63 protein-coding genes (1 of these 63 only partly in view) are annotated in these 54,411 nt (G+C 67.7%); 26 read left to right on the top strand and 37 right to left on the bottom strand.

Going from position 1 to position 54,411, the window contains the following annotated elements; translation table 11 throughout:
* The 3 genes from ABD260_RS34185 to ABD260_RS34195 all read right to left on the bottom strand — a co-directional run.
* Window positions 1-1,487: peptidase M16 family protein (locus ABD260_RS34185; RefSeq protein ID WP_344240504.1), on the bottom strand; the 1,487-nt coding region annotated here is incomplete at its 3' end.
* Window positions 1,488-1,614: 127 nt separating this feature from the next.
* On the bottom strand, window positions 1,615-2,097 hold the full coding sequence (locus tag ABD260_RS34190) for a GNAT family N-acetyltransferase (RefSeq protein ID WP_344240506.1): 483 nt from the start codon (window positions 2,095-2,097) through the stop codon (window positions 1,615-1,617).
* A gap of 69 nt (window positions 2,098-2,166) precedes the next feature.
* Window positions 2,167-2,391: an antitoxin VbhA family protein gene (locus ABD260_RS34195; RefSeq protein WP_344240508.1), complete on the bottom strand. Its 225-nt coding sequence runs from the start codon at window positions 2,389-2,391 to the stop codon at window positions 2,167-2,169.
* A 161-nt stretch (window positions 2,392-2,552) separates the two neighbouring features.
* Here ABD260_RS34195 and ABD260_RS34200 point away from each other — a divergent pair, with 161 nt between their 5' ends.
* From ABD260_RS34200 to ABD260_RS34215, 4 genes are all read left to right on the top strand, one after another.
* Complete coding sequence (locus ABD260_RS34200; protein WP_425553468.1) at window positions 2,553-3,428, top strand: aldo/keto reductase; 876 nt, start codon at window positions 2,553-2,555, stop codon at window positions 3,426-3,428.
* Window positions 3,418-3,813: a tetratricopeptide repeat protein gene (locus tag ABD260_RS34205; RefSeq protein WP_344240510.1), complete on the top strand. Its 396-nt coding sequence runs from the start codon at window positions 3,418-3,420 to the stop codon at window positions 3,811-3,813. The genes ABD260_RS34200 and ABD260_RS34205 overlap by 11 nt, the downstream gene beginning before the upstream one ends.
* A 117-nt stretch (window positions 3,814-3,930) precedes the next feature.
* Window positions 3,931-5,043, top strand: coding sequence for an LLM class flavin-dependent oxidoreductase (locus ABD260_RS34210; protein ID WP_344240512.1), 1,113 nt, complete (start codon window positions 3,931-3,933; stop codon window positions 5,041-5,043).
* Complete coding sequence (locus tag ABD260_RS34215; protein ID WP_344240514.1) at window positions 5,040-5,642, top strand: FMN reductase; 603 nt, start codon at window positions 5,040-5,042, stop codon at window positions 5,640-5,642. The genes ABD260_RS34210 and ABD260_RS34215 overlap by 4 nt, the downstream gene beginning before the upstream one ends.
* Here the strand turns inward: ABD260_RS34215 and ABD260_RS34220 are convergent.
* Window positions 5,628-6,398, bottom strand: a complete 771-nt coding sequence (locus ABD260_RS34220) for a TetR/AcrR family transcriptional regulator (protein WP_344240516.1) — start codon at window positions 6,396-6,398, stop codon at window positions 5,628-5,630. The two genes, ABD260_RS34215 and ABD260_RS34220, sit on opposite strands and share 15 nt — an antisense overlap.
* 95 nt (window positions 6,399-6,493) lie before the next feature.
* Here ABD260_RS34220 and ABD260_RS34225 point away from each other — a divergent pair, with 95 nt between their 5' ends.
* Both ABD260_RS34225 and ABD260_RS34230 read left to right on the top strand, forming a co-directional pair.
* Complete coding sequence (locus ABD260_RS34225; protein ID WP_344240518.1) at window positions 6,494-7,447, top strand: ATP-binding cassette domain-containing protein; 954 nt, start codon at window positions 6,494-6,496, stop codon at window positions 7,445-7,447.
* Window positions 7,444-8,238 (top strand): ABC transporter permease, encoded by a 795-nt coding sequence (locus ABD260_RS34230; protein WP_344240520.1) that lies wholly within the window; start codon window positions 7,444-7,446, stop codon window positions 8,236-8,238. The genes ABD260_RS34225 and ABD260_RS34230 overlap by 4 nt, the downstream gene beginning before the upstream one ends.
* A 102-nt stretch (window positions 8,239-8,340) precedes the next feature.
* Here the strand turns inward: ABD260_RS34230 and ABD260_RS34235 are convergent, their stop codons facing one another.
* Entirely contained in the window at window positions 8,341-9,108 is a 768-nt protein-coding gene (locus ABD260_RS34235) for an SDR family NAD(P)-dependent oxidoreductase (RefSeq protein ID WP_344240522.1), read from the bottom strand.
* 18 nt (window positions 9,109-9,126) lie between these two features.
* On the opposite strand from ABD260_RS34235, the gene ABD260_RS34240 reads away from it, so the two are divergent.
* Together ABD260_RS34240 and ABD260_RS34245 are read left to right on the top strand one after the other, a co-directional pair.
* Window positions 9,127-9,480, top strand: a complete 354-nt coding sequence (locus ABD260_RS34240) for a hypothetical protein (protein WP_344240524.1) — start codon at window positions 9,127-9,129, stop codon at window positions 9,478-9,480.
* Between the two features lie 54 nt (window positions 9,481-9,534).
* Window positions 9,535-10,074: a GNAT family N-acetyltransferase gene (locus ABD260_RS34245; RefSeq protein ID WP_344240526.1), complete on the top strand. Its 540-nt coding sequence runs from the start codon at window positions 9,535-9,537 to the stop codon at window positions 10,072-10,074.
* Between the two features lie 112 nt (window positions 10,075-10,186).
* Here ABD260_RS34245 and ABD260_RS34250 read toward each other — a convergent pair whose 3' ends face one another.
* From ABD260_RS34250 to ABD260_RS34275, 6 genes are read right to left on the bottom strand one after another with little or no spacing between them, the layout of a single operon-like run.
* Window positions 10,187-11,002, bottom strand: coding sequence for a bifunctional allantoicase/(S)-ureidoglycine aminohydrolase (locus ABD260_RS34250; protein WP_344240528.1), 816 nt, complete (start codon window positions 11,000-11,002; stop codon window positions 10,187-10,189).
* The gene (gene allB / locus ABD260_RS34255; protein WP_344240530.1) at window positions 10,999-12,339 is read right to left on the bottom strand and encodes an allantoinase AllB; all 1,341 of its coding nucleotides are present in this window, start codon (window positions 12,337-12,339) and stop codon (window positions 10,999-11,001) included. Before allB ends, ABD260_RS34250 begins: the two co-directional genes overlap by 4 nt.
* A complete protein-coding gene (locus ABD260_RS34260; RefSeq protein ID WP_344240532.1) occupies window positions 12,336-13,577 on the bottom strand; it encodes a glycerate kinase in 1,242 nt (413 codons plus the stop codon). The genes allB and ABD260_RS34260 overlap by 4 nt, the downstream gene beginning before the upstream one ends.
* Complete coding sequence (gene gcl / locus ABD260_RS34265) at window positions 13,577-15,352, bottom strand: glyoxylate carboligase (RefSeq protein ID WP_344240534.1); 1,776 nt, start codon at window positions 15,350-15,352, stop codon at window positions 13,577-13,579. The genes ABD260_RS34260 and gcl overlap by 1 nt, the downstream gene beginning before the upstream one ends.
* Window positions 15,352-16,248, bottom strand: a complete 897-nt coding sequence (locus tag ABD260_RS34270) for a 2-hydroxy-3-oxopropionate reductase (RefSeq protein ID WP_344240536.1) — start codon at window positions 16,246-16,248, stop codon at window positions 15,352-15,354. The genes gcl and ABD260_RS34270 overlap by 1 nt, the downstream gene beginning before the upstream one ends.
* Before the next feature lie 16 nt (window positions 16,249-16,264).
* Complete coding sequence (locus ABD260_RS34275) at window positions 16,265-17,080, bottom strand: hydroxypyruvate isomerase family protein (RefSeq protein ID WP_344240538.1); 816 nt, start codon at window positions 17,078-17,080, stop codon at window positions 16,265-16,267.
* Window positions 17,081-17,362: 282 nt separating this feature from the next.
* Between ABD260_RS34275 and ABD260_RS34280 the strand changes: the two genes are divergently transcribed.
* The 6 genes from ABD260_RS34280 to guaD all read left to right on the top strand — a co-directional run bounded on the left by ABD260_RS34280 (window position 17,363) and on the right by guaD (window position 27,051).
* The gene (locus tag ABD260_RS34280; protein ID WP_344240540.1) at window positions 17,363-18,901 is read left to right on the top strand and encodes a PucR family transcriptional regulator; all 1,539 of its coding nucleotides are present in this window, start codon (window positions 17,363-17,365) and stop codon (window positions 18,899-18,901) included.
* Window positions 18,902-19,021: 120 nt separating this feature from the next.
* Window positions 19,022-20,959 carry a 2-oxo-4-hydroxy-4-carboxy-5-ureidoimidazoline decarboxylase gene (gene uraD / locus ABD260_RS34285; RefSeq protein WP_344240542.1) on the top strand — a complete coding sequence of 646 codons (1,938 nt, stop codon included), beginning with the start codon at window positions 19,022-19,024 and terminating at the stop codon, window positions 20,957-20,959.
* A complete protein-coding gene (locus ABD260_RS34290) occupies window positions 20,956-22,392 on the top strand; it encodes a xanthine dehydrogenase small subunit (RefSeq protein WP_344240544.1) in 1,437 nt (478 codons plus the stop codon). The genes uraD (ABD260_RS34285) and ABD260_RS34290 overlap by 4 nt, the downstream gene beginning before the upstream one ends.
* A complete protein-coding gene (gene xdhB, locus ABD260_RS34295; RefSeq protein WP_344240546.1) occupies window positions 22,389-24,728 on the top strand; it encodes a xanthine dehydrogenase molybdopterin binding subunit in 2,340 nt (779 codons plus the stop codon). Before ABD260_RS34290 ends, xdhB begins: the two co-directional genes overlap by 4 nt.
* The gene (xdhC, locus tag ABD260_RS34300) at window positions 24,716-25,777 is read left to right on the top strand and encodes a xanthine dehydrogenase accessory protein XdhC (protein ID WP_344240548.1); all 1,062 of its coding nucleotides are present in this window, start codon (window positions 24,716-24,718) and stop codon (window positions 25,775-25,777) included. Before xdhB ends, xdhC begins: the two co-directional genes overlap by 13 nt.
* On the top strand, window positions 25,774-27,051 hold the full coding sequence (guaD, locus tag ABD260_RS34305) for a guanine deaminase (protein WP_344240550.1): 1,278 nt from the start codon (window positions 25,774-25,776) through the stop codon (window positions 27,049-27,051). The genes xdhC and guaD overlap by 4 nt, the downstream gene beginning before the upstream one ends.
* 51 nt (window positions 27,052-27,102) lie before the next feature.
* Here the strand turns inward: guaD and ABD260_RS34310 are convergent, their stop codons facing one another.
* From ABD260_RS34310 to ABD260_RS34345, 8 genes are all read right to left on the bottom strand, one after another.
* On the bottom strand, window positions 27,103-28,509 hold the full coding sequence (locus ABD260_RS34310) for an MFS transporter (RefSeq protein WP_344240552.1): 1,407 nt from the start codon (window positions 28,507-28,509) through the stop codon (window positions 27,103-27,105).
* Between the two features lie 136 nt (window positions 28,510-28,645).
* Complete coding sequence (locus ABD260_RS34315) at window positions 28,646-29,989, bottom strand: 8-oxoguanine deaminase (protein ID WP_344240554.1); 1,344 nt, start codon at window positions 29,987-29,989, stop codon at window positions 28,646-28,648.
* A gap of 3 nt (window positions 29,990-29,992) precedes the next feature.
* Window positions 29,993-30,886 carry a factor-independent urate hydroxylase gene (pucL, locus tag ABD260_RS34320; protein ID WP_344240556.1) on the bottom strand — a complete coding sequence of 298 codons (894 nt, stop codon included), beginning with the start codon at window positions 30,884-30,886 and terminating at the stop codon, window positions 29,993-29,995.
* A 6-nt stretch (window positions 30,887-30,892) separates the two neighbouring features.
* On the bottom strand, window positions 30,893-31,210 hold the full coding sequence (gene uraH, locus ABD260_RS34325; RefSeq protein WP_344240558.1) for a hydroxyisourate hydrolase: 318 nt from the start codon (window positions 31,208-31,210) through the stop codon (window positions 30,893-30,895).
* Window positions 31,207-31,701 (bottom strand): 2-oxo-4-hydroxy-4-carboxy-5-ureidoimidazoline decarboxylase, encoded by a 495-nt coding sequence (uraD, locus tag ABD260_RS34330; protein WP_344240560.1) that lies wholly within the window; start codon window positions 31,699-31,701, stop codon window positions 31,207-31,209. The genes uraH and uraD (ABD260_RS34330) overlap by 4 nt, the downstream gene beginning before the upstream one ends.
* Before the next feature lie 96 nt (window positions 31,702-31,797).
* Complete coding sequence (locus ABD260_RS34335) at window positions 31,798-32,190, bottom strand: helix-turn-helix domain-containing protein (protein ID WP_344240563.1); 393 nt, start codon at window positions 32,188-32,190, stop codon at window positions 31,798-31,800.
* Window positions 32,183-32,422, bottom strand: a complete 240-nt coding sequence (locus tag ABD260_RS34340; protein WP_344240565.1) for a thiamine-binding protein — start codon at window positions 32,420-32,422, stop codon at window positions 32,183-32,185. The genes ABD260_RS34335 and ABD260_RS34340 overlap by 8 nt, the downstream gene beginning before the upstream one ends.
* A 9-nt stretch (window positions 32,423-32,431) precedes the next feature.
* Complete coding sequence (locus ABD260_RS34345) at window positions 32,432-33,646, bottom strand: DUF6986 family protein (RefSeq protein ID WP_344240567.1); 1,215 nt, start codon at window positions 33,644-33,646, stop codon at window positions 32,432-32,434.
* Window positions 33,647-33,767: 121 nt separating this feature from the next.
* Between ABD260_RS34345 and ABD260_RS34350 the strand changes: the two genes are divergently transcribed.
* Window positions 33,768-34,535: an IclR family transcriptional regulator gene (locus tag ABD260_RS34350; RefSeq protein ID WP_344240569.1), complete on the top strand. Its 768-nt coding sequence runs from the start codon at window positions 33,768-33,770 to the stop codon at window positions 34,533-34,535.
* Here the strand turns inward: ABD260_RS34350 and ABD260_RS34355 are convergent, their stop codons facing one another.
* The gene (locus ABD260_RS34355; RefSeq protein ID WP_344240571.1) at window positions 34,536-35,111 is read right to left on the bottom strand and encodes a GNAT family N-acetyltransferase; all 576 of its coding nucleotides are present in this window, start codon (window positions 35,109-35,111) and stop codon (window positions 34,536-34,538) included.
* Window positions 35,112-35,156: 45 nt separating this feature from the next.
* On the bottom strand, window positions 35,157-36,161 hold the full coding sequence (gene fgd / locus ABD260_RS34360) for a glucose-6-phosphate dehydrogenase (coenzyme-F420) (protein ID WP_344240573.1): 1,005 nt from the start codon (window positions 36,159-36,161) through the stop codon (window positions 35,157-35,159).
* 165 nt (window positions 36,162-36,326) lie between these two features.
* Between fgd and ABD260_RS34365 the strand changes: the two genes are divergently transcribed.
* Window positions 36,327-36,647 (top strand): hypothetical protein, encoded by a 321-nt coding sequence (locus ABD260_RS34365; protein WP_344240575.1) that lies wholly within the window; start codon window positions 36,327-36,329, stop codon window positions 36,645-36,647.
* 108 nt (window positions 36,648-36,755) lie between these two features.
* Here ABD260_RS34365 and ABD260_RS34370 read toward each other — a convergent pair whose 3' ends face one another.
* From ABD260_RS34370 to ABD260_RS34380, 3 genes are read right to left on the bottom strand one after another with little or no spacing between them, the layout of a single operon-like run.
* The gene (locus ABD260_RS34370) at window positions 36,756-37,607 is read right to left on the bottom strand and encodes an ABC transporter permease subunit (protein ID WP_344240577.1); all 852 of its coding nucleotides are present in this window, start codon (window positions 37,605-37,607) and stop codon (window positions 36,756-36,758) included.
* Complete coding sequence (locus ABD260_RS34375) at window positions 37,604-38,461, bottom strand: ABC transporter ATP-binding protein (protein ID WP_344240579.1); 858 nt, start codon at window positions 38,459-38,461, stop codon at window positions 37,604-37,606. Before ABD260_RS34375 ends, ABD260_RS34370 begins: the two co-directional genes overlap by 4 nt.
* Window positions 38,458-38,814 carry a hypothetical protein gene (locus tag ABD260_RS34380; RefSeq protein ID WP_344240581.1) on the bottom strand — a complete coding sequence of 119 codons (357 nt, stop codon included), beginning with the start codon at window positions 38,812-38,814 and terminating at the stop codon, window positions 38,458-38,460. The genes ABD260_RS34375 and ABD260_RS34380 overlap by 4 nt, the downstream gene beginning before the upstream one ends.
* 53 nt (window positions 38,815-38,867) lie before the next feature.
* Here ABD260_RS34380 and ABD260_RS34385 point away from each other — a divergent pair, with 53 nt between their 5' ends.
* Window positions 38,868-39,434: a helix-turn-helix domain-containing protein gene (locus ABD260_RS34385; protein ID WP_344240583.1), complete on the top strand. Its 567-nt coding sequence runs from the start codon at window positions 38,868-38,870 to the stop codon at window positions 39,432-39,434.
* Between the two features lie 21 nt (window positions 39,435-39,455).
* The gene (locus tag ABD260_RS34390) at window positions 39,456-39,944 is read left to right on the top strand and encodes a methylated-DNA--[protein]-cysteine S-methyltransferase (RefSeq protein ID WP_344240586.1); all 489 of its coding nucleotides are present in this window, start codon (window positions 39,456-39,458) and stop codon (window positions 39,942-39,944) included.
* A 13-nt stretch (window positions 39,945-39,957) separates the two neighbouring features.
* Here ABD260_RS34390 and ABD260_RS34395 read toward each other — a convergent pair whose 3' ends face one another.
* Both ABD260_RS34395 and ABD260_RS34400 read right to left on the bottom strand, forming a co-directional pair.
* On the bottom strand, window positions 39,958-40,482 hold the full coding sequence (locus ABD260_RS34395) for a hypothetical protein (protein ID WP_344240588.1): 525 nt from the start codon (window positions 40,480-40,482) through the stop codon (window positions 39,958-39,960).
* A 19-nt stretch (window positions 40,483-40,501) separates the two neighbouring features.
* Window positions 40,502-41,341 (bottom strand): DUF72 domain-containing protein, encoded by an 840-nt coding sequence (locus ABD260_RS34400; RefSeq protein ID WP_344240590.1) that lies wholly within the window; start codon window positions 41,339-41,341, stop codon window positions 40,502-40,504.
* A gap of 19 nt (window positions 41,342-41,360) precedes the next feature.
* On the opposite strand from ABD260_RS34400, the gene ABD260_RS34405 reads away from it, so the two are divergent.
* A complete protein-coding gene (locus ABD260_RS34405) occupies window positions 41,361-42,320 on the top strand; it encodes a phosphotransferase (RefSeq protein ID WP_344240592.1) in 960 nt (319 codons plus the stop codon).
* A gap of 20 nt (window positions 42,321-42,340) precedes the next feature.
* Here ABD260_RS34405 and ABD260_RS34410 read toward each other — a convergent pair whose 3' ends face one another.
* Window positions 42,341-42,712: a hypothetical protein gene (locus ABD260_RS34410; RefSeq protein WP_344240594.1), complete on the bottom strand. Its 372-nt coding sequence runs from the start codon at window positions 42,710-42,712 to the stop codon at window positions 42,341-42,343.
* A gap of 130 nt (window positions 42,713-42,842) precedes the next feature.
* Window positions 42,843-43,148: a hypothetical protein gene (locus ABD260_RS34415; protein WP_344240596.1), complete on the bottom strand. Its 306-nt coding sequence runs from the start codon at window positions 43,146-43,148 to the stop codon at window positions 42,843-42,845.
* A 252-nt stretch (window positions 43,149-43,400) separates the two neighbouring features.
* On the opposite strand from ABD260_RS34415, the gene ABD260_RS37700 reads away from it, so the two are divergent.
* Complete coding sequence (locus tag ABD260_RS37700; RefSeq protein ID WP_425553470.1) at window positions 43,401-43,745, top strand: ClpX C4-type zinc finger protein; 345 nt, start codon at window positions 43,401-43,403, stop codon at window positions 43,743-43,745.
* A 60-nt stretch (window positions 43,746-43,805) separates the two neighbouring features.
* Here the strand turns inward: ABD260_RS37700 and ABD260_RS34425 are convergent, their stop codons facing one another.
* Entirely contained in the window at window positions 43,806-44,306 is a 501-nt protein-coding gene (locus ABD260_RS34425) for a hypothetical protein (protein WP_344240598.1), read from the bottom strand.
* A gap of 150 nt (window positions 44,307-44,456) precedes the next feature.
* Window positions 44,457-45,221, bottom strand: coding sequence for a phosphotransferase (locus ABD260_RS34430; RefSeq protein WP_344240600.1), 765 nt, complete (start codon window positions 45,219-45,221; stop codon window positions 44,457-44,459).
* A gap of 96 nt (window positions 45,222-45,317) precedes the next feature.
* On the opposite strand from ABD260_RS34430, the gene ABD260_RS34435 reads away from it, so the two are divergent.
* From ABD260_RS34435 to smpB, 5 genes are all read left to right on the top strand, one after another.
* Entirely contained in the window at window positions 45,318-45,752 is a 435-nt protein-coding gene (locus tag ABD260_RS34435; RefSeq protein ID WP_344240602.1) for a VOC family protein, read from the top strand.
* Window positions 45,753-45,835: 83 nt separating this feature from the next.
* Window positions 45,836-46,159 (top strand): nucleoside triphosphate pyrophosphohydrolase family protein, encoded by a 324-nt coding sequence (locus ABD260_RS34440; protein ID WP_344240669.1) that lies wholly within the window; start codon window positions 45,836-45,838, stop codon window positions 46,157-46,159.
* A gap of 71 nt (window positions 46,160-46,230) precedes the next feature.
* The gene (locus ABD260_RS34445; protein WP_344240604.1) at window positions 46,231-46,995 is read left to right on the top strand and encodes an MBL fold metallo-hydrolase; all 765 of its coding nucleotides are present in this window, start codon (window positions 46,231-46,233) and stop codon (window positions 46,993-46,995) included.
* 25 nt (window positions 46,996-47,020) lie between these two features.
* A complete protein-coding gene (locus ABD260_RS34450) occupies window positions 47,021-47,833 on the top strand; it encodes a hypothetical protein (RefSeq protein ID WP_344240606.1) in 813 nt (270 codons plus the stop codon).
* A gap of 44 nt (window positions 47,834-47,877) precedes the next feature.
* Entirely contained in the window at window positions 47,878-48,357 is a 480-nt protein-coding gene (smpB, locus tag ABD260_RS34455; protein ID WP_344240608.1) for an SsrA-binding protein SmpB, read from the top strand.
* A gap of 26 nt (window positions 48,358-48,383) precedes the next feature.
* On the opposite strand, the gene ABD260_RS34460 is transcribed toward smpB, so the two are convergent.
* The 5 genes from ABD260_RS34460 to ABD260_RS34480 all read right to left on the bottom strand — a co-directional run bounded on the left by ABD260_RS34460 (window position 48,384) and on the right by ABD260_RS34480 (window position 52,200).
* Window positions 48,384-48,596 carry a hypothetical protein gene (locus ABD260_RS34460; protein ID WP_344240610.1) on the bottom strand — a complete coding sequence of 71 codons (213 nt, stop codon included), beginning with the start codon at window positions 48,594-48,596 and terminating at the stop codon, window positions 48,384-48,386.
* A 78-nt stretch (window positions 48,597-48,674) separates the two neighbouring features.
* On the bottom strand, window positions 48,675-49,454 hold the full coding sequence (locus ABD260_RS34465) for a class I SAM-dependent methyltransferase (RefSeq protein WP_344240612.1): 780 nt from the start codon (window positions 49,452-49,454) through the stop codon (window positions 48,675-48,677).
* A 120-nt stretch (window positions 49,455-49,574) separates the two neighbouring features.
* Window positions 49,575-50,693 (bottom strand): phosphotransferase enzyme family protein, encoded by a 1,119-nt coding sequence (locus ABD260_RS34470; protein ID WP_344240614.1) that lies wholly within the window; start codon window positions 50,691-50,693, stop codon window positions 49,575-49,577.
* Window positions 50,694-50,872: 179 nt separating this feature from the next.
* Window positions 50,873-51,580: a hypothetical protein gene (locus ABD260_RS34475; protein WP_344240616.1), complete on the bottom strand. Its 708-nt coding sequence runs from the start codon at window positions 51,578-51,580 to the stop codon at window positions 50,873-50,875.
* A 68-nt stretch (window positions 51,581-51,648) separates the two neighbouring features.
* The gene (locus ABD260_RS34480; protein ID WP_344240618.1) at window positions 51,649-52,200 is read right to left on the bottom strand and encodes a DinB family protein; all 552 of its coding nucleotides are present in this window, start codon (window positions 52,198-52,200) and stop codon (window positions 51,649-51,651) included.
* A gap of 198 nt (window positions 52,201-52,398) precedes the next feature.
* Here ABD260_RS34480 and ABD260_RS34485 point away from each other — a divergent pair, with 198 nt between their 5' ends.
* Entirely contained in the window at window positions 52,399-53,028 is a 630-nt protein-coding gene (locus ABD260_RS34485) for a glyoxalase superfamily protein (protein WP_344240620.1), read from the top strand.
* A gap of 156 nt (window positions 53,029-53,184) precedes the next feature.
* On the opposite strand, the gene ABD260_RS34490 is transcribed toward ABD260_RS34485, so the two are convergent.
* Window positions 53,185-53,667 carry a YfbM family protein gene (locus ABD260_RS34490; RefSeq protein WP_344240622.1) on the bottom strand — a complete coding sequence of 161 codons (483 nt, stop codon included), beginning with the start codon at window positions 53,665-53,667 and terminating at the stop codon, window positions 53,185-53,187.
* Window positions 53,668-53,980: 313 nt separating this feature from the next.
* Window positions 53,981-54,411, bottom strand: partial view of a winged helix-turn-helix domain-containing protein gene (locus ABD260_RS34495; protein WP_344240624.1) — the 3' portion only. 253 nt of this gene lie beyond the right edge of the window; 431 of the gene's 684 nt are visible here — the last part of the coding sequence; its start codon lies beyond the right edge, outside the window; it ends in the stop codon at window positions 53,981-53,983.

The following is a 54,411-nucleotide window of genomic DNA, read 5'->3' on the forward strand; positions in this document are numbered from 1 at the left end:
ACTGTCCAACCAAGCAAATCCACCCGGTGTTGCAACCACCGCGTGAATCCGCCGGGTGGCATGGGGATCTTGAGGGCCGCGGGGATTGCGGCGTCTACGGTGGCTACGGCTTGGGGGCCGTTTTTCCACAGGGTTGGTTCTAGCTGGAGTTGGTAGCCGTCTTGGCGGATCAGCTGGCGGGCGCCGTCGGGGTAGGCGACCAGGGCGGCCAGGTCCTCGTAGTGCGCGGAGGTGCGGCCGTTCTCGGTTTCGAGGTGGGCGCTGGTGCGGCCTACGGTCAGTTCGCCTTTGACGACCGGCCAGCCGGAGGGCTTGAAGCGCTGGCCGGTGGGGACGCTTTTCGATCGCGGGGCGTCGATCAGCCAGTTCAGGGCGGGGTCGGTGGTGGAGTCGGGGTCGACCGACAAGAGCAGGTTGCCCCAAAGCACGTCCGCTGCCTGTCGTACGTCGCCGACTGTGATCGCGTCGACCTCCGCGATCAGTTCGTCGCGTCCGTCGGCCTCGCCGCCGAGTAGTACCTCGCGCGCGGCCGCGTACGGCAGCCAGTGTTCGGCCGGCTCGGTCTTGATCCGGCGGATCTCCCGATCGAGGTCGTCGCGCAGTTCGGCGGCGTCCGGACCGCGCTGCCGCAGCCGGCGCAGCACCTCGACGGTCTGCGCGACGATCGTCGGGCGTGCCTCGGGCAGCATGTCGATCCCCGCGGTGATCATCGCGTTCTCGCCGTCCACCAGCTCGTACGACGACCACGCGCTGTACCCGACGCCCGTACCGTGCCGGAATCCACCATCCAGCCCACGCTGCAGCACCCGCGCGAGCGCTCGCCCCGCAGTCGATCGCGCCACCACCCCCGACACCGCCAGCGAGCCGGTCAACCCCGCGAAGCCGGCCGGCAACCGCTGATCGCACGGCACCGCGGCCTTGACTGGCCAGCGCGGTCCTTCGTCCAAGGGCGGCCGCAACCCGGCCGGTGGCGGGCCGGTCAGCGCGAGAACGGCATTCCCCCGCGTGAACATGCTCGCCGCGTACGCCCGGAGTCCATCGGGATCAGCAGTGTGCAGTCCGTATTCGTCGTACCCGACTACGCCCGGACCTTGGGCGCCGTACCGCCACAGCAGATGCAGGTCGACCGGGCCGGCGCGACGCGTGGCGCTCTCCGCGCGGAGCACGCGCCGCTCGTGTTCGAGCTCGCGGAAGTCCGGCGTACGCAGCCAACCGCACAAGTCGCGAAGGAACGCCACGATCTCATCGGGTTCACCCTCGACGTCGAACGTGGTGTGCAGCATCGAGACGGACCCGTTGATCGGCGTACGAATCGAGCCGCGGTCGTGCAGCGCGAGATGTTCGAGCAGGTGCAGCCAGCCGTGCCTGGGCAGTGTTTCGTCCGCTTGACCGCCCCGGAACCACAAGCTGGCCCGCAGCTGGCGCTGGCCGGGCACCCAGTAGACGGGCACCCCGTCGACCTCGTCGGACCGAACCTCACCAGCCATCCCCGCGCATCCTCACTGATCCGAACATGGGTTGGCTCATCCTGCCGGATCCGTGCGCACCCCGCCTCCTTTTTGCCACTATTGACATCGCCACCAACTGGTACCAGTCAGGGGCGTACTGGCATCGTCAGCTGCCGAGCTTTGCCAAGGCGTCGTCCGTGAGGCGGTAGACGGTCCACTCGTCCTGGGGTTTGGCGCCGAGGGACTTGTAGAAGTCGATCGCCGGGGTGTTCCAGTTCAGGACTGACCATTCGAGGCGTTCGTAGCCGTTGCGTACGCATTCCTGGGCGAGCGCGGTCAGGAGCGCCTTGCCCAGGCCGGTGCCGCGGGTTTCGGGGCGGACGAACAGGTCTTCCAGGTAGATGCCGTGGACACCGCGCCAGGTGGAGAAGCTCAGGAACCAGATCGCGCAGCCGACCACCTCGCCCTCATGTTCGGCGACGTGCGCGAAGGCAGCGGGCGTGGCGCCGAACAGGGCGGTGTGCAGCTGGTCAGTGGTCAGCCGGCATTCCTGCGGTGCGCGTTCGTACTCGGCGAGCGCGTACACCAGGTCCACGATCGCTGGGACGTCCTCGGGCCGGGCACGCCGGACTCGCTCGTCGATCTGCATACCGCCCATCCTGCCCTGACGATCCGCCGCCGAGCAGCACACCCTGCCGACCTGCCGACCCCGCCCGACTCACTCCCCGCCGGGCACCTTCGAGAGCGTGCGCCGGATGTACTCGGCGGTGTCGATCCGGCCGAGTTCACGGTCGACCAGGTCCGAGACGTCGCTGCGATCCGGCTCCCAGTCCGCCAGCTTGTTGCTCGCCAGGGCGTCGGTCACTCGCTGCTTCTGATCGTCCTCGAGTTGCTCGAACAGCTCCGGCCAGCGCTGGGCGTAGCGGCACGGCTCGTAGCCCATGGATCGGCTCCCTGCGTAGACAGCATTCCGGTCACCTTAGCGAAAAGACATCTCTTCGCTGTCGGAGCGACGCGGGACGAGGCGGATTGAGTACTCCCAGTACTCACTGTGTGCGGATATTCCGGTTGGAATCATCGCCAGGTCCAGGGGAGATTGGATGTATGGCAGCTGACACGAACAAGACCCGCCGGATCGGTGATGTCGAGGTGTCCCCGATCGGGCTCGGCGCGATGCCGATGTCGATCGAGGGCCGGCCCGACGAGGCCCGGTCGATCGCGACCATCCACGCCGCGCTGGACGCCGGGATCACCCTGATCGACACCGCCGACGCGTACCACCTGACCGCGACCGACGTCGGCCACAACGAGACTCTGATCGCCAAGGCGCTCGCGTCGTACGGCGGCGACACCTCCGATGTCCTGGTCGCCACCAAGGGCGGACACCTGCGACCGGGTGACGGCACCTGGACGCAGGACGGCTCCCCGAAGTACCTGGCCACGGCCGCCGAGGCGTCGCTGAAGCGGCTCGGGGTGGAGGCGATCGGGCTGTACCAGTTCCACCGGCCGGACCCGAAGACGCCGTACGCGGACTCGATCGGCGCGATCCGCGACCTGCTCGACGCCGGCAAGATCCGGATGGCCGGCATCTCGAACGCGAACCCGGAGCAGATCAAGCAGGCCAACGAGATCCTCGGCGGGCGGCTGGACTCGGTGCAGAACCAGTTCTCCCCCGCGTTCCGGTCCAGCGAGCCGGAGCTCGAGCTGTGCAGCGAGCTCGGCATCGCGTTCCTGCCGTGGGCGCCGCTCGGCGGGATCGCCCAGGCCGGTGATCTCGGCGCGAAGCATCCCGCGTTCCACTCGCTGGCCGCGGAGCTCGGGGTGTCGCCGCATCGGTTGACGGTGGCGTGGCTGCTGGCCAAGTCGCCGTACGTGATCCCGATCCCCGGTTCGAGCCGGCCGGAGACGATCCGCGACTCGTACGCCGCGGTCGACCTGCAACTGACCGCGGACCAGGTAGCGATCCTGGATGCCGCCTGACCTGGGCATATTTGCCATACCGCCGGTGTTGAGCAGCGGCATGGAGGACATGCGCGCACTGAGCTACGGATTGGGACAGCAGTACTTCGACGAGCGCAACTACCGGGGTGCGATCCGGGCGCTGAAGCCGGTGGTGGACGACACTCCGGACGATGTCGGGACGCGGCTGCTGCTGGCCCGCGCGTACTACCACGCGGCGCTGCTCAAGCCGGCCGAGGAACAACTCCTCGAGGTGATCGAGCGGGAGCCTACCGAGTACTACGCGCACCTGATGATGGCGCGGACGCTGGAACGGCTGTCCCGGCCGGACGAGGCCGGGAAGCACCGCCGGATCGCCGCCGCGCTGACCGGCGATGAGGACCTGTTGAAGCCGCATACGGTCTGAGCTGTACCTTCCGAAGGCCCGTGATCAACTGATCACGGGCCTTCGGCGTACCTGGAATGAGTTGCACCCGTCCCGCGTTCTGATAGTTTAATAGTTAATCATCTTGGAGGAGGACCGATGCAGTTCGGCGTTTTCAGCGTCGGGGACGTGACCGAGGACCCGACCACGGGCACCACGGTCAGCGAGGCCGAGCGGATCAAGGCGATGGTCCGGATCGCGCTCAAGGCCGAAGAGGTCGGGCTGGACGTGTTCGCGCAGGGTGAGCACCACAACCCGCCGTTCGTACCGTCGTCGCCGACGACCCAGCTCGGGTTCATCGCCGCGCAGACGTCGAAGATCGTCCTGTCGACCTCGACGACGCTGATCACCACCAACGACCCGGTGAAGATCGCCGAGGACTACGCGATGCTGCAGCACCTGGCCGACGGCCGGGTGGACCTGATGATGGGCCGCGGCAACACCGGCCCGGTCTACCCGTGGTTCGGGCAGGACATCCGGAACGGGATCGCGCTCGCGGTCGAGAACTACGCGCTGCTCCGCCGGCTCTGGCGGGAGGACGTGGTGGACTGGGAAGGCAAGTTCCGGACGCCGCTGCAGGGGTTCACCGCGACGCCGCGGCCGCTCGACGGCGTGCCGCCGTTCGTCTGGCACGGGTCGATCCGCTCGCCGGAGATCGCGGAGCAGGCGGCGTACTACGGTGACGGGTTCTTCCACAACAACATCTTCTGGCCGATCTCGCACACCAAGCAGATGATCGACCTGTACCGCCGGCGCTTCGAGCACTACGGGCACGGCGCCGCTGACCAGGCGATCGTCGGCCTCGGCGGGCAGATCTTCATGCGGAAGAACTCCCAGGACGCCGTACGCGAATTCCGGCCGTACTTCGACAACGCACCGGTGTACGGGCACGGGCCGTCGCTGGAGGACTTCAGCCGGGAGACACCGCTGACTGTCGGCAGCCCGCAAGAGGTGATCGAGCGGACGCTGTCGTTCCGCGAGCACTTCGGTGACTACCAGCGGCAGTTGTTCCTGATCGACCATGCCGGCTTGCCGTTGAAGACCGTGCTGGAGCAGCTGGACCTTCTTGGCGAGGAGGTAGTGCCGGTGCTGCGGAAGGAGTTCGCCGCGCTGAAGCCGGCGCACGTACCGGACGCGCCGACGCACGCCTCGCTGAAGGCCGCGGCCGAGCGGGCGCACGACCTGGAGACCATCGAGGAGCCGGTTCGATGAAGGACAAGGTGATCGCCGTCGTGACGGCCGGGCTGACGACGCCGTCGTCGTCCCGGCTGCTAGCGGAACAGTTGGCCGAGGCAGTGCGGGACGAGCTCGCGGGACGTGGGCTGGGTACGCGGATCGAGCTGATCGAGGTCCGGGACCACGCCCACGACCTGACGAACAACCTGCTCACCGGGTTTCCGTCGGCCAGTCTGCGCGAGGTACTGGAGACAGTCGCCGCCGCGGATGCGCTGATCGTGGTCAGTCCGACCTTCAGCGCCTCGTACTCGGGTCTGTTCAAGATCTTCTTCGACGTCCTGGACGACCAGGCGCTGGCCGGCAAGCCGGTCCTGCTCGCCGCGACCGGCGGCACCGAACGGCACTCCCTGGTACTGGAGTTCGCCCTACGGCCGCTGTTCGCGTACCTGAAGGCCGTCCCGGTCCCGACAGCCGTGTACGCGGCCTCAACCGACTGGGGTCCGAACGCCGCAACGCTCCGCCCCCGCATCACCCAAGCCGCTGCCGAACTAGTGGCGACGCTGCACCATGAGACGCCCACCGCCGCCAACCCCTTCGCCAACCCCACGCCCTTCGAGGATCTACTGAACAGCTGACCTCTGCTCGATCAGTTGGCTCAGGCCGTTCAGGATCGTGGTCAGGCCGAAGGTCAGGTGATGGGTCGGGTCCAGGGCGGACTGGAAATGCTCGCCGACCGCCGTGCCCACCCGGCCGGCGGTCGGGAAATGGGTGCCGGACATGACCGTGGTGAGGGTCGGGGAGATCTGACGCCACCACTCCTCGTCGGTCAGGCCGGAGTCGCGCTGGGTGCGGAGTTGCTCGGCGCCTGCGCGGGCGATGCCCTGGACATGGGTGAGGACCAGGGAGAGGGCTGAGTCCATCTCCACATCGGTCAGACCGAGGCCGTCCAGCGGGCGGAGCTCGGTCTCGTACTTGCGGGTGATGTTCGGGCCCAGCGCGGTCCGCATCGTCGGCACCTCGTGAATCCACGGGTGTGCGGTCAGCACCTCCCAGTTGCGGTGCGCGATGAACTCCAGCGCCGCCCGCCAGCCCGGTTGCCGGGCCGGTTCATCGGCATCGGCGTACAGGTCGCCGTACACCCGGTCGAACATCAGGTCGGTCAGCTCGCCCTTGCCGGGGACATGCGTGTACAGCGACATCGTGCCGACCTTCAGCCGCTCGGCGACGGTCCGCATCGACAGCGCCTCGAGCCCGACGGCGTCCGCGACCTCGATCGCCGCGTCGACGATCGCGCGCACGGTCAGGCCGGACCGGCCGGGCTTCGTGTGGGCGCCCCAGAGCAGCGCCAGACTGCGCGCCGGATCGGGCGCCGCCGCCTTTCTTCCCGCCACCGGAACCTTCCTCCGCCGTTCGCCGTTGGAAGCATCGTACCTGAGCCGTACAATGTACGGTACACTCTACGGCTCAACGATCCGAGAGGTGGGAAGTGACGACGGAACGAGTGATCGAAGCTGCCGGGGTACGGAAGAACTACCGCGGCGGTACGGAGGGTGCGGGGCTGAACGGCTTCGACCTGGAGGTCACGGCCGGTACGGTGACCGGTCTGCTCGGCCCGAACGGTGCCGGCAAGACAACAGCGGTACGCATCCTGTCCACATTGCTGGAGCTGGATTCCGGTAGCGCGCGAGTCGCCGGGTACGACGTACGCCGCCAAGGTGCCGAGGTACGGCGCCGGATCGGCCTGGTCGGGCAGTACGCGGCGGTGGACGAGGTACTGACCGGCCGGCAGAACCTGGTGCTCTTCGGCCGGCTGAATCACCTCGGGCACACCAAGGCGGTACGCCGTGCGGACGAACTGCTCGAACGGTTCAGCCTGACCGAGGCGGCCGGCCAAGCGGTCGGCAAGTACTCGGGCGGGATGCGACGGCGCCTCGATCTCGCGGCCAGCCTGATCGTGGCACCGCGGGTGCTGTTCGTGGACGAGCCGACAACGGGGCTGGATCCGGCCGGGCGGATCGAGGTGTGGTCCGCCGTCCGGCAACTGGTCGCCGGCGGGACGACGGTGCTGCTGACCACGCAGTACCTGGATGAGGCGGATCAACTGGCGAACCGGATCTCGATGCTGAAGGAGGGAAAGGTCGTCGCCGAAGGAACACCGGACGAGTTGAAGACCCAGCTGGGATCGGACTGGCTGGATCTCGTCCTGACCGATCCGGCCGAGGTGGCGCGCGTGGTCGAGCTGGCCGGGCCGCTGGCCGACGGGGAGATCCGGGTGGACGACGTACGCGTCAGCGTGCCGGTGAAGGACCGGACCAAGGCGCTGGTGGTGATGGCGAATTCGTTGCATGAGGCAAACATCGAGCCGGCCGACCTGACCTTGCGGCGGCCGACGCTGGACGAGGTGTTCCTGCACCTGACCGGAACGGAGGTGGCGGTATGACCGCGTTCGGATGGGCGCTCGCGGACAGCTGGACGATCGCGCGGCGGACGCTGACGCACTGGCGGATGCAGCCGGGGGTGGTGATCTTCACCTGGTTCTTCCCGGTGCTGATGCTGCTGATGTTCGGCGCGCTGCTCGGCGGGGCGATGGAGCTGCCGGGCGGTTCGTCGTACTACGAGCTGCTGGTGCCCGGGATCTTCGCGCTGGCGATGCTGTTCGGGCTGGAAGGAACGATGACGGCGGTCACCACCGACGTCTCGAAGGGGGTGACGGACCGGTTCCGGTCGCTGCCGATGAGCTCCGCCGCGGTGGTGCTCGGCCGGTGCATCGCGGACATGCTCGACTCGATCGTGACGCTCGCGGTGCTGGTCGGTACCGGGCTCGCGCTGGGCTGGCGCTGGCATGAAGGGTTGCCGTCGGCGCTGGCCGCTTTCGGGTTGCTGTTGTTGCTGCGGTTCGCGCTGTTGTGGGTCGGGATCTTCATCGGGCTGACCGTGAAGAACGCGCAGAGCGTGACCATGGTGCAGGTGCTGGTGTGGCCGGTCGGGTTCCTGTCCAGCGCGTTCGTCGCGACGTCGACGATGCCGGGCTGGCTGGGCACGATCGCCCAGTGGAACCCGCTGTCGTCCACGGCCACCGCGGCCCGCGCGTTCTTCGGCAACCCCGACCCGTCGGCGACAGCCACCTGGATCGGCACCCACGCGACCCTGGCCGCAATCATCGCCCCACTACTACTGGTCGCGATCTTCCTGCCCCTGTCGGCTCACCGCTTCCGCACACTGTCGCGGTAGACGTCGGCCGGCGGGTCAGGGGGCGATGTAGCTGGTCGGGCGTCTGCGCGGAAAGTACACCGCGCGGACGCCCGATCCGCCGGTTCAGGGTCTGGAGGATGCTCAGGGGGTCAGTTGGCCGCCGTTGATTTCGATGATTTGGCCGGTGATGTAGGAGGACATTCGTTCCGAGGCGAGGAACAGGATGGTGCCGACGCATTCGTGTGGGGTGCCGGTGCGGCCCATCGGGATGGTGGCGAGCATGGCCTGCATCTGGTCCTCGCCGGTGTGGCGGTCGTGGAACGGGGTCTTGATCACACCCGGCGCGATCGCGTTCACCCGGATGCCGTCCGGCGCGAGTTCCTTCGCCAGCCCGCGGGTGAACGTACTCACGGCGCCTTTCGACGTCGCGTACACGACCGACCCGCCGGCGCCACCCGTACGCCCCGCGATCGAGGTCACGTTGACGATCGAGCCGCCACCCTGCGCCTTGAAGACCGGCACGATCCGGCGGCTGAGCGCGAACACCGAGGTCAGGTTGACGTCCAGAATCCGGTGGAACTCCTCGTCCGGTACGTCCGCCACCGGGGAGCGGTTGACCAGGTCACCGGCGTTGTTCACGAGTACGTCGATCCGCCCGTACTGTGCGAGCACCTCGTCGACGAACGCATCCGCCGAAGCCGAGTCCGCGAGATCCGCCTGGTGCAGCGAAGCCGTACCGCCGGCCATCTGCACCGCACCCACCGTGTGCTTCGCCCCCTCCTCGTTCCGGTGGTAGTGCAAAGCCACCGCCGCCCCCGCCTCCGCAAACCCCACCGCCGCCGCGGCCCCAATCCCACTACTGGCCCCCGTAACCACCACAACCTGATCCCTGAAATCCACATATCCCATACGCCCTATCCTCTCCCAGTGGCTCGTTCCGCACTGATCGCCGCGTATGTCGCGTGGCCCGCCGGCGTTGTCGTCGTGCGATTGCTGACTCGCATCCGCCCGAGATGCCTGGTCGCGACCGGTCTCGGCTACTTGATCGCGCTTGTGCTGGCGACGACTGCCACGCCGGCCGCACGGATGATTCCGGTGGGGTTGATCGTCGGAGCGGGAGTAGCTGTGGGCGGCTGCCTGGGAACGGCGCGCGGCGTCGTGTTCACCTGGGACCAGCAGCAGACCCACGGGGCGTACGAGGGGCAGATCCCGGTCGGCGATCGGCTTGCCGAGATCTGGTCGGCGGTGATCGGAGTCGCCGGAGTACTCGCTCTGCTCTGAAGGAACGCGCCGGGGAGGGGGTGCGGGTGGGTGGGGCGGGGGTATTTTCGAGGGATGGGATACGCGCTCGGGGAGTTGGGGTTGCGGCGGTGGCGTACGGGGGACGCGTTGCGGCTGGCGGCGGCGCATGATGATCCGGAGATGGTGAACCAGGGCGGGATCCGGGACCGGGCCTCCGCGGTGGACTGGATCGGGCGGGTCGCGGATCTGGACAACGGGCATGTGTACGCGGTCGCGGACGCCGAGGATCATCCGATCGGGTGCGTGGGGGTGACGAACATCGACCGGCACCGGGTCGGGTGGACCTGGTACTGGACGCTGGCCGAGGTACGCGGTCAGGGGGTCGCACGGGACGCACTGCGCGCGCTGGCCGACTGGGCGCACCGGGACGCGGGGCTGTACCGGCTCGAGCTCGGCCACCGGCTGGGCAACCCGGCCTCCTGCGCGGTCGCCGCGGGCGCCGGCTTCCTGTACGAAGGCGTCGAACGCGAACGCCTGGCCTTCGACGGCGCCAGGTACGACGTCGAACGCCACGCCCGCCTGATCACCGACCCGCTCAACCCACCCCAGCGCCCGGTCCACATCTCCAACTGAAACCGCGGCAGCTCGACAGTACGTATATGCCCACTTGCCCGCTAGCCGAGCGGACTGCAGGCGTGCGCGCGCCCGCAGTGGTCGTATACGTACTGTCGAGCTGCCGACGGACTCAGAGGGTGAGCTTGGGGTGGCGGTTGACGTCCTTGTAGAGGAGGTAGCGGAAGCGACCGGGGCCGCCGGCGTAGCAGGCTTGCGGGCAGAAGGCGCGGAGCCACATGAAATCGCCTTCCTGCACCTCCACCCAGTCCTTGTTCAGCAAGTAGATCGCCTTGCCCTCCAGGACGTACAGCCCGTGCTCCATCACATGCGTCTCCGGGAACGGGATCACCCCACCCGGCTCGAAACTGACGATGTTGACGTGCATGTCGTGGCGTACGTCGTCCGGGTCCACGAACCGTTGGGTCTTCCAACGCCCTTCGGTGTCCGGCATCTCCCGCCCGGCGACCTCCGCCTCGTTGGTGATCAGCGCCGGCGGTACGTCGATCCCCTCCACCCGCTCGTACGCCTTCCGCACCAGGTGGAACGTCGCATGCGCATCACTGGTGTTTCGTACCGTCCAATCACCGCCCGGCGGCAGGTACGCGTACCCACCTTCACCCAACGTGTGCTTGTCCCCGGCAACAGTCAGCACAACGTTGCCTGAGACAACAAACAACACCGCCTCGGCGGCCGGATCCGTTTCGGGCTTGTCGCTTCCACCTCCCGGCGCGACCTCGACGATGTACTGCGAGAAGGTCTCGGCGAACCCGGACAACGGCCGCGCGATCACCCACAGTCGGGTGTCGTCCCAGAACGGCAGCCGGCTGGTGACGATGTCGCGCATCGTGCCGCGGGGCAGCACCGCGTACGCCTCGGTGAAGACGGCCCGGTCGGTGGTCAGGTCGGTCTGCGCGGGCAGTCCGCCCTTCGGCGCGTAGAAGGTCATCGTTCTCCTCGGGTCAGCAGGCGGCCGCGCGGTCCGGCGGCGATGTCGACGGGTACGCCGCGCAGCCAGGTGCTCCGGACGACGCCGGTGAGCGTACGGCCGTCGTACGGCGTGATCGCGTTCTTGTGCTGGAGTTCGTTCGCCCGCACGGTGAAGGTTTCGTCCGGGGCGAAGACGGCGAGGTCGGCGTCGGCGCCCAGCTCGATCCGGCCCTTCGTACCCAGACCGGTCTGCTCCGCCGGCGCTTCGGCCATCCAGCGGACCACGTCGGCGAGCGTGAAACCGCGCCGCCGGGCCTCGGTCCAGACGGCGGACAGGCCGAGCTGGAGGGAGGCGATCCCGCCCCACGCGACGCCGAAGTCGCCGGTGTCGAGGTGCTTGAGGTCGATCGTGGACGGCGAATGATCGGACACGACCAGGTTGATCGTGCCGTCGCGCAGTCCTTCCCAGAGCAACTCGCGGTTCGCGGCCTCGCGGATCGGCGGGCAGCACTTGTACTGGGTGGCGCCGTCGGGGATGTCCTCCGCGGTGAAGCTCAGGTAGTGCGGGCAGGTCTCGGCCGAGATCCGTACGCCGTCGGCGCGGGCGGCCGCGATCAGCGGGAGGACGTCCGCGCTGGAAACGTGCAGGATGTGTACGCGGCAACCGGTCTTTTTAGCCAGCTGGATAACGGCGGCGACGGCGTCGTTTTCGGCCGTGCGGGGGCGGGAGTTGAGGAAGTCCCGGTAGCTCGCGCCGTTCGGCGGGGCGGCGGTGTCGATGCGGTGCGCGTCCTCGGCGTGCACGATCAGCAGGCCGTCGAACGAGCTGATCTCCCGCATCGCCGCCTCGAGCTGCTGGGGGTCGAGCGGCGGGAACTCGTCGACTCCGGAGTGCAGCAGGAAGCACTTGTAGCCGAAGACGCCGGATTCATGCAATGGGCGAAGGTCGGCGAGGTTGCCCGGGATCGCGCCGCCCCAGAAGCCGACGTCGACGTACGCCTGGGTGTCGGCCGTTTTGCGTTTGAGCGCAAGCGCCGAGACGTCGCAGGTCGGCGGGATGCTGTTCAGCGGCATGTCGACAATCGTGGTGACGCCGCCACGGGCCGCCGCTCTGGTTGCGGAGGTGAAGCCTTCCCAGTCGGTGCGGCCGGGATCGTTGACGTGTACGTGCGAGTCGACCAGGCCGGGCAGCAGGACCTCGTCGTCGGCCAGGTGGAGCTGGGTGGTCGCGTCGAGGTCGGCGTCGTACGGGGCGATCGCGGCGATCTTTCCGTCGTGGATGCCGATCGCGCATTCCTGCTCGGCCGCCGCGCGTACCACCCGGCGAGATCTGATCACAAGGTCGAGCTCGCTCATGCGCTGCCTCCCTCCGTCCGTGCCATCGTAAGATGCTCGACCGCTATCTGTTCGCCTAGTTGTTCCAGCAGCGGTCGCGGGTGCGCGATGCAGCGCTCGACGTCCGGCTCAAGATCGGTGAGCGCGTACGCAGCCCGTACGCCAACCTCCTTCAACTGCCGATCACCCAGCCGATTAACCCCACAAACCACCACCACCGGAACCTCCCCAACCAGCCCACACTCAGCCGACCCACCACCGGCTGGCTCACCGCTCGTTGAACGGTTCGCGGTCGACGCACTGCCGGTTGACCGGACCGCAGCAGCTACCCCGGCGACTGCCTTGCCGTGGAGGGTTTGTTCGTCCAGGGCGCCTTCGCCGGTGATCACCAGGTCGGCGCCGGCCAGCTTCTCGTGGAAGCCGACCATCTCCAGCACCAGCTCGATGCCCGATCGGAGCTCGGCCTCGAGGAGTGCAAGCGCCGCGAACCCGACCCCACCGGCAGCACCCGCGCCCGGCACATCCCGAAGATCACGACCGGTCGCAGCCGCCACCACATCCGCCCACTTGCTGAGCCGCTCATCCAACTCGCGCACCTGCTCAGGCGAAGCACCTTTCTGCGGCCCGTACACAGCAGCCGCCCCGTTCGGCCCAGTCAGCGGATTGTCCACATCACAAGCAACAACCACCTCCACACCTCGCAACCGGCGCCGGAGTTTCTCTAGATCCAGCGTTTGAGTGCCAGTCAGGGCGTGGATCAGGCCGGTGCCGCCGTCGGTGGAGGCGCTGCCGCCGATCCCCAAGATGATCCGGGTACAGCCGGCGTCAATAGCTGCACCGATGAGTTGGCCGGTGCCGTACGTGGTCGCAGTCATAGGCGCCGGGACACCACCGGGAAGATGCACCAACCCAGAAACCGCAGCCAACTCCACAACAGCAGTCGCACCACACCCCGACTGCGGCGAATGGGTGGTGGTGCAGGTGTTGCGGGCGTAGGTGGTTTGTCGGGGGTGGCCGGTGGGGCCTTGGGCGGGGGTGGGGATGGGGGTGTAGCCGGCGGCGAAGGCTGCGGTTAGGGTGCCGTCGCCGCCGTCGGCTACTGGGATTGTGATGACTGTGGCGTGCGGGATTGCGCGGTGGATTCCGGTGGTGAGGGCGGCCGCGACCTCGGGGCTGGACAGGCTGCCTTTGAATTTGTCGGGCGCGATCACCACCCGGCACTCCCCGGCGGAGCCGGCAGCGGAGGTGGGTGGCTTCATTAGTCCAGCAGGGCGAGGGCGGTCGGGGCGTCCTGCGGGGAGATGGCCAGGTCCTCGAATTCGATTACGTTGTCGATCTCGACGCCCATCGACACGTTCGTGACGCGTTCCAGGATCACCTCGACCACGACCGGCACCTGGTACTCGACCATCAGCTTCTTGGCCTCCTCCAGCGCCGGCCCGATCCCGTCCGGTTCGAACACCCGCAGCGCCTTGCACCCGAGCCCCTCGACCACCTTCACATGATCGACGCCGTACCCGTTCACCTCAGGACTGTTGATGTTCTCGAACGACAACTGCACGCAGTAGTCCATGTCGAAGTTTCGCTGTGCCTGCCGGATCAGCCCGAGGTACGAGTTGTTCACCACCACATGGACGTACGGGATGTTGAACTGCGCCCCCACCGCAAGCTCCTCGATCAGGAACTGGAAGTCGTAGTCCCCCGACAACGCAACCACAGTGCTGTCCGGATCAGCGATCGCAACCCCGAGCGTCGCCGGTACGGTCCATCCGAGCGGACCGGCCTGTCCCGCGTTGATCCAATGCCGCGGCCGATACACATGCAGCATCTGCGCCGCCTGGATCTGCGAAAGGCCGATCGTGCTGACATACCGAACGTCCGGCCCGAAAGCGCGGTTCATCTCTTCGTACACGCGTTGCGGTTTGATCGGGGTGTTCTCGAAGTGCGTCTTGCGTTGCAGGGTCGTACGCCGCTCCCGGCACTCCGCCGCCCACGCCGAACGGTCCGCCAGCCTGCCGTCGGCTGCCCATTCGCGGGCGACCTCGACGAACACCTGCAGAGCGGCGCGCGCATCCGAGACCACCCCGTAGTCGGGGGCGAACACCCGGCCGATTTGCGTCGGCTCGATGTCCACGTGGATGAACTTCCGCTCCCCCCGATAGACCTCCAGTCCGCCGGTGTGCCGGTTCGCCCACCGGTTGCCGATCCCGAGGACCAGGTCGGACGCCAGCATCGTCGCGTTCCCGTACCGATGGGAGGTCTGCAGCCCGACCATGCCCGCGGCCAGCGGGTGATCGTCCGGCAGCGCACCCCAGCCCATCAATGTCGGTACGACCGGGATGCCCGTCAGCTCGGCAAACTCGACCAGCAGGTCGGCCGCGTCCGCGTTGATGATCCCGCCGCCCGCGACGATCAGCGGGTGCACGGACGCGCCGAGCATCGACAGCACCTTCTCCGCCTGCGCCCGGGTGGCGGCCGGCCGCGACACCGGCAGCGGCTCGTACGTTTCGATGTCGAACTCGATCTCGGCGAGCTGAACGTCCAGCGGCAGATCGACCAGTACGGGACCCGGCCGCCCTTCGCGCATCACCTGGAACGCCTTCTGGAACGTACCCGGCACCTGCGCCGCCTCCATCACCGTGACTGCCCATTTCGCGACCGGCTTGGCGATCGCGGAGATGTCGACGGCCTGGAAATCCTCCTTGTGCAGCTTCGCGACCGGTGCCTGCCCGGTGATGCAGAGGATCGGGATCGAGTCGGCGGAAGCGGAGTACAGCCCGGTGATCATGTCCGTACCGGCCGGTCCGGAGGTACCGATGCAGACGCCGATGTTCCCCGCGCGCGCCCGGGTGTACCCCTCGGCCATGTGCGATGCGGCTTCGACGTGCCGGGCGAGGACGTGCTTGATGCCGCCGTGCGCCCGGATCGCGCTGTAGAACGGGTTGATCGCGGCGCCGGGCAGCCCGAACGCCTGCGTCGACCCCTCCTTCTCCAGGATCAGGACCGCGGCGTCGACCGCGCGCATGCGGGCCATCAGCCGGCCTGCCCGTTCGACTCGAGTCCGGACAGCCGCTCGACCCCGCGGAGCAACGCCGAGTGGTCCAACCCACCGTCGCCGTTGGCACGCGCGGAGGCGACCAGCTGGGCAACCAGAGCACCAAGCGGTACGGCCACGCCCGCCTCGCGCGCTGCCGCGGTGACGATGCCCATGTCCTTGTGGTGCAGGTCGATCCGGAACCCGGGCTCGAAGGAGCGGGACAGCAGGTTCTCCTTCTTCTGGTTCAGTACGGTCGAACCCGCGAGGCCACCGCCCAGTACCTCGAGCGCCGCCTTCGTGTCGACGCCGTACGCCTCGAGGAAAACGACCGCCTCGGAAACCGCCTGGATGTTCGCGGCAACGATCAGCTGGTTGGCCGCCTTCACCGTCTGGCCGGAACCGCTCGGGCCGACGTGCACCACGGTCTTGCCGACCACGTCAAACAGCGGCTTGGCGGCAGCGAAGTCGTCCGCCGCGCCGCCGACCATGATCGACAGAGCAGCGTTTTTGGCACCGGCCTCGCCACCGGAAACCGGAGCGTCGAGCAGCCGGAAGCCCAGGGCCTGCGCCTGCTCGGCGAGTTGCTGGGTGACATCCGGGCGGATGCTGGAGAAGTCGATGATCAGCGAGCCGGTCTCGGCCAGCTGGAAGACGCCGTTCTCCCCTTCGAGGACGTCCTGGACGTCCGGCGAGTCCGGCACCATCACGCAGATCACGTCGGCGCCCTTGACCGCGTCGGCGAGCGAACTCGCGGCGCGACCGCCGGCGGCGACCAGGGCGGCGCTGCGCTCCGGCGACCGGTCGAGCCCGGCCACGGTGTGCCCGGCGTTGGCGAGGTGGACGGCCATCGGGTTGCCCATGATGCCGAGACCGATGAAAGCGATGTTCGTCATGATTCGTCTCCTGAGATCAGCGGCGCTCGAACGGCAGCCAGCCGAAGCTTGCTTCTGACGTGGTGGACGGCTTGTACTCGAGCCCGGCCCACCCGGTGTAGCCGTTCGCCGCGAGGGCGGTCAGCTGGTTGCCGAGCGCGAGCGTGCCGGTACCGGGCTCGTTCCGGCCGGGCGCGTCGGCGAGCTGCACGTGCGCGATCCGGTCGGTGTGCTCGGCGATCACCCGGTCGACGTCGTCGCCGTTGACCGCGAGGTGGTACAGATCGGCAAGCAGACCGAGGTTCGGTACGTCGTCGTACGCCGCCTGGACGCGGTCGATCACGGCCAGCGCGTCAGCCGCGGTCTTCAGCGGGTACTTCTCGGCCCCGCTGACCGGCTCGAGCAGCACAGTCGCGTCGATCCGGGCGGCGGCGCGGGCGGCGAGCGCGAGGTTCTCGACCGCTACCTCGTCCTGCTCCGCGGCGGTCGCGCCGTCGACGCGGTTGCCGTACAGGGCGTTGAAGCCGCGGGTGCCGAGTCGTTCGCCGATGCCGACGGTGACGTCGAGGTTGTCCCGGAACTCGCCGGATCGCTTCGGCCAGGACACCAGCCCGCGGTCGCCGCCCGGCATGTCACCGGCGAAGAAGTTGAGCCCGGTGAGCTGTACCCCGGCGTCGGTGATCGCGGTGACGAACGCGTCGACCTGACGGTCCGGCGGCACCGCCGCGACGAACGGCCACCAGAACTCGACCGCACCGAACCCGGCCCGCCGCGCGGCCGCCGGCCGTTCCAGCAGAGGCAGCTCGGTGAAGAGCAGCGAACAGTTCACCGTGTACCGCAGGGGCTGACTCATCCCGACTCCCGTTCCGCAATTTCCGCATTGTGGAAATCTGTTTCTGTTCTGCGAAAACAGTAAGCGCGCACCAAATCCGCGTCAACCCTTCGCCCACCGCTCAGCCCGCCGCGTACGTCGCCATCGAGCGCACCTTGAGAACCCACCGCGTACTTTTCGGGCTCGGGGATGCGTGGTGGGTTCACAAAGCCGGCGTGGAGGCGCGGGGAGGTGCGGCGAAGGGGGTGTGGCGGGGGTGTCTCGCGTGGGTGCGCGCGTTGTACGTTCCTCTAAAGGGCGGTGGTGAAGGTGTTGCTGGGTGAGTTGCTGGATGCGCCGGAGCTCGGGTTGCGGTTGCTGCATTCGGCCGGTGGTGTGCTGGATCGGCCGATCGGCCGGCTGGTGACGACCGATCTGCTCGAGCCGGGGCGGTACCTGAGTGGCGGCGAGGTCGTGCTGACCGGGCTGGTTTGGCGGCGGCAGGCGGACGACAGCGAGGTGTTCGTCGCCTCGGTCGCGGGGCGTGGCGCGACCACGATCCTCGCGGGGAAAGCGCAGTTGGGTGACGTACCGCCCGATCTCGTCGATGCCTGCCGCCGGTACGAGGTGACGCTGATCGAAGTACCGGTCGAGATCGCCTTCGCGGACATCACCGAGTACGTCGCCGCGGCCGGATCAGCCGAAACCGGCGCGCGCCTGTCCGCGAGTCTGGTACGCCAGCGGCAACTGTTGTCGTCGATCGCGGCCGGACGGAGCCTGGACGAACTGGCCGCCCGGATCTCCGCCGAAATCGGGCACGACTGCCGCGTACTGACGCCGACCGGGCGCCATGTCGTACCAGGTCCGGGCGAGCTGGACGATGCCGCGATGGACGTCGTGACCAAGTGCTTCCTGACCGCGGACCGTACGCCCGCGGTGGCCACGACGAGCGACGCCGCGTACAGCCTGTTCCCGGTCGGGTCCGGCTTCGGCAACCGGCTGACCGCTTGGGTGCTGGTGATCGACGGCGACCACAATCAGTGGTCGCGGGACCATGTCGAGGCCGTCCACGAGCTGTCCGCGATCGCCGCGCTGGACCGCGCTCGCCGGGACGAAGGCCGTCGAGCGCTCCGCCCGCTGGTCGCCGACGCGCTCGCCCTGGTCGAGTCCGGCGCGCCCCAAGCCGAGGTCGCCGCGCGGCTTCGGCAGGCGGGCGCGCATTCCGAGCGGCCGATGGTGGTCGCCGTCGCCGAGCTGCGTGACGACGGTCCGAGTGAGGTCGCGCTGAGCCTGCTGGAGGATGTCGCGCTCACCGTCGGCCCGGCCGTGGTCGCGCCCGGCCGCGACGGTCTGCTGGTCGGTTTCCTGCCGTCGACGCCCGAGCTCCCGGAGCACCTGCGCCGCGCCTTCGGCCGGCTCGGCCCGGGCCTGAACCGCGGCCGGCTCGCGGTTGGAATCAGCGGCGAGACCTCGATCGACGCGCTGGCCGGCGCGCTCGAAGAAGCCCGGTTCGCCCAACGCGCGGCCGGTGCCGGGCGGGCTCCGGTCTCCGTGGTCACCTCAGACGAGGTCGCGTCCCACGTGCTGCTCCTCGCCACACTCCCCGACGACGTGCGGCGTACATACAGCCACCGCGTGCTCGGTACGGTCCTCGACCACGACCGCCGTACGCACGCGGACCTGCTCGCCACCCTCCAGGCCTTCCTCGCCTGCTCCTGCTCCTGGACCCGGACCGCGGAGTCATTGCACCTGCACGTCAACACCGTCCGGTACCGGATCGAACGCGTTGAGCAACTGACCGGACGCGATCTGTCGCGACTCGAGGACCGGGTGGACGTGTTTCTCGCCCTGAAGTCCCTCTGATTGTGTGATCGCACAAAGACAGGTGTTCATCGGCGGTTCAAGTTAGGACGTTCACCGGGTGCCGCCGGGGCCGTGCCGCGCGGATGCTGGCGTGCAGGTCAACCCGAGGAGCGTGTCCCGATGAAGGCAGTCCTGCGACCCAGCCGGCCCGAGCGCCGGATCAGCCGCCACCCTGTCGACCAGGTGCTGCCTCCCGGCAAGCTCGCGGTGTACGGCACGCAACACGTGCTCGCGTTCTACGCCGGCGCGGTGATCGTACCGATCCTGCTGGCCGGATCGATCGGTCTCAGCACCGAGCAGCTCATCCACCTGATCAACGCGGACCTCTTCACCTGCGGCATCGCGTCGATCATCCAGTCCGTCGGCTTCTGGAAGGTCGGCGTACGGCTGCCGCTGCTGCAAGGCGTCACCTTTACGGCGGTCTCGCCGATGATCGCGATCGGACTGGCAGCCGGTGGTGGCACCAACGGTCTGCTGGTGATCTACGGGGCGGTCCTGGTTGCGGGCCTGGCGACCTTCTTCATCGCACCGTTCTTCAGCAAGCTGATCCGGTTCTTCCCGCCGGTGGTGACCGGTTCGGTGATCACGATCATCGGCCTGGCGCTGCTGCCGGTCGCGGCCGGGGACGCCGTCGGTGGCGCGGGCCCGACAGCCGCACCGACCAGCGGCAAGAACATGGCGTACGCGCTCGGCACCTTGGCGCTGATCGTGTTGATCCAGCGGGTGTTCAAGGGGTTCATGGCAACCATCGCGGTCCTGGTCGGACTGGTCGCCGGGACGGTGGTGGCCTGGGCCTTCGGCGACGCGCACTTCGGTGCCGTCGGCGACGCGGCCTGGGTGGGTGTGACGCAGCCGTTCTACTTCGGCTGGCCCAAGTTCTCGGTGGCGGCGATCATCTCGATGGTCGTGGTCATGCTGATCACCGCGGTGGAGACGACTGGTGACGTCTTCGCGACCGGTGAGATCGTCGAGAAGCGGATCGGCCGCGAGGACATCGCCCGGGCGTTGCGCGCCGACGGGCTGGCGACCACGATCGGCGGCGTCTTCAACTCCTTCCCGTACACGTGTTTCGCGGAGAACGTCGGCCTGGTCCGGCTGACCCGGATTCGCAGCCGCTGGGTGGTCGCGGCGGCGGGCGGGATCATGATCCTGATCGGGCTGGTCCCGAAGGCCGGCGCGATCGTGGCCGGCGTACCGCATCCGGTCCTCGGCGGCGCGGCGCTGGCGATGTTCGCGACGGTCGCGGTGGTCGGCTTCCAGACGCTCGCGAAGGTCGACTTCCACGATCACCGGAACGTGGTGATCGTCGCGACGAGCGTCGGCCTGGCCATGTACGTGACCGCCCAGCCGCAGGTCGCACAGGCCGTACCGCACTGGGCCGAGATCATCTTCGGCAGCGGCATCACGCTCGGCAGCCTGACCGCGATTGTGCTGAACATCCTGTTCCACCACGTCGGCAAGAACTACGGCCCGGCGGTCGCGGGGCAGCCCGGTGACACGGTCCGGCTCGACCAGGTGAACACCATGACCCGCGAGGAGTTCGTCGAGACGTTCGGCAGCCTGTTCCAGGGTCCGCGCTGGGCGGTCGAGCGGGCGTGGGACATGCGCCCGTACGCCGACACGCATGCGCTGCGGCGGTCCTTCCAGGAGGCGCTGTTCTCCGGTTCGCGGGACGAGCAGCTGGAGTTGATCCAGGCGTACCCGCAGCTCGGGTCGCAGTTCGTCGCGGACGGTCTGAGTGGCGAAGCTTCGCTGCGCGACCAGTCCGACAAGGGCCTCACGTTCCTGGGCGAACCGGAGCGTGACGAGCTGACCGCGGTCACCGAGGCGTACCGCGAGCGGTTCGGCTTCCCGTTGGTGATCTCGGTCCGGGATGCGGAGTCGTTCGGCCGGATCGTCGAGCAGGGCCGCGAACGGCTCGGCAACTGCGAGAACCAGGAGCACGCCGCCGCCCTGCTGGAGATCGCGAAGATCGCCGGGTACCGGTTCGACGACTTCGTGTCCGATGCCAACCCGATCCACAGCGCCCGCAACACCCGTTGGAGTACGAACCGATGACGACTCAAGCCCTCCGTTCTCCCGCGTTGACCGTGAATGGTGAAGTCACCGCGATCGGCGACGTGTCCGTACACACCACTGTCCTGGACTGGCTGCGCGACAAGGGTCTGACCGGCGCGAAGGAAGGCTGCGCCGAAGGTGAGTGCGGCGCCTGTTCGGTACTGGTCGCCCGAGCCGGCACGGATGCGCCGACCGAGTGGACCGCGGTGAACGCGTGCCTGCTGCCGATCGCCTCGCTCGACGGGCAGGAGCTGGTCACCTCCGAAGGACTGGGTTCAGCCGCCGAGCTGCACCCGGTCCAGAAGGAGATGGCTGTACGCGGCGGATCGCAGTGCGGCTACTGCACGCCCGGGTTCGTCTGCAGCATGGCGGCGGAGTACTACCGGCCGGGGCGTACGTGTGGCACCGGCGATCACGGGCACGGCGAGAACGGGTTCGACATTCACTCATTGAGCGGAAACCTGTGCCGTTGTACTGGCTATCGTCCGATCCGCGACGCCGCGTACGCCCTCGGTGATCCGACCGAGCACGACGCGCTCGCCGTACGCCGCCACGCACCGCCGCCGGCACCGGCACCGACCGGCATCGTTTCCGGCGAGGCCGAGTTCATCCGCCCGACCACGCTCGACCAGGCGCTGACGGTGCTGGCCGAGCGGACCGACGCGCAGGTCGTCGCCGGTTCGACCGACCTCGGGGTGCAGGTCAACATCTTCGGCTCGCGGCCTGCGCTCACCGTCGCCATCGACCGCCTGGAAGAGCTGCGCGAGTTCAGCTTCGGACCGGCCGAAGTACGGCTCGGTGCCGCGCTGACGCTGACCGAAATCGAGCGCCGTCTGAGCGGCCGCGTCCCGCTGCTCAGCCAGCTGTTCCCGCAGTTCGCGTCCAGACTGATCCGGAACGGCGCGACCATCGGCGGCAACCTCGGCACCGGTTCGCCGATCGGCGACACCCCACCGGCGCTGCTCGCGCTCGACGCCTCGCTCGTCCTCGCGTCCGCACGCGGCGAGCGGCTTGTCCCACTGGCGGAGTACTTCACCGGCTACCGGCAAACCGTGAAAGCAGCCGATGAGCTGATCCGGACCATCGTGATCCCGTTGCCCTTGGCACCGACGACTGCCTTCCACAAGATCGCCAAACGACGGTTCGACGACATCTCCAGCGTCGCGATCGGGTACGCCCTGAACGTCATCGACGGTGTCATCCAGGACGTACGCATCGGTCTGGGCGGTGTCGCGGCGACCCCCTTGCGAGCGCGGAACACCGAGGCGGCATTGATCGGTCAGCCCTGGAGCGAGGAGACAGTACGGACCGCGGCGGCGGTGCTGGCGGCCGAAGGTACGCCGATGGACGATCACCGCGCGAGTTCGTCGTACCGCTCCGCGATGCTCGGCCAGTCGTTGCTGCGCTTCTACCACCAGGAGGTGAGCGCATGAGCTCGCTGTCCGAACGCCCAGCCGTCGCGGTCGTCGGCGTACCGCTTCCGCACGAGAGCGCTGCGCTGCACGTGACCGGAACCGCCTTGTACACGGACGATCTGGTCCAGCGCACCCGCGACGTACTACACGCGTACCCAGTCCAGTCCCCGCACGCCCATGCCCGAGTCACTGCACTACGCGTCAAGCCGGCGTACGACGTACCCGGCGTGGTCCGCGTACTGACCGGTGAGGACGTACCGGGAGTGAACGACGCCGGCGTGAAGCACGACGAGCCGTTGTTCCCGGGCGAAGTGATGTTCAACGGCCATGCGGTCTGCTGGGTGCTCGCCGACACGTTGGAGGCGGCGCGCCTTGGGGCGTCGGCAGTGGAGGTCGAGTACGAGCCGCTGCCCTCGTTGGTGACTGTCCGCGAGGCGATCGAGGCCAAGAGCTTCCAGGGCACCGGGCGGCAGCTGGAGCGCGGTGATGTCGATGCGGCGCTGGCCGAGACGGCACAGGTGTTCAGCGGCGAATTCGAGTTCGCCGGGCAGGAGCACTTCTATCTGGAGACACATGCCGCGTTGGCACAGGTCGATGAGGCCGGGCAGATCTTCGTCCAGTCGAGTACGCAGCATCCGTCGGAAACGCAGGAGATCGTCGCGCACGTACTCGGGCTGGCCAGTCACTCGGTGACGGTTCAGTGCCTGCGGATGGGCGGCGGGTTCGGCGGTAAGGAGATGCAGCCGCACGGGTTCGCGGCGATCGCGGCGCTGGGCGCGACGCTGACCGGGCGGCCGGTGCGGTTGCGGCTGAACCGGACGCAGGACCTGACGATGTCCGGCAAGCGGCACGGCTTCCACAGCAAGTGGACCGTTGGGTTCTCCAATGACGGCCGGCTGGTCGCGCTGGATGCGACGCTGACGGCCGATGGCGGGTGGAGCCTGGATCTGTCGGAGCCGGTGCTGGCGCGGGCGATGTGTCATATCGACAACGCGTACGAGATCCCGCACGTACGCGTCGTCGGGCGGATCGCGAAGACGAACAAGACCTCGCAGACCGCGTTCCGTGGGTTTGGCGGGCCGCAGGGGATGTTGGTGATCGAGGACATTCTCGGCCGTTGCGCGCCGCTGCTCGGGTACGACCCGCTGGAGTTGCGGCGGCGCAACTTCTACCAGCCGGGCGATGCGACGCCGTACGGACAGCCGGTACGGCACGCGGACCGGCTGGAATCGTGCTGGAGTCAAGTGATTGCTGGTGGCAACGTCGCCGAGCGGCAGGCGGAGATCGCGGCCTTCAATGCGTCGCACACACACGTGAAGCGCGGGCTGGCGATGACGCCGGTGAAGTTCGGGATCTCCTTCAACCTGACCGCGTTCAACCAGGCCGGCGCGCTGGTGCACGTGTACAAGGACGGGTCGGTGCTGATCAACCACGGCGGCACCGAGATGGGCCAGGGCCTGCACACGAAGATGCTGCAGGTCGCGGCGACCACGCTCGGGGTGCCGCTGGCTCGGGTACGGCTCGCGCCGACGCGGACCGACAAGGTGCCGAACACGTCCGCGACTGCTGCATCGTCCGGCGCAGACCTGAACGGTGCGGCGATCAAGAACGCGTGCGACCAGATCCGCGAACGGCTGGCGCAGGTCGCCGGCGGGCGGCTCGGGATCAGCCCGGCGGACGTCCGCTTCGAGAACGGTGTCGTACGCGGCCTGTCCGGCGACGGCATTCCGTGGAACGAGCTCGTCGGTACGGCGTACATGCAGCGGGTGCAGTTGTGGGCGGCCGGGTTCTACCGGACCGAGGGCCTGCACTGGGACGCGAACGCGATGCGCGGCGAGCCGTTCAAGTACTTCGCGTACGGCGTCGCGGCGTCTGAAGTCGAAGTGGACGGGTTCACCGGGGCGTACACGCTGCGGCGGGTCGACATCGTGCATGACGTCGGCGACAGCCTCAGCCCGTTGATCGACATCGGTCAGATCGAAGGCGGATTCGTCCAGGGCGCCGGGTGGCTGACGCTGGAGGATCTGCGCTGGGACGAAAGCACGGGTGACCGGCGTGGGCGGTTGGCGACGCAGGCGGCGAGTACGTACAAGCTGCCGAGCTTCTCCGAGATGCCTGAGGTCTTCAACGTCCGCTTGCTGGAGAAGGCGCACGAGGACGGCGCGGTGTACGGCTCCAAGGCGGTCGGTGAGCCACCGTTGATGCTGGCGTTCTCGGTCCGGGAGGCGTTGCGGGAGGCCGCGGCCGCGTTCGGTCCGGCCGGCACCAGCGTCGATCTGCCGTCACCGGCGACGCCCGAGGCCGTCTATTGGGCGGTCGAGCGAGCCCGCGGAGGTGTGTCATGGAGTGGCTGAAGGCGATCGAGCTCCTGCGTACGGGACGGCTCGCGGGTGTGCTTGTCACGGTGATGTCGGTTCGTGGGCATGCGCCGCGGGAGGCCGGAGCGAAGATGGTTGTTGCCGCCGACAACGTCTGGTCGACTGTTGGCGGCGGCAACCTTGAGGCCCTGGCGATCTCGCGTTCGCGGGCGATGATCGCTGACGGTGTGGCGGTTCCTGAGGTGTTGACGGCGGCGTTGTCGGACAAGGCGCCTTATCAGCATGGGGTTCAGTGTTGTGGCGGAGAGGTGAAGCTGTTGCTGGAACCGTTGCCGGTGGTGCCTTCGGTCGCGATCTTCGGGGTCGGGCATGTGGGGATGGAGCTGGCGCGCATCCTTGCTCGGCAGGACATCGAGCTGCACTTGGTGGATTCGCGGGCGGAGCAGTTGACGCCGGAGCGGTTGCGGGTGCTGGATGATGCGGTCGCGCGGGTCCACGTACACAACGTGCCGGTGTTGCCGGAGCTCGTGGTCGGTGAGTTGCCGGCTGGTACGCATGCGGTGATCATGACGCACGATCACGCTGAGGATGCGGCGCTGTGCGATGCGGCCATTCGTACCGATCAGTTGGCGACGATCGGGTTGATCGGGTCGAGCGCCAAGTGGACCCGATTCCAGCGCAAGCTCACCGAGGACGGCAACTCCGCGGCGGCGATCGCCCGCATCACCACCCCGATCGGCCTCCCCAACCTCCCCGGCAAGGAACCAGCCGTCATCGCAGTCAGCGTCGCCGCCTGGCTCCTCCAACGTTTCACCACCGCCCCATCCCCCACCACACATCCCGCGCCCACCACGCACCCCACGCCTTCCCCCACCACGCACCCCGCACCTTCCCCTACAGCGCACCTCGAGGCAGCGCCGCCTTCCCCCACCGCGCATTCCGAGGCGGCCGTGCCTTCCCCCACCCCACCTTCTTTCCCTTCCGCGCCGGACGCCAGTCCGGCAGCGGGCGCCGAGCGGCAAACCGTGTCGGCCCATTCTGCCGGGCGGGATCCCGCGCCGGCTCAGCGTGAGGCAACCGCATGACCATCTTCCGTGGCACCTTCATCGACACGCCGGACAACCCGTTCGGCGGCGCCGCCCTGCGCGTCGGCACCGACACCGGACTGCTCGTCCAGGACGGCGTGATCGTTGCCCGTAGCCCCTTCTCCGACCTGCGCCGCGCCCACCCCGCCGAGCCGGTCGTCGACCTGTCGGACGGCATCGTCCTCCCCGGCTTCGTCGACACCCACGTGCACTTCCCGCAGATCCGCGCCGTCGGCGGCCTCGGCCTCCCGCTGCTGGAATGGCTCGATCGCTACGCCCTCCCCGAGGAAGCCCGGATGGCCGACGCCGAGTACGCGAAAGGCGTCGCCACCGAATTCGTCAACGGCCTGGCCGCCGCAGGTACGACCTCGGCGCTGGTCTTCGGCGCGCACTACTCAGACGCCGTCGACGCACTCTTCACCGCGGCGTCATCGGTCGGCCTCCGCGTCACCTCCGGTCTCGTCCTGAGCGATCGCCTGCTCCGGCCGGAGCTCCTCACGACCCCAGTCCGCGCGTACGCCGAATCGCTCGCCCTGGCGAACCGCTGGCACAACGTCGGCCGCAACCGGTACGCCGTGACCCCGCGCTTCTCGCTCTCCTGCACCGACGACCTGCTCGCCACCTGCCGCGAACTGATGGAAGCGATCCCCGACGCCCTGTTCACCTCCCATGTGAACGAGAACGAGGCGGAGATCGCCAGCGTCGCGGACCTGTTCGGCGGCAGCGACTACGTGACCACGTACGACCGGCACGGCCTGGTCGACCGTCGTACCGTCCTCGCCCACAACGTCCATCCGACCGACGTCGAGCTCAAAACCCTCGCCACCAGCGGCGCCACCGTCGCGCATTGCCCAACCAGCAACGCGGCCCTCGGCAGCGGTCTCTTCCCCTTGCACCGCCACCTCCAGTACGGAGTACGCGTCGCGCTTGGGTCCGATGTCGGCGCCGGCACCGGATTCTCCTTGCTGAAGGAGGGCCTGCAGGCGTACTTCTGCCAGCAACTCCTCGGCGACCAGGGCCGCCCACTCACCGCAGCCCACCTGCTCTACCTGTCCACCACCGCGGGCGCCGAGGCCCTGGACCTGCCCCAGGTCGGCCACCTGTCCGTCGGCCAGCAGTTCGACGCGCAACTGCTCCGCCCGGCCCCGGACTCGCCGTTGGCGGTGGCGCTGCAGCATGCCGAAGACACCGAGGAAGCGCTAGCCCGCATCTTCACCCTCGGCGCACCGACCGACATCCAGGCCGTCTGGATCGCCGGCGACCTGCTCAACTGACAGCCGCCCACGCCGGGACCTCAAGCGCCGTGAGGTCCCCGCGTGCGGTCGTCAGGCGATCGTGTCGAAGGCGACGCGCTCGTACCGCCGCGCCGTCAGCCGCTTCGCGGTGAAGATTCCGACGATCGCAATCAGCGCGAATCCGGCCAGCAGGTACCGGGCTGACGTCTCGAGGTTTGGCTGACCCAGGTTGACGAGCAGTCCGGCAACCGCGGCACCACTGGCCGTACCCATCGTGAGAACTGTGGCGATCGATGCGGCCGCCTGCTGCGCTTCGGCCTGATCCTCGGCGCTGGACATCGCCCGCACGGTCAGGTGCGGCATCGCCATCCCGATTCCCGATCCGGCCAGTACGAGCACGATGAGCCAGCCGACTACCAGACCGATCGACGCCCCGGCCGCGATCGTCACAGCCAGCACCGCAAGCCCGGCCATCAGCACCGCCGGGCCGCCGAGCATCAGCGCGTTGGCCCGTCGCCCTTGGGCGGAGGCACTCCACACCTGCGCGAGCGCCCACCCGAGTGACAGCGCGGCCCCGTAGAAGCCGGCCGCCACCGGCGGGAGATCACCCAACTGCTGGCCGAACAGCGGCAGGAACGTCTCGACCGCAACGCTCGACGCCAAGACCGCGATCGTCAGGTAGATCCAGCGCATGGCCGATCCTCGCCGGTAGGTCGACGCGGGAAGTACGCGGGTCGAGCTGCGGCTTTCCACCACGACGAAACCGACCGCCATGATCGCCGCGGTGATGACGAGCGCGACGATGACCGGCGCGGAGTCGGTCAGGCTTGCCACGCTCAACGACGCGACGGCCGCCACGACCATCACCAGCGCCCAACGTGGGATTCGCGGTGCCGCGCCGTCCGTGGGCAGTTGGATGGTCCTCAGCACGCTCGCGGCGAGGGCTCCGAGCACAATCGCCAGCGCCGTCAGCGCGCCGAACGCCCAGCGCCAAGCACCGGCCTGCGCCAACGTCCCACCGAGCGCGGGACCGACGAAGTTGCCAAGCCCGAACATTGCCGAGATCACCGCGCTGCCGCGAGACCAGAGCGCCGCCGGCAATGTCGCTTGGATCAACGCGAACCCCAAGCCCGTGAGCAGCCCCGCGCCCAAGCCTTGCAGGCCGCGGCCGATGAGCATGACCGGCATTGTCGGCGCGACCGTACAGATCACCGATCCGGCCGCGAACAGTCCGAACCCGGTGACGTACGCGCCCTGGGCCCCGGCTCGGCGCAGCACGTTCGCGGAGAGCATCGCCGCCACCACTTGCCCGACCAGATAGACGGTCATGTTCCACGCGTAGAGCTGCTCGCCACCGATGTCGCTCACTGCCGTCGGCAGCAGACTGGCCGCCAGGTAGATGCTCACCGCACCCACCAGCACGCCCCCGGCAAGCACGGTCATGACAGCCCAGTACTGCCGCAGCTGTCGCCACGTTCCGGGTATTTCTTCTGACATCGCGAGGTCTCCTTTGTGCAGCATCGATGGATTCGTCATCCACCTTGCTGAACCCGGGACCCCCGGTGAGGCAGTAAACACGAGGTGATCTAGGACACATTTGTCACCCCGAGATGAGCCGCCGCTCAGCCGCCGCTCAGCCGCAGAGTGCGGCCTGGACGCGGGCTGCCTCCGCACTCAGAGCGGTCGGGTCGGCGGTCCGAAGGGCGCCGTGTTCGACGACGGGACGGCCGTTGACCAGGAGAAGTTCCAGCGGCGGGGGCGTGGACAGAGCCAGCGCGGCGATCGGGTCGGGGATGCCGGCGTGCGGGAGCGTTGTGACGTCCCACATCGCCAGGTCGGCTAGCTTGCCGGGCTCCAGCGAGCCGAGGTCGGCGGAGCGGCCGAGCAGGCGGGCACCGTCGAGCGTCGCCATCTCCAGGGCAGCGCGGACGGTCATCGACTGCGGACCGCCGCGGGCGCGGGCGAACAGTACGGCGTGCCTCAGCTCTTCGACCAAGCTGCCGGATTCGTTGCTGGCGGCACCGTCCACTCCCAGCCCGACCGGAGCTCCGGCCGCACGAAGATCAGCGGTACGGGCGATCCCCGCGCCGAGCCTGGCGTTCGAACTGGGGCAGTGCGCGACGCCCGTACGCGTGGTGCCGAGGTGCTTGATCTCCGCATCGTCGAAATGGATACCGTGCGCGAACCACACGTCCGGACCGGTCCATCCCAGCTGATCGGCGTACTCGAGCGGGGTGCAGCCGAACGTCTCGCGGCACCAGTCCGTCTCGTCGGTCGTCTCGGCGAGATGGGTGTGCATCCGGACGCCGCGCCGCCGGGCCAGCTCCGCGGACTCGCGCATCAGCTCGCCACTGACGCTGAACGGCGAGCACGGCGCGACCACCACCTGCAGCATCGAATCCGGTGATGGGTCGTGCCAACGATCGATCGCGGCCTCGGTCGCGGCCAGGATCTCGTCCCGGTCCTCGACCACCGAGTCCGGCGGCAGGCCGCCGTCCTTCTGGCCGCGGTCCATCGATCCACGGGCAGGATGGAACCGCAGTCCGATCTCCGCCGCGGCGGTGATCTCGGCGGCCAGCAGGTCGCCGCCACCGCGCGGGAAAACGTAGTGGTGATCGGCCGCGGTGGTACATCCGGTCAGGGCCAGTTGGGCCAGCGCGGCGCGGGCGGCGACGTACACAGTCTCTTCTGAGATCCGCGACCACACCGGGTACAGCGTGGTCAGCCACTCGAAGAGCGTCGCGTCGGCGGCCAGGCCGCGGGTCACCCACTGGTACAGGTGCTGATGCGTGTTGACGAAACCGGGCGTCACCAGGCAGCCCCGCCCATCCACCACGCGGGCACCAGCGTAGGCAGGCGCCGGACCGGGACCGGCCTTGACGATTCGATTGCCGTCGGCAACCACGTGGCCGATGAACTCGCGCCGCTCCGGATCGAGCGTCGCCACGTAGGCGCCGTCGATCACGATCGTCGCCATGGTTCAGCAGAATCCGGGCGTGGCGTGCCAGGCACTGCCCGGATCGCTTGCGTCGTCACGGGTCACGGTCGCCTCGATCAGCCCGTACGGACGGTCCGCGGCGATGAAGACCTCGCCCGGGTTCTCCACCCCGAACGGCGACAGGTCGACCAGGAAGTGGTGCTTGTTCGGCGCCGAGAACCTGATCTCCGCCACCTCGGGATGCGCTTCCAGGACCGCAGAACCCATCCCGTACAGGGTTTGCTGCAACGCCAGGCTGTGGATCGTCGCGAACTTTTCGAGCAGCAGCGCCTTGATCCGGTCGTACGCCTTGTCCCACTCGACATCGGTGTGCTCGTACCGCCAGCGCGCCACCAGCGAGGTCGCCAAGATCCGGTCGTCTGTTTCCGGCAGCGTCGTGTACTCGTCCTTCAGGAAGCCGTGGAACCCGGAGCCGGTCGACTTCAGCACGACCAGATCGCTGATGCCGGAGACGACGTACGCCTTGCCACGTTCGACGTTGACGATCGTGTTGCGTACGCCGCCACCGGTCCGTACGAACGAGTGGTCGTGTCCTTGGCCGTCGACCTCGATCCGCTCCCAGGCGTACTCCTCCACCTCGATCCGGGCACCCTCCGCGGCCGGGGACGCGGCCAGGAACCGCTCGCCGAGGGTCAGCGCGTACTCCTCGATCGCGCCGATGCCCTTCTCCTTGGCGAACGCGAACGCAGTGTTCTTCTGGGTGTCGGTCGGCAGCACGTCGCCCTGCTCGCCGGTCGTGTGCGCGGCGTCGAACCGGCCCCGGAGCGCGGTCGAGACGTTCAGGTCGCGGATCTGGTGGCGGGGCGTGTCGCGGTAGATGCGGACGACGCGGTTCTCGGCTTTGCCGTACTGGTTGGCGCCCAAGTGGATGGCCATCTCGGATCAGCTCCCTCGGTAGGTGGAAAACGCGAACGGGCTGAGCAGCAACGGGACGTGGTAGTGCCGCTCGTCGGCGACCGTGAAGGTCACGGAGACCTCCGGAAAGAAGAACGACTGGCCGGTGGCGGTCGCGTACGCCGCGATGTCGAACCAGAGGCGGTACGTACCGGGATCGAGCACCGGCTCCAACTCGGCGATCCGGCCGTCGGCATCCGTCGTACCGGACGCTTGGAGGGTGCCGTCGCGGTACAAGCGCACTGGTACGTGTGCGGCCGGCCGACCGAGGTTTGTGTCAAGGACGTGCGTACTGAGTGAACTCATGCGTCGACCGCCTTTGCCAAGCGGAGCAATGCGATCTTGCGCAGCTCCTCGTGTACGACCTTTGCCTCGGTGTCGTCGTCGTGGCCGAGCCGCTGCCGCAACGAAGCCAGCATCTGCGCCGCGGACAAGCCGGTCGCGCAGATCAAGAACACCCGGCCGAAGCGCTCCTCGTACTGACGGTTGCCTTCGGCAAGTTCTTGCCGGACCCGCGGTTCGTCGCCGACGCCGGATTGTTCACCGCGTGACCAGGACGCTTCGGTGCTCGTACCCCGCGGCCGGTCACCGATCCGCGGGTGCGCCCGCAGCGCCTGGTCAACCTCGTCGTCGTCGAGTTCACGCAGCGCCTGGTCGGCGACCGCGGTCAGCGCGGCGACATCACCGTACGGGCGGTTGGCGAGAATTCCGTCGACCCAGCGCGGTACGTCGCAACAGGCCGCCAGCACCGGCCGCAACCGGCCGGCCGGAGCGGAGTTGAGCTCCTGCAGATCCACGGATCACACCTTCTCGAATCCCGAAATCAACTTTCCGTCTGACGAGAGCGTGACACCCAACCTCAACCCCGTCAACAGTTTGTTGAAGTTTGCTGGTCAGCGGGCACGGTTCAGGTAGTTGTAGACGGTGAACCGGGTGACGCCAAGCGCCTCGGCGACGATCTCCGCCGACTTCCGGTACTCGAACGCCCCGCGCGCTTCCAGCAGCAACACCGCCCGCTGCTTCTCACCCCGAGACAGCTCCCGCAGCGGCCCACCAAGCTCACCCGCAACCTCCGCCAGCAAACTCTGCACACCACCCTCAGCTGTCTTCTCAGGCTTGATGGGCTTGGTGGTTTCAGGTTTGGTGGGCAGGCGAACGGCGAGCACCGGCTTGCCCTCCCAGGCCAGCGTGACGTCGTCCCGGCGGGCGTCCGCAGGATCTACGAGCTCCGCGTTCAGCCGTTCGATCAACGGCGCGATCGCCTGCGCCAACGGATGCTCAGGCATCGCGGCGTACCTGTAGCGTTACCTGGCTGGCGCCGCCGGCGAAGGCGGCCTTTAGGACGGCCTGTAGGGCGGGCAGTAGTAGGTCCTGCTCGCCGCGTACCTGCGTGCCGAGCGGACCGAAGTCGCACTCGAGCCCCGCCTCTTCCGCCGCCCGCAACGCCTCGGTGGCGTGCGCGGGTGGCTGCCCCTCGACATCGAAGGGTTCCGTGGTGAACTCCGCAACCAGTCGCATGCCGCGAGGCTAACCCTCGACGACCCTCCGGCGGGCAAGTTTGGCCAGCTCAACGGGGTCGAGGCCGATCAGTTTGTCGACCTCCGCGGTGTCGATCGCGCCGCATTCCACGCCGCGGAGTACGAAGGCGGCCAGCGCGGCGGCGGTAGCGGGTTCGTCCAGATAGCCGGATTCGCCACGACCCAAGTACGCGCTCAACCGGGCGGCCGCCTGGTCGAAACCCTCGCGGTAGAAGAGATACGTCGCCGCGAATCGCGTCGGCAGTTGCCCAGGGTGCATGTCCCACCCCTGGTAGATCCCGCGCGCAAGCGATCGGCGTACGAGCCGGAAATGCAAGCGCCACGCATCATGGACCGCATCGCCGACCGGAAGAACATTGGTCGAACCATCCGACACGAACACGCCCGTACCGGCCGCGGCGAGCTGCATGACGTCCTTGGCATGATCCGCGACCGGATGCTCCATGCTCTGGTACGCCGCCGCGACGCCGAGCGAGGCGGAGTAGTCGTACGTCCCGTAATGCAGCCCGGTGACGCGATCCCCGCCGGCCTTGATCATCCGCGCGATCAACGCGGTGCCGTCGGAACCGAGGATGGCCTGCGGCGTCTCGACCTGGATCTCGAACTTGAGCCGCGGCAGGGAACGTGTCCGTTCGAGCTCCTCCAGAACGAGAACCATCGCCTCAACCTGCTCGACCGAAGTGACCTTCGGGAGCGTGATCACGAAACCGTCCGGGATCGCGCCCAGATGCTCGAGGAAGAGGTCGAGCGTACGGACGCCGCGGCGGCGGGTCGGCGCTTCGAGCGACTTGATCCGCAGGCCGAAGTAGGGCGTTGCCGGGACAGCTCGAGCCGCGGCGATAGCGGCGGCGTCCTCCTCCTCATCCGGCCGGTTGCCGTAGCCGTCCTCGAAGTCGATCCGGAGGTCCTCGATCGGCTCGCGGTCGAGCTTCGCGCGCATCCGGTCGTACACCTCACCCGCGAGGCCGGGCGGAAGTTCGAGCACCTCGGCGAACGCGGCGGCCGATCCGGCGTACTCGTCAACGGTCGCGCGCGCCTGCGTACCCCACTCGTCCACGGTGCCGGCGGCGTACCGGTCGGCCGGGACATACACGGTGTGTACGGGCTGCCGGACCCCGCGATCGCCGGGGTAATCAGCCGTCAGGGCAGCGTCCGCAGCCGCCAGCTTCCGGTCCAGGGCACCGATCAGGTCTTCCAGGCTCATCCGGCCGCCTCCTCAGCTTTCCGTATTGCGGAGACTAATATCTACTGTGCGGAAGAAACAAGACCCCGATAGTTCCGGGATCTGGCGCTAGACTTCCGCCATCCGGAAGGGATGGGGTCAGATGACGGAAGACAACCAGAACGGCAAGGGCCGGACCGGCGGGGTGCAGTCGATCGAGCGGGCGTTCGGCCTGCTCGAGACGATGGCGGACGCGGGCGGGATGATGGGCCTGTCCCAGCTGGCCGCCGCCTCCGGGCTGCCGCTGCCGACGATCCACCGGCTGGTCCGCACCCTGGTCGACCTCGGCTACCTGCGGCAGGAGCCGTCCCGGCAGTACGTCCTGGGGCCGAAGCTGATCCGGCTCGGTGAGAGCTCGTCGCACATGTTGAGTGTGTTCGCCCGGCCGCACCTCGCGCGACTGGTGGACGAGCTCGGCGAGTCGGCGAACATGGCGATGCTCGACGGCGACCAGATCGTGTACCTGGCGCAGGTGCAGTCGCGGCACTCGATGCGGATGTTCACCGAGGTCGGCCGGCGCGTCCTCCCGCACTGCACAGCCGTCGGGAAGGCGATCCTGGCCCAGTACCCCGAGTCCGAGGTCCGCGACCTGCTGCACCGCACCGGCATGCCGAAGCACACCGACAACACGATCACCACCGCCGACGCGTTCACCGCCCAACTCCGCCAGGCCGAAAAGCACGGCTACGCCACGGACGAAGGCGAGCAGGAACTAGGCGTCCGCTGCGTGGCGGTCGCCGTCCCGGACGCGCCGTCGCCGCTGGCCATCTCCATCTCCGGCCCGGCGCCCCGGATGACCGAATCGCTGGTCGACCGGGCGATCCCGCTGCTCACCCAGGCAGCCGAATCCCTCTCCAAGGACCTGCGCTAGTCACGGCGCGTACGTACGCCACTGTTCGGTGAGCTGGTAACCGAGGGACTGGTTGGCCTGGAGGCTTGCCTGGTTCGCGGCGGCGCCGCCGGTGCTGAAGCGGGTGATGCCCACGTCCAGTAAGGCGAGGATCGACGCCGCCTTGACTGCCTGCGCGACGCCGCGGCGGCGGTGGGTGGACAGGACCGAGGTGAACGCTGTGTCACCGAAGCCGTCCTTCTGCCGGATGACTGTCGCGCCGACCAGCCGGTGGCCGTCGAATGCGCCGAAGACGCGATGGCCCGGCCAGAGCGCGCGGATGTCTTTGGCTGCTCCGACCACGCGGTGGGTCGCGGGGGTGTAGGGATAGTCCGGTTCGTTCGCCTTCTCCAGCTCGTGCAGCGCGGGCGCAGCCTCGGGCCCGAGTTCACGGACGGTGATCCCGCCAGCGGTGGCCCGGCGTACGGCTGACTCCAGCAACTCACGATCGGGGTCAACCAGCCGTACCGCCCATGACTCGGCGACTACGCGGTACCCGGCTGCTTCCAGCTCGGCGCACCGTGGGTCGTCGTCGCGGACGATCTGATAGTCGGGCACCTGCCGATTGTCAGGCGCCCGACTACGAGACTCAAGACAGTTTGCTCAAGACAGTTTGCGCAGCAACGGCAGTACGTCCTCGGTGAACTGGGTGAGGAACCGCTCCTGGTCGTGCCCCGGGCCGTGGACGACGAAGTGGTTGAAGCCGGCGTCCAGGTACGGCTGGAACTGCTTCACGACCTCCTCCGGGTCGGACGCGACGATCCACCGCTTCGCGACCTGCTCGATCGGCAGCTCGTCGGCCAGCCGCTCCATCTCGGTCGCGCTGGTCACGCTGTGCTTCTGCTCCGGCGTGAGCGACAGCGGCGCCCAGAACCGGGTGTTCTCCAGCGCGGCCGCCGGGTCACGGTCGTACGAGACCTTGACCTCGAGCATCCGGTCCAGGTCCTCGAACTTCTTCCCGGCCTTCTCCGCGCCTTCCTTCACCGCGGGGATCAGCTTGTCCGTGTAGAGCTCCATGCCCTTGCCGGACGTCGCGATGAACCCGTCACCGGCGCGGCCCGCGTACTTCGCGACCAACGGCCCGCCCGCCGCCACGTACACCTTGAGCGGGGTCTCCGGGCGGTCGTAGATGAACGCGTCGACGGTCTTGTAGTACGGCCCCTCGGCGCTGACGCCGTCCTTCGTCCACAGGTCGCGGATCAGCTGCACCGACTCCCGCAGCCGCGCGAACCGCTCCTTGAACTCGGGCCACTCCATCCCGGACACGGCGATCTCGTTCAGCGCCTCGCCGGAACCGACACCGAGCATCACCCGGCCCGGGTACAGCATGCCCATCGTCGCGAACGCCTGCGCGATCACGGCCGGGTTGTACCGGAACGTCGGCGTCAGCACCGACGTACCCAGCAGCACCCGGTTCGTCCGCTCCCCCACCGCCGCCATCCAGGCGAGCGCGAACGGAGCGTGACCGCCCTCGTGCCGCCACGGCAGGAAGTGGTCCGACACGGTCACACTGTCCAGCCCGAGCTCCTCCGCCCGGACCGAGTACTCCACCAGGTCCCGCGGCCCGAACTGCTCGGCCGACGCCTTGTAACCGACTCGAATGCTCACCGTCTACTCCCAACTCACGCGCGCTGTCTGCTGAGGACAACTTCACCACATCGGTGGTTATGCCGCGTCGATCGGACTAAGGGGTGGATTAGGGGTGGAGCCTGATGCGGTGGTGGTTGGTGGGCGGGCATTCTTCGTGGCGGACTGTGACGATGGAGGAAGAACATGAGTGAGTACGCCGATGAGGCCCGGGTTCTTGGCGAGATCGGGACGGTGTTCCGCGCCGCCGAGCTGCCGGCTCTCCGGGTGACCGTTCCAGCCGCCTTGGCTTCGCGTGCTGTCAGCGCCTGGGAACGGGACGACGAGGGTACGGTGCCTGCCGCGGAGGATGCGGCTGAGCGGGGCCGCCGGCACCGGGCCGGGACGCTCGCTCTGATCGGGCTCGCGATCACCGAACGCGGCCAGGTCGACGCCGACGGGAACACGGTGGTCGACCTCGGCCCGGAGCTGATCGGCGTCGCGATGGACGCGGCCGACGAGCTCTGACGGCAGCTCGACAGGAGGTGTCCGCTCGGTTGGCCGGTCGCCAGGCTCAGCCGACCGCGCTTGGGCCCACAGTGGGCGTATACGTACTGTCGAGCCGCCGGTAACGGCTCAGGTGAGGTCGCGGCGGAGGGGGAGGAGTGCGGCTGTTGCGGCGGCTATTGCCGCGTAGGCCAGGAGGACTGCCGCGGCGGCTGCCGGCGGGAGGAGACCTGGGCCGGGTGTGGCGGTTTGCTCCGCGATGGTGCTGGTGATGAACGAGAAGTCGGTCAGCGCCGCGGTGGCGCCGCCGGGGAGGTACGGGTAGATCGTGTTGATGCCCGGTACGACCAGCAGGATGTACTCCAGGAAGTAGAAGTACCCGACAACGATGCCGACAGCAACCAATTGGTTCCGGGTCAGCGCGCCGATCGCAACGCCCAGTACGGTGTAGACCGCTGCCGCGACGGCCAGACGGATCAGCAAGGTGCTGAGATCCGCGGCCGGAATGGTCAGGTCGACGCCTCGTACGAGAGCTGCCGCGAGGAGTGCGATCGCGGACGTCAGCGATGCGATCACCCCGTACACGAGACCGAGGCCCGCGTACACGATCAGCTTCGCGGTGAGGACGCGGCCGCGGCGTGGTTCGGCGAGGAAGGTGGTCGCGATCGTACGATGCCGGTACTCGCCGGCGACGCCGATCGCACCGATCAGGGCCGGTACGAAGAGCAGTACGCCGGTGATGCCGACGACGAGCGCGGCACCTTCCGCGGTGTCGATGCCCGGCATTGGTGGGGTTGCGTTCTCCGGTCCGATGACGCTCAGCAGACCGGTCAAGCCGCCACCACAGACGACCGCGGCGAGGGCGGCCCAGCGGTGCATCCGCACGGCGGTGAGCCGGATCAGCTCACCACGAATCAGCCGAAGCGAGCTCCGCTGCCTGGTTCGGTGCGAGGCGGCGGTCGGGTTGGTCAGCGTGCTCATGCCGTGAGCTCCTCGGTCGTCAGGGTCTCAGTTGTGAGCGTCAGGAACGCCTCTTCAAGCGTCGATCCATGAGCGGTGAAGTCGGCCAATGTGCCGGTCCAGGTCGTGCGCCCGTGGTTGATCAGCACAATGTCGTCAACCGAGTGCTCAAGATCGGTCAGCACATGACTGGAGATGAGCACGGTACGACCCGACGCCACGAACGCCCGGACGAACGTCCGCAACCAGACGATCCCCGCCGGATCGAGCCCGTTGGACGGTTCGTCCAGCACCAGCACGTCAGGGTCCCCGAGCAAGGCGGTGGCCAACGCCAGCCGCTGCCGCATCCCGGTCGAGTAACCCTTGACCCGCCGATCCGCGTACGAGCCGAGCGCGACCGCATCGATGACGTGATCCACCCGATCGCGCGGATGCCCGGCGAGCGCCGCGACCGTACGCAGGTGACCGCGCGCCGACATCCCCGGATGCGCCAACGCAACATCCAGAACCGCCCCAACCACGGCCCCCGGGCACTCCAACTCCCGATACCGCACCCCCGCACCCCCAACCAACCCAGCCGACGACTGCCTCGCACCCGACCCATCGGCCCGTCCCGCCAACGTCCCACCGGACGGCCCCTCCTCGCCGGGCAGTTGCCCATCCCGCGCGGCAGCCGCCAGTAGGTGGTTTGGGGCGAAGGTTGCTGTGCCGGCGTCTGGTTTGATCAGGTCTACGAGCATGCGGAGGGTGGTTGATTTGCCTGCGCCGTTCGGACCCACCAGACCGGTGACTCGACCGGGTAACGCAGTGAACGTGACGTCCCTGACCGCCTCGACCTGGCCGAAGCGCTTCGCTAGGGCGGTTGCCTGGATCATCGGGTGACCCTTGTCCGGAGTACGTCGGCGAGCGCGCCGGCCTTCGGCGTACTGATCAGCAACTCGTCGAACTCGCCTTCGCGCAGCACCACGCGCAGTACCGGACCCCCGCGCCGCATACTGACCAGCCGCCGAACACCGGACGGGTGCCGGAAGGTGGCGATCTTCAAGTACCCGGAGATCACCAGCCCGGAGCGGAGCCCGAGGACCTCCGACGTCCACCCGGGCAGCACCTCCAGCCGCTCGATCGCCGCCACCGGGACTTCGAGGTGGGACCGGCGCAGCAGCAGCGCCTCCCAGCGGCCGAAGTCGAGTCGCAGGGTCTGGCCGTCGTACCGCGGTTCCGTCATCATCCACCTCCAGCTAGGATCGATCTAACAATGCGAACATTATCAGATTGATAATAATGATGCCAAAGAACCCCAAAGAACCAGCAGAGCCGGCGGAGCGGGGTAGTCAGCCGTCGGTCGCGGACGTCGTCATGCACCCGGTCCGGCTGCGGATCATCCAGCAGCTCGGCGGACGCGAGCTGACCACGGCCGCCCTGCGCGAACTGCTCCCCGACATCACCCCGGCCACGCTGTACCGGCATGTCGCTGCCCTGGTCGAGGCGGGAATCCTGACCGTCGTCGCCGAGCGGCGGGTACGCGGCGCCGTCGAGCGCACCCTCGCACTCGGCGAACGCGTCGCGCAGGTCGACCAGCAGGAGCTGCAGGCGATGACGACCGCCCAGCTCCGGGACTCGGTCCTGACGTTCCTGGGGCACTTCGCCGAGGACTTCGACCGGTTCCTGGCCGCGGACGTCGAGTTGCGCAACCTGTTCGGGATCGGGCAGACGATGCTGTACGTGAGCACCGACGATCTTGCCCAGATCCAGGCCGGTCTGACCGAGCTGCTCGCCCCGTACCGCACCGAGCAACCCGGACGTCAGCGCGTCACCCTGACGACCGCGCTGATCCCCTCACAGGATTAGGCGCCCCCGCGTTCCATCAGCATGAACAGGCATGCGGTGGTCAGTACCCGGATCGGCGAACTCACGGTGGTGGCGTCGGAGCAGACGCTGGTCGGCATCTACTTCCCGCACCACTGGGTCAAGCCGACGACGGAAACCCTCGGCGAACGGGTCGAGGCCGATCCGTTCATCGCGACGGTCGTCGAGCAGCTGGAGGCGTACTTCACGGGTGAGCGTCTTGGCTTTGATCTGCCGACCCGGCTGGAGGGCACAACCTTCCAACGGCGGGTGTGGTCGGTGCTGGAGGAGATCCCGTACGGGGAGACGACCACGTACGGCACCATCGCCGCCCGCCTGGGCGAACCCGCGCAGGCGGTCGGCAAGGCGATCGGCCAGAACCCTCTCTCGATCGTCATCCCCTGCCACCGGGTCATCAGCAAAACCGGAGCCTTGACGGGTTACGCCGGCGGCCTCAAGAACAAACAGCTCCTCCTGGACCTGGAACAACCGGTCGGCGCGCGACTGTTCTAGGGGCCACGGCCGCCTAGGAGAGGTCGCCGACCTGTTCGGCGTACCAGTCGAGTTCGGTGAGGTGTTCGGCGATCTCGCGGAGGGTCCAGTTCGGGGTGCGGGGCTTGTCCCATTCGGACGGGTCGAGGGCCGCGTACCGGAGCTCGAACGTCCGGCCGAGCCGGCGCAACCGCTGCTCGGCCTCGCGGACATCCTCGACGGTGAACGGCGCGAGGTCGGCGGCGGACATCAGCGCGCTCGCGTGCCACTCGTCAGGTTGCGTCGGTACGCCCGCGAGCAGCGCCTCGACCTCGGCGAGGTGATCGATCATATGGTCGGCGATCCGCCGCACCGCCTTGTGCGGCGTGAAGATCCGGTCGTCGTCCGAGATCCGCGGCTCACCGTCCCAGGCCGGCCAGGTAACGACCAGCTTCAGCGACCGCTCCACCGCCTGCGCCACGATCTCACCAGGGTTCTGCGTACCGGGGTTCTGCGTACCGGGGTTCTGCGTGCCGACGTTGTCGGCGCCGGGGTTCTGCGTACCAGCGTTCTGTGTCATGGCGCCGACGCTAAACCCGTCACACTTCGGTCTCCGCCGAACTGATCCCGAGCCGCTTCGCCAAACCCTCGGCGTCGTATGGCGCCCGCACCTTCGCGTCATTGTCGAAGTAGACAAACGCATCGCACTTCCACCTGCGGATCTTCCGCGCCCACCGATCGAGCGACTTGTCGTCGTACCCACTCACGTACAACTCTTCAGCACCATGCAACCGGACGTACGCGAAATCAGCCGTCACCGCATCGAACATCGGCCATTTCCCAGCGGTATCAGCACAAACCACCGCCACCTCATGCGCACGCGCCAACTCGATGAATGCGTCGCTTTTGAAGCTGTCATGGCGTACTTCGATCGCGTACCGAAGCGGGATGTCGACGGCGCATTCGAGCAGCGCGCGGCCCTCCATCCGTTCGTCATGCCCTTTCGCCACCTCGACCGCGGCGGCCGTCGTCCGCGGCAGCTGAGCGAAAAAGGCGGCGCACCGCTCGGCGTCGTACTGGAAATTCGGCGGCAGCTGCCACAGCACCGGACCGAGTTTGTTGCCCAACGCAAAGACACCGGAGGCGAAGAAGTTGGCCAGCGGGGCGTCCACGTCCGCAAGCCGTTTCACATGCGTGACGAACCGCGGGCCTTTGACCGAGAAGACAAACCCATCGGGCGTTTCGTCATGCCAGCGCTGGTACGACGTCGGGCGCTGGAGCGCATAGAACGAGCCATTGAGCTCGATCGAGTTCAGCCGATTGGACGCGTACTCGAGCTCGGCGCGTTGCGGGAGGCCCTCGGGGTAGTACGTCTTGCGCCACGGCGGGTAGCGCCAGCCCGAGATGCCCACGCGGTACGGTCCGTCCGGCCAGCTCATCTTCCGATTATGATCACCCATGCAGATCGACCGCGGCAGCTACCCACAGGCACGCACTCCTTGGGACGATTCCGCTTGGCGTACGGCGGCGCTCGGCTGGCTCGATCTCCAACTCGCACGACTCGGTTTTGCCGAGACAGGCGCGCGACGCGTACGGGTCCGTCCTTGGTCGGTGATCATCCGGGTCGAGGCGGCCGCGCTGAAGGGTCAGCCGGTGTGGTTCAAGGCGGCGTCGCCGGGAAGTTCGTTCGAACCCGTGTTGAGCGAGGCGCTGGCTCGGTGGGTGCCGGGGCAGGTGCTCACGCCGTACGCGGTCGACGCTGATCGCGGGTGGTCGCTGCTCCCGGACGGTGGGCCGATGCTGCGTACACAGGTCGTGGCCGTTGAGCAGTGGGAGCAGGTGCTGCGGCAGTACGCCGAGTTGCAGCGGCGGTTGGTTTCGCGGGCGGATGAGCTGTTGTCGCTGGGTGTGCCGGATGCTCGGGTGACCGTACTGCCGCGGCTCTTTGATACGGCCGTTGCGGAGAACCGGACATTGGACTCGGGTTCCCGGCGGCGGTTGGAGGGGTTTCGGCCGCGGTTGGTGGAGTGGTGCGAGGAGCTGGGTGCGATCGGCGTACCTGACTCTTTGGATCACGCTGATTTGCACGACGGTCAGATCCTGATCGCCGGCGCCGACCGGTACACGTTCTTCGACTGGGGAGACGCAAATGTCGGCCACCCGTTCTGCACCTTGCTTGTCACCCTCACCCGAGCCGCCGAACAACACGGCCCCGCCGTCGTCCCTCGCCTCGAGGACGCCTATCTGGAGGCCTGGTCCGCCCACCTGCTCGATCGCACCGCGCTTCGACGGGCCGCGGAGCTTGCGCGGCGCCTCAGCCAACTGACCCGCGCCGGGTCGTGGGCACGCCTGTTCCCCGGCTCAGCACACCTCGGCGACCCCGAACGCGCCGCCGCCCTCCTCCGCCTCCTGGACTGACCGCACTCGCGGGATGCGGATCAGGTCGGGATCCAGGTCGGCCACCACGGCGGTACGTTCCCCGGGCAGGTGCCGTGCGCGCCGGCCGGCGTCCCCTGCCACGAGAACAGCGCCAGGTCCGCGATGGCGATCGCAATCGCCGCGGCGATCAGTGAGAACAAGAACGCCTTGCCCGCGTACCGGAAGACGATCGTGAACAGCACCAGGTTCACGATCAACGCCAGCGGCAACCCGAGGAACAGCAGGGTCAGCCCGTTCGGGACGCTGCCGATGTCGACATGGCAGGTCTTCCACGCCCGCGACGTGATCACGACCAGCCCGAACGCCGCCCCGCCACCGAGTACCACCGCAAGGAACGACTCGCCCTTGCTCCCCTTCGCCGCAAACGCCATGAGGATCACGGTAGGTGATCCACCGCCCAGGTTTCAGCCCGAGCCGCGCGTACGCCGTCCTGACCCACTGCCCACCATCGACCTGAAGCACCGAATGATCGTCTTCGACGCCACCGCACCGGGGTCGCCATCAGCAGCTCTCCTCGATGACAAGTAGCTTTTGGCCTTCGGTGTTTCTGAACTCCGCGGACCGGAAGTCCACGTAGTCGTCCGCCAGCCCCCGTTCGAACAAGCGCACTCGCTCCAGCAAGCTGATTCGGTCAGCCGGCGGCACCTCGCGTACGTCATCCAGGTAGACGTGCAACACCCGTACCCCCGAATCGCGCCCCAACCGCGCAAGCGGCTTTCCCTGCAGCTCACCACCCCGCATCCACCACCGCACCCCTGCAGCGTCGATCCACTCCCGCGCCCGAATCACCGACGGATACTGCTCCACGCTCATCACCATCCAACCAAGACCGATTGTGTACCGAAGGACGGGTAGTGGTCGGCGGCGTGGCTCGGTTGGCGGCGCGCCGCGGCTGGATTCGGCTCGCAGGATGGGACCACTACCCGTCGTTCGGTACCGCTCCCACCTACGTCAGCACTCGCCGTGGGCCAGCAGAGCATTGACCGGACGTGCCTGTCAGGCCTACCCTGACAGGCAAGCTGGGCGTCAGGCAAAACCTGACACCAAGGGAGGCGAATCGTGCCCGACAACCTGTTGCGCTGTTCCTTCTGCGGAAAGCCGAAAGACGAAGTCGAGCGGCTGATCGCCGGCCCGGGCGTCTTCATCTGCGACGAGTGCGTCGGCCTGTGCGAACGCTTGCTGACCGGCAAACCGATGCCGTCTTTCCCGCCGCTCGACGGAAAAACCGACGACGAGCTGCTCGCGGACCTCGCCCGAGTCAACGCGGCCCGAGGCCAGATCGACGCGGCAGTCCAGGACCGCGTACACCGCCTGCGCTCCCGCTCAATCACCTGGTCCCGCATCGGCGAAACCCTCGGCATAACCCGCCAGTCCGCCTGGGAACGGTACTCCGGCGAGGAATAGCCCTGCCGGACATCAGTTGCCGAATAGTGAGATGCCCGCAGTTCCCCGCGACGTGCCGGTTCAGGTTGTCCAGCGGCGGATTCGGCCGGGTACGCCGCGGGCGGTCCGGTGGTACTCGGCGAGCAGCACCTCCAGCGCCGGCTTCACGTGCTCCGCGCCCGGCGTCAGCAGGAACGGGAGGACAACCGGCGCAACCGGCTGCCCGTCCGCGCCAACCAGTTCGAGCTGCACCCGCGTGTACGTAACGCCGCGACTGATCGAGTAATCCATCCGGATCTCGGAAATCTCCGCCCAACTCACCCGCCGCCCGCGCCGCGCGATCCCCTCCCCGTCGACAACAACCCGGTCCCGCGGCACCAGCAACCAAACCGCCCACCCCACCAAAGCAAGCACCGGCCCCACAAACACCCCACCAACCACAACCGGCATCTCCGGGTTGGGACTGCTGAACGAGAACCCAAACACCCCCACCAGCACCAGGACCACGCCCAGTACGCCCGCAACCGCCCGCCCCGACGACCGCAACCGAAACCCACCCGCCCGCTGAAACTCCCCAATCAACCTCTCAGTCTCCACAGAAAGCCCACGACTGACCGGCGGCTGAAACGGCAATCCCACACCCCGACCCTACGCGCCCCACCCCTCCACCACCGCCCCACTCAACGCGCCCACCCCACCAACCATCCGCCCCGACCAGCACCACCCGCACGGTCAGAGGTCTGCGGCGAGGGTGTTGAGCCAGAGGTCGTGGTGGGTTTCGGCGTAGTCGGCGGCTGGGCCCCAGAAGTCGGCGTGGCCTTCTGCGTAGAGGGAGGCCCAGGGTTGGGCGCCGGTTTCGTGGCCGCGGATCAGTAGGTCGTACGCTCCCCAGGTACGCGCCGCGATCGTTGCCGGCAGGGCGCAGCGCTGGTCCAGGTCGAGGCCGTAGCCGTCCACCAACGCGCGCAATCGCGGGGCGTCGACGGCCGGGTTGCCGTGCGGAAGGAGCTGTACGAGGGTCAGTGCCGCGTACCCGAGCTCCCACAACCGCGACGACGGACCGGCGTTGTCCCAGTCGATGAACACCCAGCGTCCGCCATCGCGGATGAGATTCCACGGGGCGAGATCGTTGTGGCAGATCAGGTCGCCGCCGGACGGGTCGGGTACGAGCACGTGCCAGACCGCGTCCGCCGGCGGCTGGAAGGTCTCCATCGTGCCGTGGAATGCGCGAATCACCTGCCCGAGCCTGCGCAAGTCGTCCATTGAGTACGGGACCAACGTCGCGCCCGGTACTCCCGGGATGTACTCGAGGACATGACGTCCGCGCTCGTCGCGGCCCAACGTACGCGGCGCGCCGTCGTACTGCTGCTCGGCCAGATGCGTGAGCACCGCCTCGACCGTCGCGGTTTGGGGCAGCGCGGGTTTGCGTACGGTCGCCCCGACGCGTACGACCTGGGCGGCGACGTTTCCGCCGGTCAGCACCTCCTCGGACTCCACGCCCCGATCATCGCGAGCCGGCGACCGGATCGCGACCGGTTTCGCGTCCGGCAAACCCCGGTGCGCCGCGGCCGGGCCGGGCTTTATGGTTGGGCAATGGCGTCGGTCAAGCAGGTTCAGGTCACCTTCGATTGCGCACAGCCGGAGCGCGTGGCTCGGTTCTGGTGCGAGGTGCTCGGGTACGTCGTACCGCCGCCGCCGAAGGGGTTCGAGAGCTGGGAAGCGTACGACCAGGCGCAGCCGGCCGAGCGACAGGGCAGTGCGTTCGCGTGCATGGATCCGAACGGCGTCGGTCCGCGGCTGTTCTTCCAGCGCGTGCCGGAGGGCAAGGTCGTGAAGAACCGGGTGCATCTCGACGTACGCGTCGGGACCGGGCTTGTCGGCGCGGAACGGGTGGCGGCGCTTGAGGCGGAATGTGCGCGACTGCTTCCGCTCGGTGCGACCCGGGTGGAACTCTTGGTGGCCGACGAGGAAAACGAGTCCTGCTTGGTCATGCAGGATGTCGAGGGCAACGAATTCTGCCTTGACTGAAACGGCCGAGCAACTCTTCTCCACCTCGCCCGAACACTGGGCACGAGTCTTCGGATACTGAGTTCTATAGTTGCGCGGTGGACATGAACTCGTACCAGCAGGCCGCGCTTCGTACCGCCGCGCCGAAAGAAAAGCACAACGAATTGTTCCACCTACTGCTCGGCTTGGTAGGCGAAACCGGCGAAATCGCGGAGAAGGCAAAGAAGATCGTCCGCGACAAGGACAGCGACTTCTCCCAATGGGACATCGAAGATCTGAAGAAGGAACTCGGCGACGTACTCTGGTACACCGCGGTAATTGCCGACTACTTCAATGTTTCCCTCGAAGACGTCGCCCAATTGAACATCGCCAAACTCGCCGACCGCCAGAAAAGAGCAGTCCTCGGCGGCAGCGGCGACAACCGCTAACCGCGAGCGCTGCGGGGGCGCCGCTGGGTGAGGGGTCGCGGTGGGTGGCGAATGGGTGGGACAGTGGGTGGATGCTGAGCGAGGTGGCCGACGGGGTTTGGGTGCGGCAGAGTGAGTGGGTTTGGAGCAACGCGACCGTGGTTCGCGGGGACGACGGGTTGATCCTGGTTGATCCCGGTATCGACGGGGCGGATCTGGAAGAGCTTGCTGATGACGTGGAGCGACTCGGCGTACCCGTCGTGGCCGGGTTTTCCACACATCCGCATTGGGATCATCTGCTCTGGCATTCCCGGTTCGGGGGCGTACCGCGGTACGCCACGTCCGCTTGCGCCCAGACCGCCAACGAGGCGCGAGAGCGGGCGCAGGCGATGGCGGCGGAGAGCGCGTCCGGCATTCCGCTCGAGTTGATCGGGTTGATCACCCCGCTGCCCGCGGACGCCGGCCCCGTACCGGGCGAGGTCGTCGAACACGAAGGGCATGCCGTCGGTCACGCCGCACTACTCCTCGCGGACCGCGGCGTACTGATCGCCGGCGACATGCTCTCCGACATCCTGATCCCTATCCTCGACCCACGAAGGTCCAATCAGCTGGCCGCGTACGAGTCAGCTCTCGCCCTTCTCGAGGCGGCCGCTCAACACGTCGACGTACTGATCCCCGGCCACGGAGCCGTTGCCCAAGGCCCCGAAGTCGCGGCCCGCTTCGCCGCCGACCGCGCGTACGTCAACGCCCTACGAGAAGGCCAAAACCCAACCGACCCCCGCCTGGCCCAGGACTGGCTAGCCGCACCCCACCAATCCAACCTCCAACAGGCCAAGCAATCCTCCGACGGGAGCTAGCCTCCGGATGGTTCAGGGTGCGCCGTTGGCCAGGCCGGTGGGACCGGATGCGTCGGGGCGGTGGGTGCGGCGCTGGATGTCGGCTGAGTGGACGCGGACGGTGGACGCCTGGGTCGGTGACCGAATCGCCGAGCACGGCGGTCGGGTGACCGGGACGCCGGTGACCTATCGCGCCCGGTTCTGGTCAGTGGTCCGGTGTTATCCCACTGACAACGGTCTCGTGTGGTTCAAGGAGAACAACCCCGGGCACGGCTTCGAGGCCGGTCTGGTGGACACGTTGGCGCAGCTCGTACCAGATGACGTGATCGCCTCACTCGGGGTTGATCGCGTACGCGGTTGGCTGCTCGCGCCGGATCATGGGGCGACGCTCACTCATGGCGATGTCGAAGACCAGCCGACGCGGTACGCCGTGGTGCAGGCCTTGGCGCGCCTCCAATGCTCTTTGCTCGGCCGCGTCGCCCATCCCGGCATCATCACGCTGGCGCCAAGTACGGCCGGCGACCGCGTACGCTCCATCGCCAACGAATGGGCCGCACTACAGCCAACCCATCCCCTGCACCTCAACGCCAAACTGGTGAAACGCGCCGGGCAAGCAGCGGACGTACTGGATCGGCGGACCGCGTCTATCAGCGACGGTTATCTGACTATTTGGTGCGATTGGCTCGGCGTGGATCTCCAGGTGCTACGCCGCGATCTCGCCGCTACTGAAGCATTGCTCGGCGTGCATCGGCTTGTGTCGTGGTTGCGGCTGGTGCCGTACGCCGACGCGATCGAGTTGCGTACCCGGGCCGAGATACCCCGGCGGTACCTTGCGCAGGTTCTCGCGTTGGCCGGGTGAGGGTGGCTTTCGGTCGGGGTGGGGTTGCGGGCAGAATCGGGGGTGTGAAGAAGCCCGAGACCGACCCCGTTGTCGCGCGCAATCGCAAGGCCGCGCATGACTACCAGCTGGGTGAGTCCTGGGAGGCCGGGATCGTCCTGCAGGGTCCGGAAGTGAAGGCGCTCCGGGCCGGCCGCGCGTCTCTGATCGGTGGTTTCGCGATCATCGAGAACCGGGAGATCTGGCTGCACGGCGTACACATCCCGCAGTACTCCCAGGCGCGCTGGTCCAACGCCGGCTCCCGCCGCAAACGCAAACTCCTCCTGCACCGCGCCCAAATCGACAAAATAGACCGCAAAATCAACGACAGCGGCCTGACCGTGGTTCCGACCGTCCTGTACTTCAAAGACGGCCGGGCCAAGGTCGAAATATCCTTGGCCCGCGGTAAGAAAACCTGGGACAAACGCCAAACCCTGGCCAAACGCGAGGCCACCCGAGAAACCGAACGAGCCCTCAACCGCCACCTGAAGGGCCACCGAACCTGACTACAAATGCCAGGCAGAGCGTGTACTCAAAAGGAATACCAGCGCCCCACGAAGCCGAACGTCCACCGCGCGACGTCCGCCAGCCCACGCCGCAAACTGCGCCGAACAACCGAAACAACCAGCACCAAACAGCCGAACGCCCCCGCCGCAAAAATCAGCAGCGCGACCGCCGTACCAACATCCGCCGCAACCCCCACAACCACAAGCAACACCCCGAAAAGCACCAGCCCAACGACCACATCCCCCCAGCGCTCCCCAAACCCCGGCTCCCCTTTCACATCCTCATGCTGACATGTGTTCTGCGGGGCGCGCGGTGGTTAGGGCTTGAGGGCGCGGGTGGCTATGTAGCTGGGGAGGTAGTGGGCGGTGGCGTCTGCGTGGTGGGGGGCTTCGGCCAGGTGGGTGAGGGTGAAGCCGGCGGCTAGTTGGCCGCCGATTTGGGTGGTGAGGGAGTGGCTGTATTCGATCGGTCCGGTTCCGTACGTGCTCTGTCGTTCGGCGTCTGGGAGGTCGAGGGAGCTGAACGGGAGGCGATGGCGCACGATCAGCTCTTCCCGCTGTTCAAGTGCGGGGACGTCGAAGATGTAGATGTCGGGGTTCATGAACCCTGTCATCAGGATTCCACCGGGGCGTAGTACGCGGAACGACTCGCGCCAGACCGGGGCGAGGTCGGGGCAGAACACGTTGGATACCGGGTTGAACACGACGTCGAAGCTGGCGTCGGGGAACGCGCTCAGGTCACGCATGTCGCCGAGCACCGTACGGATCGCAAGCCCTTCGCGGGCGGCGACTTCCTCGTCGCGGGCCAGCTGTCGCGGCGAGTTGTCCAGTACCGTCACGCCCGCGCCCGCTGCCGCGAGTACCGGCCCTTGCTGCCCTCCGCCGGAAGCCAGGCACAGCACGTCGGCGCCGGTGAGTTCCGCCGGGAACCAGTCGCGGGGCACTGGCTCGTAGCCGATCAGTACGACGGACCAATCGCCGCCCCGCGCCCGCGCGATCACGTCCGGCCCGACCGGGTTGGTCCATTCGTTGCTGTTCTCGACCTCGCGGTCCCAGGCGTCCCGGTTGTACGCCACTGGATCAAAACTGTCCGTCACAACTGCAAAGCTTAGGCAACCTGATGCGTACCCGCCTGCGGATAATCTGCCCGAGCTGAAGGTGCGGGCTCAGCCATGCCGCCGCGAGCTGACGAGCTGACAGCGGCATGACCGAGTCGTTCAGCCTCGTAAGGAGGTGATCGCGCGGGCGGCCAGTTGTTCCGCGCGGTCGGGGTTCGCGAGCCAGCCGATCCAGCCCGCGTCCTGCTGCGGCGTCGACCCGCCGCGGATCGATTCCCGGAAGTCGAGGCAGGCCAGCCAGAGCGGTCGCATCGCCAGTACGCCCGGCAGCCGCTCGACCTCGTCGCCGGTGAGCTGGATGTGCTCGCGATACCCGCGCGCGACCGCGTCGATGCCTTCGCCGTCGCCCTCCCCCGCGGTCGTCAGCAGCCAGGCGAGGGCGGGCAGCCGCGGCCCGCGCCCGGAACCCGCCCAGCCGACGATGGAGAGATCGCCGGGCGTGCCGACCGCCGCCCACGCGTGATAGTTCCCGTGGGTGAACGCCTCGGGCAGGCCTTCCGCGTCGTCGGCCTGCTCGACCTTGTCGCGAAGCCACTCGAACATCTCGCGACCTTCAGGCGCGACCGTGTCCTCGACGCTGACCAGGAAACTCATCGCTGCCGCGAGATCCTGCTTCGGCCGACCCGCGAAGAACGCGCCGTCATGCTCCTCAGCCCCGCCGTCGCGGGCGAGCGCCCCACCTGCCGCGGGCAGTTTGTGCATGCGGCCGAGCAGGGTTCCCAGTTCATGCTGTACTGCCGTCGACGCGGCCGGGCGTCCACTTTCGATGTACTCGGTGACGATCACGCCGCTTCCTTCGAGTACTGAAACGGGATCGTCATGCGCGGGGCGTTCGGCCGGAAAGTCGTTCTTGGCCAGGTACCGCAGGATCTCCGCATCGCCCTCGACCCGGCCGACCGTGTCCGCGGCCGACGAGAAGACCCGGGCGATCCAGGGCGGACCGTCCGCTCGCTTGACCACCAGCGTCCAGGGATAGTGGCCGACCCAGGAGCCGAGCGGCCGCGTCGCGGGATCGTCGTCGATGGGCGCGATCGAGGCGATGCGGATGCCGTACCGGCGCTCGAGGTGCGCCCTCAGTTCGGCAAACTCGACGGGCCGCGTACGCGCGAACGGCGACGTCCGGCCCTTCTCCAACGCGGCGCGAGCCTCCGTGTACCGCAGCCCGGTCTCGCGTGCCCGCTGACGCACCGCGCGCTTGAAACTGCCTTCTTTGGTCATCACAAGCCTCCTCGACGTGCCCATTCCCCCAGCGAAGCGGCACTCGAAACAGGCCTGAACAACAACCGCCTTGAGGGCAGATTCCCCTTCACCTTCACGAGACCCCGGCTGGGGCAAGACCTCAAAGGCTCGGCATCGGCAACACCGTCCCCCGATCGTGCCGGTCCCGAACGACGTTGTCAACGGCACCGGGCGCCGGCCCAGCTGAGAACATCATCGAGCGATCCGACCACGTTGAGCTTCCTCAGCGGGAAGGCTGTTATGAGGTCGCCGACCTTTGTGGCATTCTCACAAGCTTGAACGAACTCGCCGGTACGAGGCTGGTACAGCTCGCCGTCTCCTCTGACGAATTGCCCCCACAGCGCCAACTCCCCAACCTCGCGTCGAGTGTCGGCCTCAATCGCTCCCGCCAGAAAGGTGGGTGGGAACATCGCCCGATAGCCCGGAAGGTTGTAGAGCCACGAACCACCCCGGAGCCGATCGGCCTGCGGCGCAACCCTGCGGGCCTCATTCAACGCGCTGGCCAATTCCGCCCGACGCGCGGCATGTCGGGTGGAACTCAGAGCGCCGGGCCCCTCGCGGTTCGCGAAATGCAGCCGGATCTGGTGGCCGTCGTCTTCTACCTCGTACCAGAAGCATCCATGCGACGACGTACCTAATGACGCACGCAGGTCAAGCCACGATTGGTGTGCGGCCTTGGCTGGATCTCCGTGGTGTACCGCTGCATCAATCGCGCGCCATCCGTCGGAATCCACCAGGGCTGACATGCTGGTCCAGTCATGCCACGCGGTGAGTCGATCGATATGTGCAAGTTCGACGACACGATCGACCCAGTACGCCTGCAGATCAAAGAATGCCCTCTCGAAGAGCAGCGCCCGTGTGGTCACGTTGCCGTAGCGTGCTGCGAACCCGCCCGACCGCGCAACTGATTTGAAGCAGCCGCCCGCGGGTGCAGTTATCCGGTCTGCCCGTCGATGGACTGCCTGATCAAGTCGGCGTGGCCGTTGTGGCGGGCGTACTCCTCGATCATGTGGACCAGGATCCATCGCAAGGTAAAGGTCTCGCCGGTTTTCGGGCTCTTGAGTACTGACTCCTCGTCGAGCCCGCCGCGAGCGAGCGCTTCGTCGATGACAGCATCCGAACGGCTGACGGCCTCGTCGAAGAGCACCCGCAATTCCTTCGGAGTGTCGTCACGAGCCGATTCGAATTCCCAGTTGTCCTCGACGAGAGACCAGTCGACGCTGTCAAAGGGTGGCGCGTACCCCGCGTCCCGGAACCAGTGATCGAACCACTGGGACTCAACCAGCGCGAGGTGCTTCATCAGACCACCCAGCGTCATGTCGGTCGGCGGGCATCGCTGCGCCAACTGCTCCCCGGTCAGGCCGGCGCACTTCCACCGGAGCGTGTCACGCTGGTACGCGAGCGATCCACGCAAGACCGCGACCTCGCTCCCGTGCAGCGGCGCTTCCGTCCGCGCGTCGACATCGAATTCCTGTGCCTCGCTCACAGCTGCGCATCGTACGGGGACTGCCGCTCGCCCAGGTGGACAGCGCCTGGCTCGATCCACGTCCGGTTGGGCCCTCAAGCGCCCAATTCGCCGTGGTAATCTCAGACCGCAGGCGCGGGTTCGTACCCGGTCGTAGGGCGCAGCGGCAGGAAGCCGAAAGGGCAAGGCCCACCTACTTCGAGACCGAAGAGGAGCGCCATGCCCAAGCTCGAAACGTACAAGAAGCAGGCGAAACTGCTCGTTCGCTGGCACCGCGAAGGGAACTTCTCGATCGGCGGCCGCATCCGGCAGCTCGCGCGCTATCGCACGTTGTCCGACCGCGAAGCACTCGCGCTGAAGTTCCCCCTCACCGAAGCCCAAGAGATCATCGCCCTCGAAGCCGGCTACGCCAGCTGGGCCGAACTCAAGGCGAGCACCGAAGCGACCACGCCCACCAGCAAACCGCCGCAGCCCCACGGCACGGCGATCGCGAGCGCCAGACCTGTGCTGTACGTCGCCGATGTCGACGCCTCGGCCACGTTCTATCGGGACCAGCTCGGCTTCCGGATCGACTTCTTGCACGGCAACCCGCCGTTCTACGGATCGGTGTCACGCGACGGCGCGACCTTGCACTTGAAGCACGTAGACGAGCCGGTGTACGCGGCCGGCGCGGCGGAACGAGAAGGGCTCATCATGGCGTACGTCGACGCGCCGAACGTCCGCGACCTTTATGCCGAGTATCAGGCCGCTGAAACCGAGATCGCGCAAAAGCTGACCAAACAAGCCTGGGGCGGCACCGACTTCATCGTCCGCGACCCCGACGGCAACGCAATCGCCTTCGCCGGCTGAGTCCTGACGCGACGGAGTCATGACTGGTTACGCCCAACCATGCCTCCCCCTGACAACGGTCAGCGCGGCGCACGTCGAGAATCGGCTCGCCGATCCCACAGGCGCACTTGCCACGTGCCGCGCTGACCGTACGCACGCCCTTGAGGTCGGCCGATGCTAGGCCGTGAAGATGACGTGGCGCTTGGTCGTGGCGGCCTGGTGCCAGAAGTCGGTGAGAGCAGTGAAGTTGTCCCAGGTGTAGGCGAAGTCCTCGTCTCCGAACTCGGCGTAGTCCGCGGCGTCGATCTGCTCGTACCCTGTGCGCAGCGACTCCTGAGTGACGGACCTGAGCGCGGCAGCGACCGCCGGAACCTGGTCTTTGTCGACCAACACGACCACCTCGTCCTCGCCGCTGCTCAGCAACTTGCCGCCGAGCACGGCGAGGTTGAGCGGACCCGATCCGTTGTCAAAGGCAAGCCGGCCGTCGGTGAGACTCCGGTGGATCGCATCCCAAGCCTTGTCAGTCGCCACGTTGTACTCGTCGTCGCGCTCTTCGATGACCTCGTGCACATACTCAGAGATCGCCTCGTCGTCCCCCTCCATCTCCAGCAGCTGCCCACAATCATCGTCCGTGATCGCAAAGTGCACACCCAGACTCATAGAGTGCCTCCCCTCATCTCGACTTCCCGAGGTGCACATTCTGCACACTCGACCGCTATCGCCATGACAAGGCACACACGCCCGCAACTCGGCAGATCCGCGCGTTAGCCGGCTCCCTCAGGTGGGGACGCCAGACGTCCGTGCCCCAGGACGAGATCGTGACGGAGACCATCGGCAAGAAGGTCCGGCACCACAAGTACCGGGCTCGCCCGCCCGCGCGGGAGGCGCGCCCTTGATCCATAAGCGGTCAGTCCGCCCGCGCGGCGCGCCAGTGGGCGGACGCGAATGCACCTCGTACAACAGTTGCTGTGCGCTACGAGATCGTCGGGGCGAGGGCGAGGTGACAGATGTAGCGGGCGGGGGGCAGCTCGGATTGCCCTGGGTCTTCGATGTACTCACTGATCAGCTCAGACAGGCGTCGTTGGAGCTGTTTGGCTCTCGGTCGAGTGAGGTGGACGGCCGCGTGTTGGTCCCAAACTGCTGGGGCACTGTCGGCAAGCACTGCGGGCCAGAACTGCTCGTTGGCCAGGAGGCTGCGCGGGACGAAGTCTCTGTTCACGGCGCCGTTCGATTGACGGTACAGATGGATACCCCAACCTTGGTCGCGACCTAGCCGTAGCCATGCGGCCTCAAGGCTGGCCTCCAACTCGTTCCAACTATCCTGTCGGCCGGCCCTCAGGAGTTCACCGATGGACACCATGGGTGTGAGTTCCAGCGGGACGAAGACAGAGTCTGCCGCCGAGC

Origin of the sequence: Kribbella hippodromi (assembly GCF_039531045.1) — a bacterium.
Lineage (GTDB): Bacteria > Actinomycetota > Actinomycetes > Propionibacteriales > Kribbellaceae > Kribbella > Kribbella hippodromi.

Coding starts and splice junctions, on each gene's coding strand:
- ABD260_RS34335 (WP_344240563.1), bottom strand. CDS start 32,190: ATGCCTGAGCATCCGTTGGCGCAGGCGATCGCGCCGTTGATCGAACGG.
- ABD260_RS34485 (WP_344240620.1), top strand. CDS start 52,399: ATGCCCAAGCTCGAAACGTACAAGAAGCAGGCGAAACTGCTCGTTCGC.
- ABD260_RS34380 (WP_344240581.1), bottom strand. CDS start 38,814: ATGATGACGGAACCGCGGTACGACGGCCAGACCCTGCGACTCGACTTC.
- xdhB (WP_344240546.1), top strand. CDS start 22,389: ATGAGCTCGCTGTCCGAACGCCCAGCCGTCGCGGTCGTCGGCGTACCG.
- ABD260_RS34190 (WP_344240506.1), bottom strand. CDS start 2,097: ATGCAGATCGACGAGCGAGTCCGGCGTGCCCGGCCCGAGGACGTCCCA.
- uraH (WP_344240558.1), bottom strand. CDS start 31,210: ATGAGTTCACTCAGTACGCACGTCCTTGACACAAACCTCGGTCGGCCG.
- ABD260_RS34350 (WP_344240569.1), top strand. CDS start 33,768: ATGACGGAAGACAACCAGAACGGCAAGGGCCGGACCGGCGGGGTGCAG.
- ABD260_RS34200 (WP_425553468.1), top strand. CDS start 2,553: ATGGCAGCTGACACGAACAAGACCCGCCGGATCGGTGATGTCGAGGTG.
- ABD260_RS34275 (WP_344240538.1), bottom strand. CDS start 17,080: ATGAGTCAGCCCCTGCGGTACACGGTGAACTGTTCGCTGCTCTTCACC.
- ABD260_RS34390 (WP_344240586.1), top strand. CDS start 39,456: ATGAACAGGCATGCGGTGGTCAGTACCCGGATCGGCGAACTCACGGTG.
- ABD260_RS34345 (WP_344240567.1), bottom strand. CDS start 33,646: ATGAGCCTGGAAGACCTGATCGGTGCCCTGGACCGGAAGCTGGCGGCT.
- ABD260_RS34385 (WP_344240583.1), top strand. CDS start 38,868: ATGATGCCAAAGAACCCCAAAGAACCAGCAGAGCCGGCGGAGCGGGGT.
- ABD260_RS34250 (WP_344240528.1), bottom strand. CDS start 11,002: ATGACCTTCTACGCGCCGAAGGGCGGACTGCCCGCGCAGACCGACCTG.
- gcl (WP_344240534.1), bottom strand. CDS start 15,352: ATGGCCCGCATGCGCGCGGTCGACGCCGCGGTCCTGATCCTGGAGAAG.
- ABD260_RS34370 (WP_344240577.1), bottom strand. CDS start 37,607: ATGAGCACGCTGACCAACCCGACCGCCGCCTCGCACCGAACCAGGCAG.
- ABD260_RS34405 (WP_344240592.1), top strand. CDS start 41,361: ATGCAGATCGACCGCGGCAGCTACCCACAGGCACGCACTCCTTGGGAC.
- xdhC (WP_344240548.1), top strand. CDS start 24,716: ATGGAGTGGCTGAAGGCGATCGAGCTCCTGCGTACGGGACGGCTCGCG.
- ABD260_RS34435 (WP_344240602.1), top strand. CDS start 45,318: ATGGCGTCGGTCAAGCAGGTTCAGGTCACCTTCGATTGCGCACAGCCG.
- ABD260_RS34410 (WP_344240594.1), bottom strand. CDS start 42,712: ATGGCGTTTGCGGCGAAGGGGAGCAAGGGCGAGTCGTTCCTTGCGGTG.
- ABD260_RS34400 (WP_344240590.1), bottom strand. CDS start 41,341: ATGAGCTGGCCGGACGGACCGTACCGCGTGGGCATCTCGGGCTGGCGC.
- ABD260_RS34315 (WP_344240554.1), bottom strand. CDS start 29,989: ATGGCGACGATCGTGATCGACGGCGCCTACGTGGCGACGCTCGATCCG.
- uraD (WP_344240542.1), top strand. CDS start 19,022: ATGAAGGCAGTCCTGCGACCCAGCCGGCCCGAGCGCCGGATCAGCCGC.
- guaD (WP_344240550.1), top strand. CDS start 25,774: ATGACCATCTTCCGTGGCACCTTCATCGACACGCCGGACAACCCGTTC.
- ABD260_RS34205 (WP_344240510.1), top strand. CDS start 3,418: ATGCCGCCTGACCTGGGCATATTTGCCATACCGCCGGTGTTGAGCAGC.
- ABD260_RS34470 (WP_344240614.1), bottom strand. CDS start 50,693: ATGACCAAAGAAGGCAGTTTCAAGCGCGCGGTGCGTCAGCGGGCACGC.
- ABD260_RS34445 (WP_344240604.1), top strand. CDS start 46,231: ATGCTGAGCGAGGTGGCCGACGGGGTTTGGGTGCGGCAGAGTGAGTGG.
- allB (WP_344240530.1), bottom strand. CDS start 12,339: ATGAGCGAGCTCGACCTTGTGATCAGATCTCGCCGGGTGGTACGCGCG.
- ABD260_RS34375 (WP_344240579.1), bottom strand. CDS start 38,461: ATGATCCAGGCAACCGCCCTAGCGAAGCGCTTCGGCCAGGTCGAGGCG.
- ABD260_RS34245 (WP_344240526.1), top strand. CDS start 9,535: ATGGGATACGCGCTCGGGGAGTTGGGGTTGCGGCGGTGGCGTACGGGG.
- ABD260_RS34490 (WP_344240622.1), bottom strand. CDS start 53,667: ATGAGTCTGGGTGTGCACTTTGCGATCACGGACGATGATTGTGGGCAG.
- ABD260_RS34365 (WP_344240575.1), top strand. CDS start 36,327: ATGAGTGAGTACGCCGATGAGGCCCGGGTTCTTGGCGAGATCGGGACG.
- ABD260_RS34395 (WP_344240588.1), bottom strand. CDS start 40,482: ATGACACAGAACGCTGGTACGCAGAACCCCGGCGCCGACAACGTCGGC.
- ABD260_RS34290 (WP_344240544.1), top strand. CDS start 20,956: ATGACGACTCAAGCCCTCCGTTCTCCCGCGTTGACCGTGAATGGTGAA.
- ABD260_RS34235 (WP_344240522.1), bottom strand. CDS start 9,108: ATGGGATATGTGGATTTCAGGGATCAGGTTGTGGTGGTTACGGGGGCC.
- ABD260_RS34260 (WP_344240532.1), bottom strand. CDS start 13,577: ATGAAGCCACCCACCTCCGCTGCCGGCTCCGCCGGGGAGTGCCGGGTG.
- ABD260_RS34270 (WP_344240536.1), bottom strand. CDS start 16,248: ATGACGAACATCGCTTTCATCGGTCTCGGCATCATGGGCAACCCGATG.
- ABD260_RS34230 (WP_344240520.1), top strand. CDS start 7,444: ATGACCGCGTTCGGATGGGCGCTCGCGGACAGCTGGACGATCGCGCGG.
- ABD260_RS34215 (WP_344240514.1), top strand. CDS start 5,040: ATGAAGGACAAGGTGATCGCCGTCGTGACGGCCGGGCTGACGACGCCG.
- pucL (WP_344240556.1), bottom strand. CDS start 30,886: ATGGCCATCCACTTGGGCGCCAACCAGTACGGCAAAGCCGAGAACCGC.
- ABD260_RS34210 (WP_344240512.1), top strand. CDS start 3,931: ATGCAGTTCGGCGTTTTCAGCGTCGGGGACGTGACCGAGGACCCGACC.
- ABD260_RS34195 (WP_344240508.1), bottom strand. CDS start 2,391: ATGGGCTACGAGCCGTGCCGCTACGCCCAGCGCTGGCCGGAGCTGTTC.
- ABD260_RS34310 (WP_344240552.1), bottom strand. CDS start 28,509: ATGTCAGAAGAAATACCCGGAACGTGGCGACAGCTGCGGCAGTACTGG.
- ABD260_RS34340 (WP_344240565.1), bottom strand. CDS start 32,422: ATGCGACTGGTTGCGGAGTTCACCACGGAACCCTTCGATGTCGAGGGG.
- ABD260_RS34440 (WP_344240669.1), top strand. CDS start 45,836: ATGAACTCGTACCAGCAGGCCGCGCTTCGTACCGCCGCGCCGAAAGAA.